The sequence below is a fragment of the Streptomyces sp. YPW6 genome, assembly GCF_018866325.1.
Taxonomy (GTDB): domain Bacteria; phylum Actinomycetota; class Actinomycetes; order Streptomycetales; family Streptomycetaceae; genus Streptomyces.
Genome location: NZ_CP076457.1, coordinates 5,480,764 through 5,538,139, shown reverse-complemented (window position 1 = coordinate 5,538,139; position 57,376 = coordinate 5,480,764). Strand labels below are relative to the sequence as shown.

Genomic DNA, 57,376 nt, shown 5'->3' with positions numbered 1-57,376 from the left:
TGATCCGGGCCCACACCGTCGTACGGGGACCTACCGCTCGGGCCTCGGCCGGCTCCGCGCGGCAGACGCCTACGCGTCCTGGCCGGCGCTCGGCTCCGTGGTGGTGGCCGCCTGGGCCTCGGCGCGCTCGCGCATCTTGCGGACCAGCTCCTGCTTCTTGTCCTCGGCGGCCTTGCGGTCGGCGACGCGTGCGGAGCCCGCGCCCTGCTGGTCGGCGCGGGACAGCTTCTTGCGCTGTCCGCCCACGCCGAGAAGGTTGTTACGGCCCTTGGCCATGGTGTTCTCCCCTACGGAAGGTGAAGTGAGTCAGGTGAAGGTGATCGGGGAGCGTCGCACCGGTCCCCGGGCTGCGGCGGGGAGTTCGCACCCGCCGCGCTCTCACTCGTAGATCTGGAAGAACGAAGACATGCGGGAACCGTACCCCGCTCCCCGAGGCACCGCACCAGCTTTTCCGGCCGCCCGGAGCCCAAGGCTTCCACGGGGCTTCTGCGGGGCCTTCCGTGGGTGCTTCGGCAGAGCCTTCGATAGGGCCTTCGATAGGGCCTTCCGTGGGCTCAGGCCGTCGGGTCGACCGTCGCCTGGTGGGCCTGCGCCAGGTGCTCCTCGGCCTTGAGCCAGGGCAGGAACTGCGCCGAGCGCCGCCACGCGCAGGTGGCGCAGGTCAGCTGGCGCGTCACGCCCGACTTCCTTATCTGCACGACGTGTTCACGGCCGTGCTGGTCCCATCTGCTGACCTTGCTGGTGGTGATCGACGGCATGGCGGACCTCCCGGGACGGCGGCGGGGGGCTCCGGTGGACGGTACGACGAAGCCCCCGGTTCCGTACCCGGAACCGGGGGCCTCACGCGCGCAGGCGGGTGTCAGCAGCCGAGCAGGCGCGCACCCAGGTACGCCTGGATCTGGTCCAGGGAGACGCGCTCCTGCTTCATGGTGTCGCGCTCGCGGACGGTCACCGCGTTGTCGTCGAGGGTGTCGAAGTCGACGGTGACGCAGAACGGGGTGCCGATCTCGTCCTGGCGACGGTAGCGGCGGCCGATGGCGCCGGCGTCGTCGAACTCGATGTTCCAGTTCTTGCGCAGGTCGGCCGCCAGGCCCTTGGCCTTCGGCGAGAGCTGTGCGTTGCGGGACAGCGGCAGGACCGCGACCTTCACCGGGGCCAGGCGGGGGTCGAGGCGCATCACGGTGCGCTTCTCCATGACGCCCTTGGCGTTGGGGGCCTCGTCCTCGACGTAGGCGTCGAGGAGGAACGCCAGCATCGCGCGGCCGACACCGGCCGCGGGCTCGATGACGTACGGCGTCCAGCGCTCCTGGGCCTCCTGGTCGTGGTAGCGCAGGTCGGTGCCGGACGCCTCGGAGTGCGCCTTGAGGTCGTAGTCGGTGCGGTTGGCCACACCCTCCAGCTCGCCCCACTCGCTGCCGCCGAAGCGGAAGCGGTACTCGATGTCGGCGGTGCGCTTGGAGTAGTGGGAGAGCTTCTCCTTCGGGTGCTCGTACCAGCGCATGTTCTCCTCGCGCATGCCCAGGTCCGTGTACCAGTTCCAGCGCTGGTCCATCCAGTACTGCTGCCACTCCTCGTCCTCGCCCGGCTTGACGAAGAACTCCATCTCCATCTGCTCGAACTCACGGGTCCGGAAGATGAAGTTGCCCGGAGTGATCTCGTTCCGGAAGGACTTGCCCATCTGCGCGATGCCGAACGGCGGCTTCCTGCGCGAGGTCTGGAGCACCTGGCCGAAGTTGGTGAAGATGCCCTGGGCGGTCTCGGGGCGGAGGTAGGCGACCGAGCCGGAGTCCTGGGTCGGGCCGAGGTGGGTGGAGAGCAGACCCGAGAACTGCTTGGGCTCGGTGAAGGTGCCCTTGTTGCCGCAGTTGGGGCAGTTGAGGTCGGCGAGGCCGTTGACCGGCGGCTTGCCGTGCTTCTCCTCGTACGCCTCCTCCAGGTGGTCGGCGCGGAAGCGCTTGTGGCAGGAGGTGCACTCGGTCAGCGGGTCCGAGAAGGTGGCGACGTGGCCGGAGGCGACCCAGACCTCGGGGGCGAGGATGACCGACGAGTCGATACCGACCACGTCCTCGCGCGCGGTGACCATGTAACGCCACCACTGCCGCTTCAGGTTCTCCTTCATCTCGACGCCCAGCGGCCCGTAGTCCCAGGCGGCACGCTGGCCGCCGTAGATCTCGCTGCAGGGGTAGACGAAGCCACGGCGCTTGCTCAGGCTGACGATGGTGTCGATCTTGTCGGCGGCCACGGTGCTCTCTTCATTACGACGGCGACGAACGGCGAATGACTCAGGTTACCGGCGCGCGCACCCCCCGGATCAAATCGGTAGGGGCTCCAGGAGGCCCTGTTCCGCCACCTCGTGATCTTCCGGGCATCTCATCAGCCTTGTTGACAATCGTTTCCACTTTTGTTGAAAATGACTGTCATGAACGTACGCCGCCTCATACCCGTCACCGCCGTCACCGGAGCAGTCGCCCTCGGTCTGACCGCTCTCTCCGCCTGCTCCAGCTCCGACGCGGCGGACGGGGGCAACGGCGACAAGCTCAACGTGACCGCGTCGTTCTACCCGATGCAGTTCCTGGCCGAGAAGATCGGCGGCGAGCACGTCGCCGTCACCAGCCTCACCAAGCCGGGCGTCGAGCCGCACGACCTGGAGCTCACCCCGCGCCAGATCGGCTCCATCAGCGATTCCGACTACGTGCTGTACCTCAAGGGCATCCAGCCCGCCGTGGACGACGCGATCCAGCAGTCCGGTGTGAAGAACACCGTCGACGCCGCGACCCTCACCACGCTGGAGGACCACGGTTCCGAGGTCGGCGGCCACGACCACGAGGGCGAAGACGGCCACGGCCACGAGGACGAGCACGGCCACGAGGGCGAGGAAGCCCACGAGGAGCACTCCGAGGGCGACGGGCACAACCACGGCGAGGAGGGCGGCGCCGACCCGCACATCTGGCTGGACCCGGTGAAGTACGCCGAGGTCGCCCAGGGTGTCGGAAAGTCGCTGGAGAAGGCCGACCCCGACCACGCCGCCGACTACAAGAAGAACACCGAGGCCCTGGTCGCCGAGCTGGGCGAGCTGAACACGGCGTTCGAGACCGGGCTGAAGAACACCGCCACCAAGACCTTCATCACCACCCACTCCGCCTTCGGCTACCTCGCCGAGCGCTACGGGCTCACCCAGCAGGGCATCGCGGGCATCGACCCCGAGGCCGAGCCGAGCCCCGCGCGCATCCAGGAGATCCACACCATCGCGGAGGAGGAGAAGGCCACCACGGTCTTCTTCGAGACGCTCGCCAGCGACAAGACCGCGAAGACCCTGGCGAAGGACACCGGACTGAAGACGGGCGTCCTGGACCCGCTGGAGGGAATCACGGACAAGTCCCTGGGTGCTGACTACATCGAGGTCATGGAGTCCAACCTCGCCGCGCTGCAGAAGGCCCTCGGCGCGAAGTGACCCGCACCACCCCCACCACGTGTGACGTTCGGATCGGAGGCGCTCATGCCGGAGCGTGAGAGCACCCCCCGCGAAGCCGCCCGCAGGCCCGCCCACGAGCCCGTCATAGCCCTGCGCGGCGCCACGGCGACCCTCGGCGCACGCCCCGTGCTGCGCGGGGTCGACCTGACCGTGCGCCGCGGCGAGGTCGTCGCCCTGCTCGGCGCCAACGGCTCCGGCAAGTCCACCGCCGTACGGTCGGTCATCGGGCAGGTCCCGCTGACCGGCGGCAGCGTCGAGCTGTTCGGGACCGAGCTGCGGCGCTTCCGCCAGTGGGGCCGGATCGGGTACGTCCCGCAGCGCACCACGGCCGCGGGCGGTGTGCCCGCCACGATCCGCGAGGTCGTCGCCTCCGGCCGGCTGTCCCGTACGGGGCTGCGGTGGCCCGGGAAGGCGGACCGGGCGGCCGTGGAGCGGGCCATCGAGCTCGTGGGCCTCGCCGACCGCGCCAAGGACTCCGTGAGCGCCCTGTCGGGCGGCCAGCACCAGCGCGTGCTGATCGCCCGCGCCCTGGCCTCCGAGCCGGAGCTGCTGATCATGGACGAGCCGATGGCGGGGGTGGACCTGGCCAGCCAGGAGATCCTGGCCTCGACCCTGCGCGAGCAGGTGGCTCGCGGCACCTCCGTGCTGCTGGTGCTGCACGAGCTGGGCCCGCTGGAGCCGCTGATCGACCGGGCCGTCGTCCTGCGCGACGGCTGCGTGACGCACGACGGGCCGCCGCCCGAGGCGGTCGGCCAGCACGCCCTGCCCGGCCACGACCACGTACACCCCCACGCGGCCGCCGAGCCCGTACGGACGGGACTGCTGACCTGATGCTGTTCGAATTCCTCAATCCTCCCTTCATGCAGCGGGCGCTCATCGCGGCCGTGCTGGTCGGGATCACCGCGCCCGCCATCGGCGTCTACCTGGTGCAGCGGCGGCAGGCGCTGATGGGCGACGGCATCGGGCACATCGCGATGACCGGCGTCGGCCTCGGCTTCCTGCTCTCCACCAGCCCCGTGTGGATGGCGACCGCCGTCGCGGTGGCCGGGGCCGTCGTGATGGAGCTGATCCGCTGGTACGGCCACACGCGCGGCGACCTCGCCCTCGCGATGCTGTTCTACGGGGGCATGGCGGGCGGCGTCATGCTGATCAACCTGTCCGACACCGGCTCCAACGCCAATCTGACCTCGTACCTCTTCGGCTCGCTCTCCACGGTCTCCGACGAGGACGTCGTCGCGATCTGCGTGCTCGCCGCCTTCGTGGTGCTGGTGACCGTGGGGCTGCGGCGGCAGCTGTTCGCGGTCAGCCAGGACGAGGAGTTCGCCCGGGTCTCCGGGCTGCCGGTGCGGGTGCTGAACCTGCTGGTCGCGGTCACCGCCGCGGTCACCGTGACCGTCGCGATGCGGGTCGTCGGGCTGCTGCTGGTCAGCGCGCTGATGGTGGTGCCGGTGGCGGCCGCCCAGCAGATCACCAAGTCCTTCAAGGTCACCTTCGTGCTGTCCGTGGTGATCGGCACGGCCGTCACCCTCACCGGCACGGTGACCTCGTACTACCAGGACGTTCCGCCCGGTGCGACGATCGTGCTGCTGGCCATCGCGGTGTTCGTCGCGCTGACCGCGCTCGCCGCTCCGCTCGCGCGACGGCGCGCCCGCGCGAGCGGGACGAAGGGTGACGAGTGCACCCTGGAAGTACCACCCGCCCGGCGGGGCGCGGACGACGTGCGCGTTTGAGTGCGACGCCCGGTCGGGCTGGCACAATGGCCCGACACATGTACGGGCGACACGAGGAGGCACCTGTGGCCACGGCGCCGATCAGTGGCACGAACGCAGCGCCGGTACGCGGCCGGTCCACCCGGCAGCGGGCGGCGGTGGCGGCGGCGCTCGACGAGGTCGACGAGTTCCGCAGCGCCCAGGAGCTGCACGACGTCCTGAAGCACCGCGGCGACTCCGTGGGCCTCACGACGGTCTACCGGACCCTGCAGTCCCTCGCCGACGCCGGTGAGGTCGACGTGCTGCGCACGACCGAGGGCGAGGCCGTCTACCGGCGGTGCTCGACCGGCGACCATCACCACCACCTGGTCTGCCGGCTCTGCGGCAAGGCCGTGGAGGTCGAGGGCCCGGCCGTCGAGCAGTGGGCCGAGATGATCGCCGCCCAGCACGGCTACGTGAACGTCGCGCACACCGTCGAGATCTTCGGCACCTGTGCGGAGTGCGCCGCGAAGAAGGCCTGACGGACGTACGGACAGCAGGGCGGGCCCGGTGCACCACGCACCGGGCCCGCCCCTTCTCGGCTCACTCGGCGGCTTCCGCCTCCTGCGCACCGCCGAACCGGCGGTCGCGCTGGGCGTACTCCAGGCAGGCCCGCCACAGGTCCCGGCGGTCGAAATCCGGCCAGAGGACGTCCTGGAAGACCATCTCGGCGTAGGCGCTCTGCCAGATCAGGTAGTTCGAGGTGCGCTGCTCGCCGCTGGGGCGTACGAAGAGGTCCACGTCCGGCATGTCCGGGTAGTAGATGTACTTCTGGAACGTCTTCTCGTTGACCTTCGACGGGTCCAGCTTCCCGGCCGCCACGTCCTGGGCGATGCGCTGCGCGGCGTCCGCGATCTCGGCGCGGCCGCCGTAGTTCACGCAGAAGTACAGCGTCATCGCGTCGTTGTCCTTGGTCTGCTCCTGGGCTACCTGGAGCTCCTGGACGACGGACTTCCACAGCTTGGGCATGCGGCCGACCCAGCGGATGCGGATGCCCAGCTCGTCCATCTCGTCCCGGCGGCGGCGGATCACGTCCCGGTTGAAGTTCATCAGGAACTTCACCTCCTCCGGGGACCGCTTCCAGTTCTCCGTGGAGAAGGCGTAGAGCGAGAGGTTCTTGACGCCCATCTCGATGCAGCCCTTGAGCACGTCCATCACGACGCCCTCACCGACCTTGTGGCCCTCGGTGCGGGGCAGGCCCCGCTCCTTGGCCCAGCGGCCGTTGCCGTCCATCACGACGGCGACGTGCTGGGGCACCAGCTCGCCGGGGATCTTCGGCGGCGTCGCGCCCGAGGGGTGCGGCTCGGGGGTCTTGTACGTGCGCCGGTTACGGCCGCCGAGGATCCCGCGTACTGCCATGAGCTTCTCAGTCTCCCTGTGTCACTTCTCCGCGCACCGCGTCGTCTGCCCGACGCGCCGCGTCACTTCTCGACGTACCGCAGCGAGCGCAGGCCGCGCTCCAGATGCCAGTGCAGATAGGCGGACACCAGCCCGCTCCCCTCCCTGACATGACGCGCCTCGCACGCGTCCGCCGTCGCCCAGTCGCCGCTGAGCAGCGCGCTCAGCAGTGCGAGGGCCTGTGCCGAGGGTACGACGCTGCCGGGGACCCGGCAGTCACCGCATATGACGCCCCCCGCCGCGACGGAGAAGAACCGGTTGGGACCGGGCATTCCGCACTTGGCGCAGTCCTCGAAGCTGGGCGCGTACCCGTTGACCGCGAGCGAGCGCAGCAGGAACGCGTCCAGGATCAGATGGGGGGCGTGCTCGCCCCGGGCGAGGGTGCGCAGGCCGCCGACGAGCAGCAGATACTGCTGGACGGCCGGTTCGCCCTCGTGGTCGGTGAACCGCTCGGCGGTCTCCAGCATCGCCGTGCCCGCGGTGTAGCGGGCGTAGTCGGCGACGATCCCGCCGCCGTACGGGGCGATCGTCTCGCTCTGGGTGCAGAGCGGCAGCCCGCGGCCGACCAGCTCGCTGCCCCGGGCGAAGAACTGCACGTCGACGTGGGAGAAGGGTTCCAGGCGGGCGCCGAACTTGGACTTGGTGCGGCGCACCCCGCGGGCGACGGCCCGGACCCGGCCGTGGCCGCGGGTCAGGATCGTGATGATCCGGTCGGCCTCGCCCAGTTTCTGCGTACGCAGCACGATGCCGTCGTCCCGGAACAAGCTCATGGGCCCATTGTCGCCCACGGGCGGCGGGTGGCGGGGGGCCCGGGGCTCCGCGCGGGCGTACGGGGGCGCCTGCCGGTCGTCGAGGGCGTACGAGGCCCGGCGCGGGCCCGTGAGCACCCGCGGAAGGCGGGAGGCTCGTCTGCCGGCCTGCGAGGGCGTACAAGGCCCCCTGAGGCCCACGCGGGTGCACGAGGGCCCTCCTGGCCCACGCGGGTGCACGAGGGCCCTCCTGCGGCCCCGCGGAGGCGTCTCTTCGTCTACGACGGTGTACGGGCCGCCTCGGCCAGCACCCGGGCGGTCTCCTCGGCGGGGATGCCGAGGGCGCTGCCGACCGTCATCAGGACCTGGCGCTCGGCGGCGCAGTAGGGGCCGTCGGCGAGGGCGATCCGGGCGCCCTGGAGGAGCACGGACGCGCGGCCGGCGGCGGCCAGGTGCGGGGCGAGCGGGGCCAGCACCTCGTGCAGCTCGATGGCGAGGGTGGGGCCGCATGCCTCGGCGGCCGGGTCGGCGCCGGAGCCCCGGCCGGTGTCGGCGGCGAGCACCTCGACGACGGTGAACAGCTGCTCCTGCGTGCAGTCGTCGAGCCCGGCGTCGCGCACGGTGGCGACGGCGGCCTCCAGGACCGTGCGGGAGGTGGTGCCCCCGGCGGCCAGGACGGCCAGGGTGACGGTGTGGACGGCCTCGCGGAGCATCGCGGAGAACCGGGTCGTGGTGGGGTGGTCCAGCGCCTCGGGAGCGTAGTGGGCCAGGCAGGCGGCGCACTCGACGACGGGCTCGGCCTCGCCCCGGCCGACCAGCGGGACGCCGAGGACGGTGAGGCGGCGGCGGCCGATGAGCCGGCGGTAGTTGCGGTCTCCCCCGCAGCCGGGGCAGAAGAAGGCGCCGTCGCCGACGGCGTCCCATACGGTGCGAACGCCGCAGAGGACCGGCCTCAGAGCGCGTTGTCCTTTGGCTGACCGCACGTCGCACACCTCCGTAACGCTCCGGCAACACTGCCGTGTGTTGGACGTGATGTTAGCCACATTCGCGAGGGGGCGTCAGCCTCTTGGATGTCACAACCCCCGGATATGGCCGAACCCCGACCACCCGGAGCGGGTGGTCGGGGTTCGGGATGCGCCCGTTCGGTGTCAGCGGGCCGCGCGGTTGACGGCGGAGACGACCGCCTTCAGCGAGGCGCGGGTGGTGTTGGCGTCGATGCCGATGCCCCACAGGACCTTGCCGTCGATCGCGCACTCGATGTACGAGGCGGCCTGGGCGCTGGCCCCCTCGCTCATGGTGTGCTCGGTGTAGTCCAGCAGCCGGGCGTCGATGCCGATGGCCTGCAGCGCTTCGAAGAACGCGGAGATCGGGCCGTTGCCGGATCCGGTCAGGACGGTGTCGACGCCGTCCACGACGGCCTCGACGGTCAGGGTGTCGGTCCCGTCGGTGTCGGAGGTGGTCTGGCCGGAGCGCAGCTGGATGCGGCCCCAACGCGCCCCGGCGTTCTCCGCGTTCGGCAGGTACTCGTCCTGGAAGGTGGACCAGATCTGCGTCGGGGTGACCTCGCCGCCCTCGGCGTCGGTCTTGGCCTGAATGATCCGGGAGAACTCGATCTGCATCCGGCGGGGCAGGTCCAGCTTGTGGTCGTTCTTCAGGACGTAGGCGATACCGCCCTTGCCGGACTGCGAGTTGACCCGGATGACGGCCTCGTACGAGCGGCCGACGTCCTTCGGGTCGATCGGCAGGTACGGTACGGCCCACTCGATGTCGTCCACGGTCCTGCCCTGGGCGGCCGCGTCCGCCTCCATGGCGTCGAAGCCCTTCTTGATGGCGTCCTGGTGGGAGCCGGAGAAGGCGGTGTAGACGAGATCGCCCGCGTAGGGGTGGCGCGGGTGGATCTCCATCTGGTTGCAGTACTCGCTGGTGCGGCGGATCTCGTCGATCTGCGAGAAGTCGATCTGCGGGTCGACGCCCTGGGAGAACAGGTTCATGCCCAGGGTGACCAGGTCGACGTTGCCGGTGCGCTCGCCCTGCCCGAACAGGCAGCCCTCGATGCGGTCGGCGCCGGCCATGATGGCCAGCTCGGCGGCGGCGACGGCGGTGCCCCGGTCGTTGTGCGGGTGGACCGACAGGCAGACGTGCTCGCGGCGGGTCAGGTTGCGGGACATCCACTCGAAGCGGTCCGCGTGGGTGGAGGGCGTGGAACGCTCCACGGTGGCGGGCAGGTTCAGGATGATCTCGCGACCCTCCTCCGGCTGCCACACGTCGCAGACGGCCTCGCAGACCTCCAGCGCGAAGTCCAGCTCGGTGTCGGTGAAGATCTCCGGGCTGTACTGGTAGCCGAAGATCGTCTCGGGGCCCAGGATCTTCTCGGCGTACTCCATGACCAGCCGGGTGCCGTCCACCGCGATCTGCTTGACCTCCTCGCGCGAGCCGCGGAAGACGACGCGGCGGAAGGTCGGGGCGGTGGCGTTGTACAGGTGGACGGTGGCCCGGCGGGCGCCGACCAGGGACTCCACGGTGCGCTCGATCAGCTCCTCGCGGGCCTGCGTCAGGACGGAGATCGTCACGTCCTCGGGGATCGCGCCCTCTTCGATGATGGAGCGGACGAACGCGAAGTCGGTCTCGCCGGAGGACGGGAAGCCGACCTCGATCTCCTTGTAGCCCATCGTGACCAGCAGGTCGAACATCTCGCGCTTGCGGGCCGGGGACATCGGGTCGATCAGGGCCTGGTTGCCGTCGCGCAGATCGGTGGACAGCCAGCGGGGCGCCACGGTGATGCGGTTGTCGGGCCAGGTGCGGTCGGGGATGTCGACGGCCTCGTAGCGGCCGTACTTGTGGACCGGCATCCCGGAGGGCTTCTGCAGCTGCGTCGCGTTGGTGATCGGGGTGGGGCGGCCGACAGAATTACCGGCGGGATTCACGGTGGTCATGACGTAGGGCTCCTCGGTCCAGCGGGGATCGGCCGACTGTGTCGCTGCAGCACCAGACTCCGCGGGGAGGGGGTCGGCCTACGACTACAGGCCCTCGCCGCGGCAGCTAAGAAGAAGCAGCCCGAAACGCATGATGCGACGAGCGTAACCGAGGGTGGCCCGTGGTGTCGGTCCGTATCAGTATGCGGGACCGGGCATGCATGACGGGTGAACAGTGACTCATCACTCCATTTCGTCAATCATCGTCGCAACCAGTGACAGCGTGATGACGGAGTGCCACAGTCGTAGGTATGCACCTTCGAACCGACGGCGAGCTCAACCCCGTCTTCTGCACCATCGTTCCGCCCCACGTCCTCGATCACCTCTCCCGGTCCACCGACGCCCGGCTCGCGGATCCGGCCCGCCGCACCCTGGCCGCCGACGGCCCGCGCCGTGACCGTCGCATGATGACGGCGCTCGCCGCGACGCCCGTCCGGCACACCGCCGGCGCGGTCCCGAGCAAGCCGCACCGCACGCTGTACGACTGCGAGAGGGGCACCACCCTGCCGGGCGTCAAGGTCCGCGAGGAGGGCGACAAGCCGACGTCCGACGCCAGCGTCAACCGCGCGTACGCCGGGCTCGGCGCCACCTTCGAGCTGCTGCTCTCCGCGTACGGGCGCAGCTCGATCGACGGCAGGGGCCTCCCGCTGACCGGTTCCGTGCACTACGGCCGCGAGTACAACAACGCGTTCTTCGACGGCGAGCAGATGGTCTTCGGGGACGGCGACGGCGAGATCTTCCTCGACTTCACCGTCGCGGTCGACGTGATCGCCCACGAGCTGGCCCACGGTCTCACCCAGTACACCGCCAACCTGCGCTACGAGGGCCAGTCGGGCGCGCTCAACGAGTCCGTGTCCGACGTCATCGGCTCGCTGGTCAAGCAGTACTCGCTGGGCCAGAGCGCGGAGCAGGCCGACTGGCTGATCGGCGCGGGGCTGCTGGCGCCCCGGGTCAGCGGGGACGCGCTGCGCTCGATGAAGGCGCCGGGCACCGCGTACGACGACGACGTCCTGGGCAAGGACCCGCAGCCGGGCTCCATGGACGACTACATCGAGACGGAGGAGGACAACGGCGGCGTCCACCTCAACTCCGGCATCCCCAACCGGGCGTTCTACCTCCTGGCCACCGCGCTGGGCGGGAATTCCTGGGAGCGCGCCGGGCAGATCTGGTTCGACGTGCTGACCGGCGGCGAGCTGACGGCGAACGCGGACTTCGCGGAGTTCGCCCGGCTGACGGTCGCGGCGGCGGGCGCCCGCTTCGGCGAGGCGGACGAGCGGGAGGCGGTCCTCAAGGCCTGGTCGGAGGTGGGCGTCCCCACCCGGGCCTGACCCGGACCACCGAGTGCCCGACCGGTGCATTGCCCGGACCGCCGAGTGCCCGACCGGGTCCTGCCCTGACGCCTGAGGTCCCACCGGGTCCTGCCCGGACACCTGAGGCCAGGCCGGGTTCGACGTCGACCACCGAGTGCCCGGCCGGCGGGCGGGGTTGAGTGCCCGTCCGGCTCCCGATAGACAGGACCCCATGCGCATTCAGGTCAGCCGGACCGGCGGATTCGCCGGCATCACCCGCCGCCAGGAAGTCGACACGGAGGGCCGGGCCGACGCCGCGGAGTGGCGGTCCCTCGCCGAGGAGGCGCTCGGCGCCGCGCGGGACACCCCGTCGGCCGGGGTGCCGGACGGCTTCCGGTACGCGATCACGATCGACGGCCGCACCGTGTACTGCGCTGACCCCGATCTGACCGGGGCGCAGCGCACGCTGGTCTCACGCGTCCTGAAGGAGGGCGCGTGAGACCGGCCCCCGGTGCGGTGTCCGGGAAGGGCTAGAAACCCAGCTTCCGCGTTCGGGAAGGGCTAGAAGCCCAGCTTCCGCAGCTGCTTCGGGTCGCGCTGCCAGTCCTTGGCGACCTTCACGTGCAGGTCCAGGAAGACCGGCGTGCCGAGCAGCGCCTCGATGTGCTTGCGGGACTTGGTGCCGACGTCCTTCAGCCGCTTGCCCTTCGGGCCGATGATGATGCCCTTCTGGCTGGGTCGTTCGATGTAGACGTTGGCGTGGATGTCCAGCAGCGGCTTGTCCGCGGGACGGTCGGTGCGCGGCAGCATCTCCTCGACGACGACCGCGATGGAGTGCGGCAGCTCGTCGCGTACGCCCTCCAGCGCCGCCTCGCGGATCAGCTCCGCGACCATGACCATCTCCGGCTCGTCGGTGAGGTCGCCCTCCGGGTAGAGCGGCGGGCTCTCGGGGAGCAGCGGGGCGATGAGGTCGGCGAGCAGGTCGACCTGGGTGTCGCCGACCGCCGACACCGGCACGATCTCGGCCCATTCGAAGCCCAGCTCGTCCGCCAGCGCGGAGACGGCGAGGAGCTGTTCGGCGAGCGCCTTGGACTCGACGAGGTCGGTCTTGGTGATGATGGCGATCTTGGGGGTCTTCTTGATCCCCGCGAGCTCCTTGGCGATGTACTTGTCGCCCGGCCCGAGCTTCTGGTCGGCGGGCAGGCAGAAGCCGATGACGTCGACCTCGGCCCAGGTGGTCCGCACGACGTCGTTGAGCCGCTCGCCCAGCAGCGTGCGCGGCTTGTGGAGGCCGGGGGTGTCGACCAGGATCAGCTGCGCGTCGTCCCGGTGGACGATGCCGCGCACGGTGTGCCGGGTGGTCTGGGGCCGGTTGGAGGTGATCGCCACCTTCTGACCGACGAGAGCGTTCGTGAGGGTGGACTTGCCCGCGTTGGGGCGGCCCACGAAGCAGGCGAAACCCGCCCTGTGGGAGGAGGTGGTCTCCGCCTGCGGGGCAGCGGATTCTTGGTTCGGTCGAGCGCTCATGGCGACCATTCTCCCCGATCCCGCCGGCGCTCTCGTACAGCGGTACGCCGGGACGCGCCGGAGTGCCGGGAGGAACAGTCGCCCGAGCGGACGGTCAGCCCGCCGTGACGCGGACGCGCAGGGCGCCGTCGGGGCCCGCGAGGAACACCGGGGTGTCCGGTCCGCCCAGATCCCGCACCGCGGCCCGGTCGTCCTCGGAGGGGGTCTCGGCGGCGGAGACGACGGCCGCCGCCTCCAGTGAGGTCGCGCCGCTGGCCACGGCCATGGCGACGGCGGTCTGCAGCGCGCTGAGCTTCAGCGACTCCAGCGCCACCGTGCCCGCGACATAGGTACGTCCCGTCTCGTCGCGTACGGCCGCGCCCTCGGGCACCCCGTTACGGGCGCGGGCGCTGCGCGCCAGGGTGACGATCTTGCGGTCCTCGGCGTCGAGGTCGGTGGTGTCGGTCATGGCACGAGCATACGAAGCGGACGGCGGGCCGGCCGACCGGGTCGCCCCGGGGCGATCGAGGCGGCCCCGGTCGCTCCGGCGTCGGTCGCTCCGGCGTCAGTCGCTCGGGCGCCGGGCGCCGGGCGCCGGGGCGTGAGCCTGTGCACGGCCAGGGCTGTACGCAGCGCTTCGGGCTGCGGGCGGCCGGGCGGAGGGTGCCGGGCGGAGGGTGTGCCGGGTCAGGGGACGACGATCAGCTTTCCCACGTGCCCGCGCCGGGCGAGTTGCGCCTGTGCTTCGCCCACCCGCTCAAGCGGGAAGCTCGCGGCGATGACGGGACGGACGTCGCCGCGACGGGCGATCTCCACCAGCCGGTCGAAGATCCGCGGTGTGTGCATGGTCGAGCCCACCAGGGAGAGATTGGCGAGGTAGAGCCGCCGCACGTCGATGTCGACGGCCCAGCCGTCGAGGGCGCCGGCGACCACCCAGCGTCCCTGGGCCCTCAGCAGTCCCAGGCCGGGGCCGAGGACCGCGCCCGCAACGACGTCGATGACCGCGTCGTACCCCTCGGGCGCTGCCGCGGCCGCGTCGGGGAGCACCTCGCCCCGCCGCCGGTCCACCACGACGTCGGCACCGGCGCTGCGGACAGCGTCTCCCTTCTCACCGCTGCACACTGCGACAACCCGGGCTCCGCGGGCGCGGGCCAACTGGACCGCGGCGAGACCGACACCCCCCGAGGCGCCCGTGACGAGCACGGTGTGGCCGTCCGAGACAGACCCGCGGTCGAGCATCCCCAGCGCGGTCCCGTAGGCGATGGGCAGCGCAGCCAGTTCCACATCCGTGAGCGGCGACCCGTCGACGGAGTGGGCCCGGCCGCCCGGCACGACGACGTACTCGGCGAACCCCCCGTCCCGCTCGCTCCCCAGCACGTCGGCCGGGCGCGCGTCCGGCCCCGGGCCGTCGTACTCGGCCGGGTCCACCAGCACCCGCGCCCCGATCCTTCCGGAGGCACCCTCGTCGCCGCAGGCCACCACCGTGCCGGCCACGTCGGCTCCCTGGATGCGCGGGAAGTCGAGCGGACCGAGCCATCCCGTCCTGACGTCCGGGTCCTCCGCCGCACCGTAGGAGCCTTCGCGGGTCCACAGATCGGTGTTGTTGCAGCCCGCCGCGTGCACCCGGACCAGTACCTCGCCCGGCCCCGGGCGGGGTACGGGCACCTCTCGCTCCTCCATCACGTCGAGGCCTCCGTGGCCGGTGATCACGACGGCCCGCATGGTGCGAGGGAGAGGCGCGGACAGCGGCCGGGACCCTGTCGGAGTGGTCGGTGACATGAGGACAGGCTCTCACGCAGCTCCCTCCCCCGCCGTGTCCACCGGCCCGGCTCCGGGCCTCCCCGCTTCCCGGCTTCCCTCGACGAGTGCCGCTCCGCCGCGGCCCCTGCCGCCGCACGCGGGACACGTGGATGGGCCCCGGTGGGGAGCGGGCCCATCCACGTACGTCTGCGGGCTACGGCCGGTCCAGGCGGAGCCGTTCCGCTCGGGGGAGTCCGGCGACCACCAGGTCGTAGGAGTCCTCGATCATCTCGCGCAGCAGCCGGTCGGGGACGCCGGAGACGGTGACCGTGTTCCAGTGCCGCTTGCTCATGTGCCAGCCGGGCACGATCGCGGTGTGCGTCTCGCGGAGCCGGATCGCCTCGTCGGGGTCGCACTTGAGGTTGACCGTGAGCGGGCGGGCGTCCAGCGCGGTGAGGGCGAACATCTTGCCGAGCACCTTGAAGACCGAGGTCTCCGGGCCGAACGGGAACTCCTCCACGCTCGCGTTGAACTCCAGGCAGAAGGCCCTCAGCCGCTCCGGCGTCATTCCTCTTCCTTCTCCTCGGGGTCCTCGTGCAGGGGCTCCACGAGCACCGTGACGATCTTGTTCCGGCGGCCCGCCGGGGACTCCGCGGTCAGCCGGAGCCGACGCTGGTCGGGCAGGTCGACGACGGCGGAGGCACCGGCGATGGGCACCCGGCCGAGCGCCTTGGCGAGCAGACCGCCGACGGTCTCCACGTCCTCGTCGTCGTACTCGTCGAGCCCGAAGAGGTCGCCGAGGTCCCCGATGTCGAGGCGGGCGGTGACCCGGTAGCAACCGTCCTCCAGCTCCTGCACGGGCGGCAGCTCCCGGTCGTACTCGTCGGTGATCTCACCGACGATCTCCTCCAGGATGTCCTCGATGGTGACGATGCCCGCGGTTCCGCCGTACTCGTCGATGACGACCGCGACATGGCTGCGGTCCCGCTGCATCTCGCGCAGCAGGTCCCCGGCGTTCTTGGTGTCGGGGACGAAGGCGGCGGGGCGCATCGCGGTGGAGACGGGGTCGCTCTCGGACTCGCGGTTGATGTGCGTCTTGCGGACGAGGTCCTTGAGGTAGACGATCCCGACGACGTCGTCCTCGTTCTCCCCGGTGACCGGTATCCGGGAGAAACCGGAGCGCAGGGCGAGGGTGAGGGCCTGGCGGATCGTCTTGTAGCGCTCGATGGAGACGAGGTCGGTGCGCGGCACCATGACCTCGCGGACCAGGGTGTCGCCCAGCTCGAAGACGGAGTGCACCATGCGGCGCTCGTCGTCCTCGATGAGCGACTCCGCCTCGGCCAGGTCGACCATCGCGCGCAGCTCGGCCTCACTGGCGAAGGGCCCCTTGCGGAACCCCTTGCCCGGGGTCAGCGCGTTGCCGACGAGGATCAGCAGCTGCGGGATCGGGCCCATGATCCTCGCCAGCGGCAGCAGGACGTACGCCGAGGCCGTGGCCGTGTTCAGCGGGTGCTGGCGGCCGATGGTGCGCGGGGAGACGCCGATGGCGACGTAGGAGACGAGGACCATCACGCCCATCGCGACGGCCAGTGCCTCCCAGGTCTCGGGGAACTCCTGGAGACAGACGTAGGTGACCAGGACGCCGGCCGCCATCTCACAGGCGACCCGCACGAGCAGGGCGACGTTGAGATAGCGGGTCGGGTCGGCCGCGATCTGTGCGAGCTTCGCGCTGCCGCGCCGGCCGGACCGGACCGCCTCGTCCGCCCGGAAGCTCGACGTACGGGCGATGCCCGCCTCGGCGCAGGCGGCCAGCCAGCCGACCATGACCAGCAGGACGGCGCCGACGATCAGCGGGGTGCTCACGAGACGGTGGGGGCGGGGGACGCGCCGGTGAGCCCGTGCTCGCCGCGCCAGCCGTCCACGATGGCGGCCTGGAGACCGAACATCTCGGCCTTCTCGTCCGGCTCCTCGTGGTCGTACCCCAGCAGGTGCAGCACCCCGTGGACGGTCAGGAGCTGGAGCTCCTCGTCCATGGAGTGCTGCGTCGGGGCCTCCTCGCCCTGCTTCTTCGCGACCTCCGGGCAGAGCACGATGTCACCGAGGAGCCCCTGTGGGGGCTCCTCGTCGTCCTTGGACGGCGGACGCAGTTCGTCCATCGGGAAGGACATGACGTCGGTCGGACCGGGGAGGTCCATCCACTGGATGTGCAGCTGCTCCATGGCGTCGGTGTCCACCACGATCACCGAGAGCTCGGACAGCGGGTGGATCCGCATCCGGGCCAGTGCGTAGCGGGCGATGTCGAGGATCGCCTGCTCGTCGACCTCGGTTCCGGACTCGTTGTTGACGTCGATCGACATGGTGCGCTGCGGCTACTTCCCTTTTCGGCGGTCGCGCCGGCCGTCCTGGCGGTCTTCCGCCCGACCGTCCTGCTGACCGTTTCGGCTGTCGTACTTCTCGTACGCGTCGACGATACGGCCGACGAGCTTGTGCCGGACGACATCCTGGGAGGTGAGCCGGGAGAAGTGCACGTCGTCCACGTCCTGGAGGATCTCCTGGACCTGCCGCAGCCCGCTCTTGGTCCCGCTCGGCAGGTCGACCTGGGTGATGTCACCGGTGATGACGATCTTGGAGTCGAAGCCGAGGCGGGTGAGGAACATCTTCATCTGCTCGGCGCTGGTGTTCTGCGCCTCGTCCAGGATGATGAAGGCGTCGTTGAGTGTGTTGTGCGTCAGCAGGTAGTCCTGCGTGACGTACAGCGAGTCCTCCGCCGCCACCTGGATGCAGACAGCCTCTTCACGACCGGCGGGCTCGATGCTGTCGATGAACCGCATCGGACGCCCGCCGCCTCCGGCCGCGTCGTACTTCTCGGCCTTGCGGCTGAGGCGGAAGGGCGCGATGCCTTCGGGGAGGCGGATGTCGACGATGTGGGCGTCGTAGCGGTCGTGGACCTTTCGGCCCTTGGCAAGGCCTGGTGCTCGAACCGCCGTCGGCCGAGGGCGGGTGCAGGCAACTCCGCCGAGCGACTGCACCAGTGCGATCACGTCGTCGCGCAGGACGATCGAAGAGGTCGTGTACTGGACACGGCACGTACGGTCCGACTGCGGGACAGGACCGCCATCGGCATCCAGGAGGCCCTGGAGGACTCCGAGGCGGATCTCCGCGGAGTTGTGCAGGTAGTCGTCCGGAACGCACGTCGAGTGGGACCGGGACCCGAGGAGATCCAGCTGCCGCAGGATCGCGGTGACCGGGTTCTCCAGCGTCACCACGTCGCCAGGCGCCCTGGTGCGGTTCAGTACACCCTCCGGCCCGCCCCTGTGCCGGAGGGTGACGCCCGTGAGCGCTTCCTCCAAAGCCTCGGCGAGCTCCTGGTCCTCAGGGGAGAACGACGGTGCGGTGGAGCCGGTGCCGGTGAGGCAGCCGTCGACGAGCAGCAGGCCCAGTGCGTACGGGTCCATGGGGACCTCGCGCTCCGGGAAGCTGACCGGCGCGGTCAGCATCGGCAGCTCGTAGCGGCGAGCGTGCGCCGCCCCGAGGTCGCCGATCATCTCCTTGGTCTCCAGGACCCGCCACGGCTTGTCCCGGCGGCGGTCGGAGGCGGTCCGCACCGTCCACAGGTGCTCGCCACAGCACAGCGTCCAGGAGCCGTCCTGGGCGCTGACGCGGTAGATGTCCTTCTCACCCTGCGGGTACACCCCGAGGACGGGAGTCGGCTCGCCGTTGGAACCGATGACGAGATCGCCCACCTCAAGACTGCCGATGGGTCGCCAGCCGTCGGGGGTCAGCACGTTGGTAAAGACGGGCTGGGCCCTGCCGCGCATGTACGCCAGCGGCGCGACCTCGATCGTGCCCGCCGCCATCAGCCGCGGGATCGAGTCGGGGTCGAGCATGTCGTGCAGCGCGTCGTAGAGCGGGCGCAGATACGGGTCGATCTTGTCGAACAGGGTGCCCGGCAGGAAGCCGAGCCGCTCCCCCGCCTCGACCGCGGGCCGGGTCAGGATGATCCGGCTGACCTGCTTGGACTGCAGGGCCTGGACCGCCTTGGCCATGGCGAGATAGGTCTTGCCCGTACCGGCGGGGCCGATGCCGAACACGATCGTGTGCTCGTCGATCGCGTCCACGTACCGCTTCTGGTTGAGCGTCTTGGGGCGGATGGTGCGACCGCGGTTGGAGAGGATGTTCTGCGTGAGCACCTCGGCGGGCGTCTCGCCCTGGGGGTCTCCCTGTCCGTCGCCGGCCGCCCTGAGCATGGCGATCGACCGTTCCACTGCGTCCTCCGTCATCGGCGCTCCGGTGCGGAGCACGAGCATCATCTCGTCGAACAGGCGCTGGATGAGAGCGACGTCCGCGGCGTCGCCCGTGGCACTGATCTCGTTGCCCCGGACATGGATGTCGGCTGCCGGGAAAGCCTCTTCGATCACGCGCAACAGCGAGTCGCCCGATCCGAGGAGCATCACCATCGGGTGTGCGGCCGGGATCCTGATCTGGGCACGCGCCTGCGGCTGTGTGGGTGACTGAGTCATGGGCCGGCCCTATGGCCTGCGCATACCTCCCGTTGCAGGGTTCTCGCTGCTCGACAACCTCCGGATTACCAAGCCTACGACCTGTCAGTGACAACACCGAGAGGTTTTACCGGCCGTCTGTGCGACACGGCCGGGCGGGCACGGGCCGTACGTGCGCCGACGGGCGGACGCTCGCGTGGCCGGGCGGGCGGCACGGCCCGGTTCCCGCGTGCGCGGCCCGGCCGCCCGCTCACTGACGGAAGCCGATCGTGGGCACCGCGCGCCGCAGCGGCCAGGCGCGGGCCGTGGCGGGCAGCAGGTCCTCCAGGAAGGCGTAGCGCTCCAGGGCGGCCGGGTCCTGGCGGTCGCAGGTGCGGATCAGCTGCCACCAGGCGGCGATCTCGGCCCAGCCGGGGGCGGAGAGCGAGCCGCCGAACTCCTGGACCGAGAGCGCGGCCGTGAGCCCGGCGAAGGCGAGGCGGTCGGCGAGCGGCCAGGCGGCGAGGGTGCCGGTCACGAAACCGGCGACGAAGACGTCCCCCGCCCCGGTCGGATCGAGCGCCTCCACCTCGATGGCGGGCACCGCGGCGGCGGTGCCGGTGCGCCCGTCGACGGCGTACGCGCCCTCCGCGCCGAGGGTGACCACGGCGAGCGGGACCCGTTCGGCGAGCGCGTGCGCGGCGGCGCGCGGGCAGTCGGTCCGGGTGTAGCGCATCGCCTCCTCGGCGTTGGGCAGGAACGCCTCGCAGTGCGCGAGGTCGGGCAGGGCGTCCAGGTCCCAGCGGCCGGTCTCGTCCCACCCGACGTCGCCGAAGACCAGCGCACCGCCACGGGCGGCGGCCGCCACCCAGGGCTCGCTCCGGCCGGGGGCGAGCGAGGCGATGGCGGCGCGGGCGCGCGGCGGGCACCGCGGGAAGTCCGGGGCTCCGGCTCCGCCGGAGGTGGCGGTTCCGGCGGCCGCGGCCGGGGTTCCGGGTCCGGCCGGGCCGGGCCCGGGGGCCGCCGACGAGGTGCCGGGCCCGGGGGCCGCCGACGAGGTTCCCGGTCCGGCCGGGGCGGGGGCCTCGTGGCCGTGCGAGACCATCGTGCGCTCACCCTCGTACGCCATCGAGACGGTGACCGGGGAGTGCCAGCCGGGGACGGTGTGCGACATCGACAGGTCGATGCCCTCGCCCTGCTCCAGGGCGTCCCAGCAGTACTCGCCGTAGTGGTCGTCCCCGAAGGCGGCGGCGAGGGAGGTGCGCAGCCCGAGGCGGGCGAGGGCGGTGGCCATGTTGGCGACGCCGCCGGGGCTGGAGCCCATCCCCCGGGCCCAGGACTCGGTGCCCCGCACCGGGGCGCTGTCGAGGCCCGTGAAGATGATGTCGAGGAAGACCGGGCCCGTCAGGAAGACGTCGCAGGCGGGGTCGCGCGGGGCGCGCAGCGCCTCCAGCGGGTCGATGCCCGGAGTGTCTGTGCTCACCGTGCGCTCCCGGGGTCGTGCGGCGGATCGCGGTGGGATCCGGACCGTGTGGGGTGCGGTCAGTCTGCCCGATCAGCGGAGGCGAACGCAGTGTCCGCGCCCATGTGTTCGCAGCACGCCTGACCTGCATAAACATGCGCTACTACCCGGTGTTCGACTGCATAAACACATATGTGACCCAGATCACATCTGGGTCACTTTCGGGGAGCCGGAAGCGCTTGATACAAATTGCCCCGCGAGCACCTTCGGGGACGTTGTCCGACGAGAGCCGCGATCCCCTGGCATATCGCCATACCTTCCGCAGCACCCCCATGCCTTTCCGCAGTACCTCCTGCCGTACCTCCCCCTTGCCTGTCGCCTTACCCTCCCCTCCCCTCTGCCTGCTCAGGCATGTCCTCAGGAACGCCCATGTCCTCGCGCCCTGGTGCCGCGTGGCCCTTGGTGGCCGTGTTCACCGCCGGTTACCTCGCCTCCTATCTGCTGCCCACCGTCGTCGGCCGGCTCAGCGCCCATCTCGGGCTGAGCCCCGCCCAGGCCGGTCTGGTCGGCAGCGCCCTGCTCCTCAGCTCGGCCGGCGCCGGCTTCGCCCTCGCGGGCCGGGTCGAGCGGTTCGGGGCCCGTACCCCCGCCCGCGCCGGACTGGCACTGGCCGCCGTCGGCTACGGCAGTGCCGCGCTCGCCGGGTCCGTACCGCTGGTGGTGCTCGGTGTGATGATCGGCGGATTCGGCTCGGGCACGGCGACGGCGGTCGCGGCGTCCGGGATCGCCGCCCGGCGCGACCCGCACCGCACGTCCTCGCTCGGGCTGCTCACCGTGTCCGCCACGGCGGGCGTCCTCTATCTGACGATTCCTCATCTCGGCGGCGGCCACCGGCTTCCGTTCGCCGCGATCGCGCTGGCGGCCCTGCTCGTCTGGCCCGCGACCGCCCGGCTCGACGGTGTACGGGCCGCCGGGGAGAGCAGTGCGCCCATCACCGGCAGGCTGCCGCACCGCCGCTCCGGGCTCGTCCTGGCGGGCGGCATGCTCGTCTGGTCCATGGCGCAGAACGCCCTGTGGGGCGTGAGCAGCCGCATCGGCCTCGACCAGGCGGGACTGTCCGAGGTCACCGTGGGCGCGGTGTTCGCCGCCGCGCTCGGCGCGGGGCTGCTCGGCGTGACGGGCGCCGGGCTGCTCGGCGCGCGGCTCGGCCGGGCGGTGCCGATCGGGCTCGGGACCGTGGTCATCGCCGCGAGCATCGTGCTCAGTTCCTCGGCCCGGGACCTCGGGTCGTTCGCGACCGGCGAGATCCTGTGGAACACCGTCTACCCGGTGGTCCTGTCCTACCTGATCGGGCTGGCCGCCTCGCTGGACGTACGCGGCCGGTGGGCGGTGCTGGCGGGCTCGGCCTCCTCGGTGGGGGTGGCCTGCGGCCCGCTGCTGGGAAGCGTGCTCTCCGAGGAGGCCGGCTATCCGGCGATGGGGCTGGTCCTGGGGGCGGCCACCCTGCTGGTCGCCGCCCCGGTGACCGCCGTGGCGCTGCACACCGGCGGCCGTCCGCTGGTGCCCGGTTCGGTGCGCCGTCGCGGTGGCGCTCCGGCCGCGCTGCTCGCCGCCACCACCGGCGGCGGCCTGTCCGGCGCGGTGCCGAAGCTCGGCTCACCGGAGCAACCCGTCACCGAACTGCGCGTACGGCGCGGGCGGCTGGTGCGCAGCGCGATCCGGACCGCCGGTCCGGACGGCGGATCCGGTCAGTCGAACGCGTACGCCTCGACCTCGGCCAGATAGCGCGCCCGGCGCTCCTCGTCGTGGTCGAGGAAGGCCGCCTCGAAGGAGTTGCGGGCCAGGGTGCGCAGCTCCTCCGGGCCGAGGGCGAGCGCGTCACGGACGGCGTCGAAGGTGTCTCCGGCGTACCCGCCGAAGTAGGCGGGGTCGTCGGAGTTGACCGTGCAGTGCAGTCCTGCGGCCAGCATCGCGGGCAGCGGATGGTCCTTCAGCGTGTCGACCGTGCGCAGCCTGACGTTGGAGAGCGGGCAGAGCGTGAGCGGCACCCGGCCGGCGACCAGCCGGGCCACCAGCTCCGGGTCCTCCATGCAGCGCAGCCCGTGGTCGACGCGCTCGACGCCGAGGACGTCCAGTGCCTCCCGGATGTACTCCGGCGGGCCCTCCTCGCCCGCGTGGGCCACCTTGCGCAGACCGAGCGCGGCGGCCGCCTCGTACACCGCGCGGAACTTGGCGGGCGGGTGGCCGACCTCGGCGGAGTCAAGGCCCACGGCGCTGATCCGGTGCAGATACGGCTTGGCCGCGTCGAGGGTGCCGAGGGCCGATTCGGCGGACAGGTCGCGCAGGAAGCACAGGATGAGCTGGGTGGAGACGCCGTGGGTCTCCTCGCTGCGCTCCAGTGCGCGGCCGAGGCCCTCGATGACCGTGCCGATGGGGACGCCCCGGGCGGTGTGGGCCTGCGGGTCGAAGAAGATCTCGGCGTGCCGGACCCCCTGGGCGGCGGCGCGGGCGAGGTAGGCGTCGGCGAGTTCGGCGAAGTCGTCCTCGGTGCGCAGGACGGCCATCAGCGCGTAGTAGAGGTCCAGGAAGGACTGGAGGTCGTCGAACGCGTAGGCGGCGCGCAGTTCGTCGGTGGTGGCGTACGGCAGGGTCACCCCGTTGCGTTCCGCGAGGGCGAAGGCCAGTTCGGGTTCGAGGGTGCCTTCGATGTGGAGGTGGAGTTCTGCCTTGGGGAGGTGCACGGTGTCTCGCAAACGGGGGTGGGGGTTCTCAGGGGTGGTGCCGGGTGGGGACCGGGACGCGGATCAGGTCCTGGGCGACGGTGAGTTCGCCGTCGAACCCGGCGGCGCGGGCCTGGGTCTCGAACGCCTCCGGGTCGTTGTAGCGCTGGGAGAAGTGGGTCAGCACGAGGTGGCGGACGCCCGCGTCCTTCGCGACCCGGGCGGCCTGCCCTGCGGTCAGGTGGCCGTGGTCGACGGCCAGTTTCTCGTCCTCGTCGAGGAAGGTCGACTCGATGACGAGCATGTCGCAGCCCTCGGCGAGCGCGTACACCCCGTCGCAGAGGCGGGTGTCCATGATGAACGCGAACCGCTGCCCGCGCCGGTGCTCGGAGACCTGCTCCAGGGTGACGCCGCGGAGGGAGCCCTCCCGCTGGAGGCGGCCCACGTCCGGTCCGGCGATGCCGTGCTCCGTGAGGAGGGCGGGCAGCATGCGGCGGGAGTCGGGCTCGGTGAGGCGGTAGCCGTACGACTCGACGGGGTGCGAGAGCTTCCTGCTGTCCAGGGTGTACGCGGGGGTTGCGGCGAGGACCGCGCCGTCCCCGGCGACCGGGGCCTGAGCCAGCTCGACGGTCTCGCGGTACGCCGTGGCGTACCGCAGCCGGTCGAAGAAGTGCTGCCCGCTCGCCGGGTAGTGGGCGGTCACCGGGTGCGGCACCTGGTCCAGGTTGATCCGCTGGATCACCCCGGCGAGCCCCAGGGAGTGGTCGCCGTGGAAGTGGGTGACGCAGATCCGGTGGAGGTCGTGCGCGGCGACCCCGGCCCGCAGCATCTGGCGCTGGGTGCCCTCGCCGGGGTCGAAGAGGATGCCTTCCCCGTCCCAGCGCAGCAGATAGCCGTTGTGGTTGCGGTGCCGGGTGGGGACCTGGCTGGCGGTGCCGAGCACCACCAGCTCGCGTACGGACATGGGGAAACGCTCCTGCGCTACGAAGGGCTGTGCGGCACGAGGGCTATCCGGGGGGCCACTGGAGGCCGCGGCCGCCCAGCACGTGGGCGTGGGCGTGGAAGACGGTCTGGCCGGCGCCGGATCCGGTGTTGAAGACGACCCGGTAGCCGGTGGAGTCGATCTTCTCGTCGGCGGCGACCGCGCCGGCCTCGGTCAGTATGTCGGCGGCGATCTTCGGTTCGGCGGCGGCGAGGGAGGCGGCGTCGGGGTAGTGGACCTTGGGGATGACCAGGACGTGGGTGGGGGCCTGCGGGTTGATGTCGCGGAAGGCGACGGTGGTGTCGCTCTCGCGGACGATGGTCGCCGGGATGTCCCCCGAGACGATCTTGCAGAACAGGCAGTCGGACTGCGGCTCTCCCGCCATGGCGCCGGGCCTCCTCGTTCGCTGGTGGGTCGGTACTCGCGATCAGGTGATCAGGTCGGTACTCGTGACCGGGTGATCAGTACAGGGGCATGCTATCGCCGGGCCCCGTTCACCCCCAGCGGCCCGTACGTCCCAGCAGCAGCGCCGTCGCCGCCGTCCCCGCCGTGGACGTGCGCAGCACACTGCGGCCGAGCCGGTAGGGGCGGGCGCCCGCCTCGGCGAAGGCGGTCAGTTCCTGCGGGGAGACGCCGCCCTCGGGGCCGACGACGAGCACGATCGAGCCCTCGGCCGGGAGTCCGGCGGTGGCCAGCGGGGTGCTGTCGTGGTCGCGGTCCTCGTGGAGCACCCCCGCGAAGTCGGCTCCGGCGAGCAGGGCCGCGACCTGCTTGGTCGTCATGGCCTCGGCCACCTCGGGGAAGCGCACCCGGCGGGACTGCTTGCCCGCCTCCCGGGCGGTGCTGCGCCACTTCGCCAGGGCCTTCGCGCCCCGCTCGCCCTTCCACTGGGTGATGCAGCGGGCGGCCTGCCAGGGCACGATCGCGTCCACGCCGGTCTCGGTCATCGTCTCGACGGCCAGCTCGCCCCGGTCGCCCTTGGGGAGGGCCTGGACGACGGTGATCCGGGGCGTGGGCTCGGGCTCCTCCCGGACGCCCGCCCGGAGCGCGACGGTGAGGCGGTCCTTGCCCTCGGCGGCGCGGACCACGCCCTCGGCCCAGTGGCCGTGCCCGTCGGTCAGGACGACGTCCTCGCCCGGCTGGAGCCGCTTGACGGAGACGGCGTGCCGCCCCTCGGGGCCCTCCAGGACGAACTCCGTTCCGGTGGGCATCCGTTCGACGACGAAGACCGGTGCGGTCACCGGGGGCTCCTCATGCTCAGGGCCGCCCTGGCGGCCTCCAGTTCGGCGGCGAGCAGCTCGGTCAGCTCGCCTGCGGGCAGTTCGCGGGCCATCCGGTGGCCCTGTCCGGCCCACAGGGCCATGCCCTGGGCGTCCCCGGTCCTGGCGGCGGCCTGGCGCAGCCCGCTGGTGACGTAGTGGACCTGGGGGTAGGCGGCGGGGGCGTACGGGCCGTGTTCGCGGACGAAGCGGTTCACCAGGCCGCGGGCGGGCCGCCCGGAGAAGGCACGGGTCAGTTCGGTGCGGACGAACAGGGGGTTGGTCAGGGCCTGCTTGTGCAGGAGGTGCGCGCCGGACTCGGGGCAGATCAGGAAGGCGGTGCCGAACTGGGCGGCGTCCGCGCCCGCCGCGATGACGGCGGCGATCTGGGAACCGCGCATCAGGCCGCCGGTGGCGACGATCGGGATCTGCACGGTCTCGCGGACCTGGGCGACGAGGGAGAGCAGCCCGGTGCCGGTCTGGTCGAGCTGCGGGTCGTCGCGGTGGGTGGACTGGTGGCCGCCCGCCTCGACACCCTGGACGCAGACGGTGTCGGCGCCCGCCCACTGGGCGCTCTGGGCCTCCTCGGCGGAGGTGACCGTGACGATGGTGTGCGTACCGGCGCGGGCGAAGGCGTCGAGCGTGTCGCGGGTGGGGCAGCCGAAGGTGAAGGAGACGACCGGGACCGGATCGTCCAGCAGGATCGCGACCTTCGCCTCGTAGGCGTCGTCGCCGCTGCCGTCCGGGTCGCCGAGCGGGGTCTCGTACCAGGCGGCCTCGCCGGCGAGCTGGTGGCGGTAGACCTCGACGGCGCTGGGGTCGGCGAGCGCGGGCTGCGGCATGAAGAGGTTGACGCCGAACGGGCCGGCGGTGAGCCGGCGGAGCTGTTTGATCTCGTTGTACATCCCGTCCGCCGTCTTGTACCCGGCGGCCAGGAATCCGAGCCCGCCGGCTTCGGCGACGGCCCCGGCGAGCTGGGGTCCGGACGCGCCGCCCGCCATGGGGGCCTGCACGATCGGATACCGGCAGAGATCGGTCAACGCGGAGGACATGAGCGCATCGTGCCACGTCCCGCCCACGGGGCCGAATCAGCCAGTCGACGGCCTGACCGGTTCTCCCGCCGAACGCCGCACCGCCCGCCGGTGAGGAACCGGCGGGCGGTGCGGTGAAAGGCGGAAAGCGGTTCAGCGGCCGTTGAACGCGTCCTTCAGACGGGAGAAGAGGCCCTGCTGACCTGGCTGGAACTGACCCAGGGGTCGTTCCTCGCCGCGGAGCTTGGCCAGCTCCCGCAGCAGCCGCTCCTGCTCGGGGTCGAGCTTGGACGGGGTGATCACCTCGACGTGGACGATCAGGTCGCCCCGGCCGCCGCCGCGCAGATGCGTGATCCCGCGCCCGTGCAGGGGGACGGACTGGCCGGACTGGGTGCCGGGCCGGATGTCGATCTCCTCCAGGCCGTCCAGCGTCTCCAGCGGGCACTTGGTGCCGAGGGCCGCTGCCGTCATGGGGATGGTGACCGTGCAGTGCAGGTCGTCGCCGCGCCGTTGGAAGACGGAGTGCGGCAGCTCGTGGATCTCCACGTACAGGTCGCCGGCCGGGCCGCCGCCGGGGCCGACCTCGCCCTCTCCGGCGAGCTGGATGCGGGTGCCGTTGTCGACGCCGGCCGGGATCTTGACCGTGAGCGTCCGCCGCGAGCGGATACGGCCGTCTCCGGCGCACTCCGGGCACGGGGTGGGCACGACCGTACCGAAGCCCTGACACTGCGGGCAGGGCCGCGAGGTCATGACCTGGCCAAGGAAGGACCGGGTGACCTGCGAGACCTCGCCGCGTCCGCGGCACATGTCGCAGGTCTGGGCGGAGGTGCCGGGGGCCGCGCCCTCGCCGCTGCAGGTGTTGCAGACGACGGCCGTGTCGACCTGGATGTCCTTGGTGGTGCCGAAGGCCGCCTCGTTGAGGTCGATCTCCAGCCGGATCATGGCGTCCTGGCCGCGCCGGGTCCGCGAACGGGGCCCGCGCTGCGCGGCGTTGCCGAAGAAGGCGTCCATGATGTCGGAGAAGTTGCCGAAGCCGCCGGCTCCGAAACCGCCCGCGCCACCGCCGCCGCCGTTACCGGAGAGCGGGTCGCCGCCGAGGTCGTAGACCTGCTTCTTCTGCGGGTCGGCGAGCACCTCGTAAGCGGCGTTGATCTCCTTGAACCGCTCCTGGGTCTTCGGGTCCGGGTTGACATCCGGGTGCAGCTCGCGGGCGAGCCGACGGAATGCCTTCTTGATCTCGTCCTGAGATGCGTCGCGGCGCACGCCGAGTACGGCGTAGTAGTCCGTGGCCACTTACGACTCCGCCAGGATCTGTCCGACGTAACGTGCCACTGCGCGTACCGCTCCCATCGTTCCGGGGTAGTCCATGCGGGTCGGTCCGACCACGCCGAGTTTGGCGACTGCCTCGTCGCCCGAACCGTAGCCGACCGCGACGACGGACGTGGAGTTGAGCCCCTCGTGGGCGTTCTCGTGCCCGATCCGTACGGTCATGCCGGAGTCCGTGGCCTCACCGAGCAGCTTCAGCAGGACGACCTGCTCCTCCAGTGCTTCCAGCACCGGCCGGATCATCACCGGGAAGTCGTGTCCGAAGCGGGTGAGGTTGGAGGTGCCGCCGATCATCAGCCGCTCCTCCGTCTCCTCGACCAGGGTTTCGAGGAGGGTGGAAAGAACCGTGGAAACCGTCCCCCGGTCCTCGCTGTCGAAGGATTCTGGCAGCTCCTGCACCAGGCGCGGGACATCCGCGAAGCGGCGTCCGACGACCCGGCTGTTGAGCCGGGCCCGCAGATCCGCGAGCGATGCCTCACCGAACGGCGCAGGGCAGTCGATCATACGCTGCTCGACGCGGCCGGTGTCCGTGATCAGGACGAGCATCAGCCGGGCGGGGGCGAGCGACAGCAGCTCCACGTGCCGCACCGTCGAACGGGTCAGCGAGGGGTACTGCACGACGGCGACCTGCCGGGTCAGCTGCGCGAGCAGCCGCACGGTCCGCCCGACCACGTCGTCGAGGTCGACCGCGCCGTCGAGGAAGTTCTGGATGGCCCGGCGCTCGGGCGAGGAGAGCGGCTTGACGCCCGCGAGCTTGTCGACGAAGAGGCGGTACCCCTTGTCGGTGGGGATGCGCCCCGCGCTCGTGTGCGGCTGGGCGATGAAGCCCTCGTCCTCCAGCACCGCCATGTCGTTGCGGACGGTGGCCGGGGAGACCCCCAGCCGGTGCCGCTCGGTCAGCGCCTTGGAACCGACGGGCTCCTCGGTGCCGACGTAGTCCTGGACGATGGCGCGCAGCACTTCGAGTCTGCGTTCGCTGAGCATCGCGCACACCTCCAGCTGTCTGTCTCCGGTCTCCGACTGGCACTCGGTGCGTACGAGTGCCAGCAATCCCGTCGTCAGTGTACGGGGGTGGGGTGGGGCCTGGGCAAGGGCGACCGGCCGCCCTCCCACCGGACCGCGCAGGTCGCTGCCGATAGCGTCCTGGTATGGACGTCGCTTGGGAAGACTTCGGGTGGGAGCGGTTGGGCGACGGCGTCGGCCGGCGGCGGCTCCCCGGCTGGGACGCCACCGTGGCGCTGGTCGCCGGGGCGGAGGGGGTGCTGCTGTTCGACACGGGGTCGACGCTGCGCGAGGGCGTGGAGCTGCGGCGGCAGGCCGAGGCGCTGCTCGGCCGCAGGGTGACGCATATCGCACTGAGTCATCCCCATTTCGATCATGTGCTGGGCGCGGCGGCGTTCGCCGGGGTCCGGGTGTACGGCTCGGCGGGGCTCACCGCCCTGCTGCGGAACGGGGAGCAGGGGCTGTACGCGGACGCCGTGCGGCACGGCGTCCCGGAGGACGAGGCGGCCCGGTCGGCCGGCACGCTGGTGGTCCCGCACGAGGAGGTGCGCGGCGAGCGGGCGCTCGATCTGGGCGGCGGCCGCCGGGTACTGCTGGCCGGTCTGGGTCCGGCCCACAGCGGCCACGACCTCGCGGTGCTGGTGCCGGGCTCGGAGGGCGAGCCCCCGGTGGTGCTCTGCGGCGACCTGGTCGAGGAGTCGGGCGAGCCGCAGGCGGGCACGGACGCGGTCCCCGCGCGGTGGCCCGCCGCGCTGGAGAGGCTGCTGGAGCTGGGCGGCGAGGACGCGCTGTACGTGCCGGGGCACGGGGCGGTGGTGGACGCGGCGTTCGTCCGGGCGCAACGGGCGGCGCTGGCGGAGCGGTTCGCGGCGGGGTGAGGAGCATCGCGGCGGTGCCGAGGACGTTCACGGCGGCATGAGCACCGTCGCGGCGGGCGGCGTCCTGGCGGCGGTGCCGAGGGCCCGCGCGGCGGCGTGAGGAGCGTCTCGGCGAGGCGGCGGTTCCTCGGCGGGGTGAGAAGCATCGCGGCGGCGTGTGGAGCGTCACGGCGGGGTGAGGGTTCGGGGCGGCGTGAGGTTCTTCACGGCGGCGGGCCGATTATCGTCGGGCCATGCGCAGCTACCAGCCGGACCTGACCCCGCCGTGGAAGCGGTCCGCCCCCGTGCCCGAGGTGCCCGCCGAACCCGATCTGGTCGTGGAGGAGGTCGCCACCGGCTTCTGCGGGGCGGTGATCCGCTGCGAGAAGACGGCCCAGGGGCCGACGGTGACCCTGGAGGACCGGTTCGGCAAGCACCGGGTGTTCCCGATGGAACCGCGCGGCTTCCTGCTGGAGGGCAAGGTCGTCACCCTGGTGCGCCCGGGTCCCGGAGGTCCCGCGCGTCCCACGCGTACGGCCTCCGGTTCGGTGGCGGTGCCCGGCGCGCGGGCCCGGGTGGCACGGGCCGGGCGGATCTATGTGGAGGGCCGGCACGACGCGGAGCTGGTGGAGCGGGTGTGGGGGGACGACCTGCGCATCGAGGGCGTGGTCGTGGAGTACCTGGAGGGCATCGACGACCTTCCGGCGATCGTCGGGGAGTTCGGGCCGGGACCGGACGCCCGGCTCGGGGTGCTGGTGGACCATCTGGTGCCCGGCTCCAAGGAGTCCCGGATCGCCGACCGGGTGACCGGTGACCACGTGCTGGTGGTGGGGCACCCGTACATCGACGTGTGGGAGGCGGTGAAGCCGTCGTCGGTGGGGATCGACACCTGGCCGGTGGTGCCGAGGGGGCAGGACTGGAAGACGGGGGTGTGCCGGGCTCTGGGGTGGCCGGAGAACACCGGGGCGGCCTGGCAGCACATTCTGTCGAAGGTCCGCAGCTACAAGGACCTGGAACCCCAACTGCTGGGCCGAGTGGAGGAATTGATCGACTTCGTCACCCTTCCGGACTGATGTCCCCGGGCTGACTCCCGCCCTTCCCGGACGATCGCATACCGATCTCTGGGAATGTCTGCGTCCCACACGCACCATCGGTTATTGAGGGTTACACGAGAGGACGGACGGGCCGGCGGTTCACGGGGGAAGGGTACGGGCGATGGCGCGCGAGGTCTGGCGGGACAGTGCGGACAACGAGGCGGCTTCGGCCGTCTTCCACCTGATGCAGCAGCTGATCGACCGGTACCGGGTCAACCGCCCGGTGATGCCGCTCGTGGTGGCCCAGGCGGCGGACGCGGGGGCCGGTCCGGAGATCGACGCGCGGGTGGAGCAGCTCGTGCACCAGGTGCACCGGGCCAACGAGTTGCGCCGGGTGCCGGTGCGGCTGCTGGACGGCGCGGGGGCGACTCCGTACGAGGCGGCGCTCGACATGGTGCGCACGCTCTCGGAGAAGCCGTGGGAGACCCGCGAGAACACCCAGTACAAGAGTTTCGCCTTTCCGCGCTCGCGGCTGCTCGGGGCGATCGAGCAGGCCACGGCGACGGTGGTGGGGCAGTCCGGCGGGAACCCCGCCGAGGTCCGCGAGGAAAGGATTCTGGAGCAGCTGAGCCGGTTGCGCTGGCGCTCCGGCAGGCCGCGCGGCGGGACCCGGTGGGACGTGCTGCGGCAGTCGGTGCGGCCCGAGACGTTCGTCGGAGCCCTGTTCATCGCCCTGCTCAGCGTGCTGCTCGGGGAGATCGACTGGCTGCTGACGGTCCTGGTGGCGACGGTCGCGCTGATCGGGCTCGCGGTGGTGGGCCTGGCGCGGCGGGCCGCGCCGCCGCTGCTGTGGCTGCGCCGGGCCAGCCGGTGGTTCGCCACCACCTCCTCGCTGGCCGCCTCCAGCACCGGGTATCCGTCGGACGGCTGGTCGTGGTTCTCGCCGAGCGGTTCGTGGCGGGTGATCCGTGCGCGGGCGGCGGCGGTCGCGGAGCGGGTGGCGGACGCGGGGGCGGGCGACGAGTACGCGCGCCAGTTCCATCTGGAGCTGCGGGTGCAGGCGCTGCTGGAGGACCTGCGGCACAACTACCGCCCGCACTCCCTGGACTGGCGGCGCAGCAAGCGCACGGTCCCGCCGGTGGTGTTCCTGCCCCGGGCCACGCAGGACAACGGCGGCATCCTGCTGATCAACGCGATCAACAACGTACGGTCGCGGCGCAGTGAGGTGGATCCGCTGCTGCTGCTCGCCTCGCTGCCGGCCTCCGAGATCATGCGGCACACCCCGCCGCTGCCCCCGGAGCGGCCGGGTCCGGGGACACCGACCGGTTCCTCCGGTGCGCGGGCCCGTTACGAGCGCTGGGTCGACGATCTGAGCCTGGGCCAGTCGCCGGTGGCGGCGGCGACCCTGGCGTGGGTGCTGCTGCTGCCGCTGTCCACCGAGAAGCTGACCCATGAGCACGCCCACGCGCAGCTCGTCACCCACCGGGTGCGGCGCACCTGGGCGTGGTGGGTGATGTCGCGGGCGACGCTCGCCGTGGCCGTCGTGGGCTCGCTGCTGGGGGCGTTCCTGTGGGCGGGGCACTGGCGCGACACCTACTGCCACGGGCCGCTGACCGACCGGAACACGGACGCGATCTGGCAGGGGCCGGACGGCGACCGGGAGTGCGTGGGGGTGGCGACCGCGCCCGAGGTGCTCTTCGCGCGGGGCAACGACCTGGAGCTGAACGGGGCGGGCAAGGGCATCACGTTCGAGCGGATCGAGCAGGCGATCCGCGAGGAGAACGACGACATCGAGGACGACGACGCGTATGTGACGATCGTCTACGCCGGTCCGCTCACCGCCACGGGCAAGGACCCGGAGGCGACCCGCAAGGGGCTGGAGGAGCTGACCGGGGTCTACCTCCAGCAGCGCGCGGTGAACAAGACGGTGCGCCGGTCGGTGAAGCTGCGGGTGCTGACCGCCAACGGCGGCGAGGACCTGCTGCGGCAGATCACCGCCGTGGAGAAGATCATCGAGGTGGCCCGGCGGGATCCGACGGTGGTCGGGGTGGTCGGTCTCGGCCGGAACACCCAGGAGAGCGAGCAGGCGACGAAGCTGCTGCGCGAGGCCGGGCTGCCGCTGGTGAACACGACGAACTCCAGCAGCGACCTGCCCCGCGATTTTCCGAACTACTTCGGCCTGGCGGCGACGGACGAGGAGCAGACGCATGTGCTGGGTCTGGTGGCCCGGCAGATCGCGCGGGGGCTGGACCGCCCGTACGCGATCGTGCTGTCGCGCAAGGACCTCAACGGAGACCTGGACCGGTACACCGCCGAGCAGCGGGACGCGGGCCGCAAGATGCTGGAGGACGCGGGATTCCAGCCGGGCAAGGACGTGACGTACGACCTCGCGGGCGGGGCGAGCCTGAACGCCCCGCTGACGAACATCTGCCGGGCCGAGCGGGTGCCGGACGCGCTGTACTTCGCCGGGCGGGTCGAGGACGTGCCGACGCTGATGCGGGGCCTGTCGGAGACGACCGGGTGCTCGGACCGGCGGATGACGGTGTTCACCGGCGACGATCTGACGAAGGGGACGTTCAACGACTCCACGTCCATCGCGGCCAACGTCACGCTCTACCACGCCTCGCTCGCCCCGCTGGACCGGGGGAAGAACCTCGGCTTCTACGGGGACGCGTACCGCACCCTGCGACGGCTGCACCCCGACGGGGAGGTCGCCGCGCTGGTCTCGGGGCGTCCGGCGTACGAGGACGACCTGTTCGCCAGCGGGCAGACCGTGATCGCCTACAGCGCCACGGCGGCCCTGTACGACGCGGCGGCGCGCGGCGACAGGCGGCGGAGCGCGGCGGAGACCTGGGCGACGCTGCACACGGTGGACCTGAACAACATGCCGACGGGGACGATCTCGTTCAGCCGGGCCCGGTCCTCGGTCGCGGACAACGTGCACGGCCTCAACATCGTGAAGGTGGTCCGGCCGGGGCCGAGCGCGGAGCGGACCCTGGTCTGCGGCAAGCCCGCCGGGGTCGCGCCGCCGCTGACGGCGAAGGACTGCAAGCCGTGAGGGCCTCCTCCCGGGGGCTCGCCGGACGGGAGGGCCTCGCCCCCGGGCTCAGTCGACCAGGTCGCGGACGACGGCGTCGGCGAGGAGCCGCCCGCGCAGGGTGAGGACCGCGCGGCCCCTCCCGTACGGTTCCGGCTCCAGCAGCCCGTCGGTCAGGGCGCGGCGGGACGCGGCGAGGCCGTCGGGTTTCAGGAGGTCCAGCGGGCAGCCCTCACGCAGCCGCAGCTCCAGCAGGACGCGCTCGACCCGGCGGTCCTCCCCGGCGAGGATCTCGCGGCCCGCGCCGGGCGAGCGGCCCTCGGCGAGCGCCTGGGCGTACGCGCCGGGGTGCTTCACGTTCCACCAGCGCACGCCGCCGACGTGGCTGTGGGCGCCGGGGCCCGCGCCCCACCAGTCGGCGCCGCGCCAGTAGAGCTCGTTGTGCAGGCAGCGGCCGGCTTCGGTGGTGGCCCAGTTGGAGACCTCGTACCAGTGGAATCCGGCGGCGGCGAGGGCCTCGTCCGCGATGAGGTAGCGGTCGGCGTGGGCGTCGTCGTCGGTCATCGGGATCTCGCCGCGCCGGATGCGGCGGGCGAGCTGGGTGCCCTCCTCGACGATCAGCGCGTACGCGGACACGTGGTCGGGGCCCGCGCCGATCGCGGCGTCCAGAGTGGCGCGCCAGTCGTCGTCGGACTCGCCGGGGGTGCCGTAGATCAGGTCGAGGTTGACGTGGTCGAAGCCCGCCGCGCGCGCCTCGGCGACACAGGCCTCGGGGCGGCCGGGGGTGTGGGTGCGGTCGAGGATCTTCAGGACGTGCTGCCTGGCGCTCTGCATCCCGAAGGAGACGCGGTTGAAGCCGCCCTCGCGCAGGGCTTCGAGGTAGGCCGGGCCGACGGACTCGGGGTTGGCCTCGGTGGTGATCTCGGCGTCGTCCGCGAGCCCGAACTCGTCCCGGATCGCCCCCAGCATCCGGACGAGGTCGGCGGCGGGCAGCAGGGTCGGGGTACCGCCCCCGACGAAGACCGTACGGACCGGGCGCGGGTCGTCGCCGAGGACCTTGCGGGCCTGGCGGACCTCCTCGATCAGGTGGACGGCGTAGTTGTCGCGGGAGGCCAGCGCACCGCCGGAGCCGCGCAGCTCGGTCGCGGTGTAGGTGTTGAAGTCGCAGTAGCCGCAGCGGGTGGCGCAGTACGGGACGTGCAGGTAGAAGCCGAGCGGGCGGCCGGCTGCGCCTTCCAGGGCATGGCGGGGCAGCGCCCCGTCGTCGGGCACGGGCTCACCATCGGGCAGTACGGAAGGCATACCGACCATTGTCGCTCGCCGCCGGAGCTTCCCGGACCGGGCGGGCCGTGACCGGAATCCGGGGCTGCCCGGGCGGGCTGTCGCCGGACACGGAGGCTTCCGGGGCGGGCGGGCTGTCGCGGGTATCCGGAGCTTCCCGGGCAGGCTGTCGCGGGTATCCCGAGCTTTCCGGGCGGGCTGTCGCCGGTATCCCGAGCTTTCCGGGCGGGTGGCTGGGCATCGGGCTGATGGCCTCCCGGACCGGGCGGGCGGGGCGGAAGGCCGGTCCGGGCCCGGTCCGGGCGTTCAGTCCGCGTGCAGGACCAGCAGGGCCACGTCGTCGTCCGGGGGCTGCTCGGCGAACTCGTGGACCGCGCGCCGGATCTTCTCGGCGGTGGCCTCGGCGGGCAGCCCGGCGCATCCGGCCAGCACCCGGGCCAGCCCGTCCCCGTCGTCGAACATCAGCGGGCCCGACCGCCGCTCGGTCACCCCGTCGGTGACGCAGAGCAGCGTGTCCCCGGGCGCGAGGTCGAAGACCTGGCTCTCGTACGCCACGTCCTCGACGACCCCGAGCAGCACCTGGGGCTCGGCGGCCGGGTGTACGGAGCCGTCGGGGCGCAGGAGCAGCGGCAGCGGGTGCCCGGCGCTGGCCACCGTGCAGCGGACCCCGCCGTCGGGGAGCGGCACGACCTCCCCGTACAACAGGGAGAGGAACCGCGACTGGGTGCCGTCGTGGAGCTGCTGGCCCCCGGCGGCGGCGACCATCAGGGCGGCAGCCTCGGCGGCCTCCATGGCGTCGTCGAGGAGCAGGCGGTTCAACCGGTCCAGGACCTCCCCGGCGCCGAAGCCCTCCCGGGAGAGCAGCCGGAGCCAGGGGCGGGCGAGTCCGGTGACGACGGCGGCCTCGGGGCCCGAGCCCTGGACGTCGCCGAGGACGAAGCACCAGCGGTCACCGGGGCACGGGAAGATGTCGTAGAAGTCGCCGCCGACCACACCGTCGCCGCTCGGTTCGTAGACGAGGGCGCTGGTGACGCCGGGGATGTCCGCGACCTTGCTGGGGAGCAGGCCGCGCTGGAGGATCCGGCTGATGGTGGCCTGCCGGGTGTAGGCGCGGGCGGCGCCGACGGCGAGGCCGAGGCGGCGGACGAAGTCCTCGATCAGCGAGGAGACGGCCTCGGGCACCTGGGCGACGCCCTCGCGCCCGACGAGAACGGTGCCGAGCATCCGGCCCCCGGCGGTGATGCGGAAGGCGAGCGCGGCCCCGTCCCGGCCCCCGGAATACGGGGGCACGGCCTCCCCGGTCCGCTCGTACTGGTCGGGCCCCTCGTGCTGGTCGGCCTCCCTCTGCTGATCGGGCTCTCCGTGCTGGTCGGGCTCCCCGTGCCGGCCGGGCTGATCAGCGGGGCTCGCGGGCCGACCGGGCTGTTCGGCGGGGCTCGCGGGCACACCGGACCGAACAGCTGCGCTCGCGGGCCGACCGGGCTGTTCGGCGGGGCCTGCAGACCCGTCCGGCCGGTCAGCGGGGCTCGCGGGCCGACCGGGCTGTTCGGCGGGGCTCGCGGGCATACCGGGCTGTTCGGCGGGGCTCGCGGGCCGACCGGGCTGTTCGGCGGGGCCGGCAGACCCGTCCGGCCGGTCAGCGGGGTGCACGGGCCAGGGCACGGCGACGGGGCCGGAGCCCGCCCCGGCGGGAAGGGTGAGCGGGGCCCGCTCCAGGGCGTCGCGCAGGGGCTCGACGCCGGTCTCGTCGCTGTGCCAGACCCGGGCGAGCCGGGGTTCGGCGGCCGGTCCCCCGCCCTCGGTCTCCAGCCAGATCGCGCACCAGTCCGCGAGCCGGGGCACCAGCAGCTGGCCCGCTATGGCGGCCACCAGGTCCTCGTCGAGCTGCCCGGCGAGGAGGTCGGAGGCCTCGGCGAGAAAGGCGGGGGCGCCCCGGCTGTCCCAGACCGCGTCGTCGCGCTCGGTGCGCCGGGGTGCGGGGGCGAGGATCTCGGCGGCACGCAGGCCGCGCCGCAGCGCCTCCCCATCGGGCGGGGCGGGCGGGGCGCTCCAGTCGTCGACGGGGAGGCGGGCCCAGACGGTCTTGAGGCCGGTGCGGTAGGTGATGCCCCAGGAGTCGGCGAGGGTCGCGACGAGGTGAAGCCCCCGGCCGTACTCGGCGGGGTCCGGGAGCTCCCCCGCGGCCGCCGCGTCCGGTTCCGGCCCGGACTCCGGCTCGTCGCCGCCGACCGGGCGGGCCGGGTGGTGGTCGGTGACCTCCAGGAGGAGGGCGGCGGCCGGTTCGTCGCCGCCCTCCTCCTCCAGCCTGAGGACCAGGTCGACGGTGGTGCCGGCGTGCACGACGGCATTGGTGACCAGCTCATTGGTGACGGTCACGGCATCGTCGGCCAACCGGTCGCTGAAGCCCACGGCGGCGGGCACCCCGAGCCCGGTCCACTCCGCGAGCGCGGCCCGCACGAACCGCCGGGCGGCGGACGGGGCGAGCGGTATCCCGGGCAGGCTGGTGCGGCTGGCCAGGCGTGGGCCGTGCGCGCCCCCGGCACGGAGGGCGCGGGAACGCTGCACGGGGTCCCGCTGCAAGGGGATGGGCGCCACGGGGCGGCTCCTACGGTCGGACGACACCGACAGAGTGACAGACCGGCCGCATTCATAAGCACCGAGTTACGGAAGTGAGCAGAAAATCGAGCAGATTCGAACGCGCGGGACGGATTTACGACTCGCCGGAGGCGGCGTCGCCGGGGGACGGGACGGCCACCGCGCGTCGCCTGCGGTACACCACCACGCCGACCACGAGCAGGAGGACGGCCACGGCGGACACTCCGTAGGCCGTCCGCTCGGCGAAGAGACGCCCCAGCGCCTTGAGGAAACCGAATCCGGCGGTCGCGTAGATCAGCGCCCAGGCGGCTCCGCCCGCGAACAGGGCCGGGAGGTAGCGCGACAGGGGCATGCGCATGCTGCCCGCGAGGAAGTTGGCGGCGGTCTGGAACCCGACCGTCAGGAAGGAGACGGCCACCACCGGCGCGCCCCACCGCTGGATCGCCCGCTCGGCACGCCGGAACTTCGCCGAGGAGGTCCGCGCGGCGAACCTGCCGCGCCGGGCACCGGCTCCGGCGAGCCACCCGACGGCGAACGTCCCTCCGGCGCGCAGCAGGACGATGACGTACAGGGCCCCGGCCGCGAGCGCGATCTTATCCACGACACCTCACCCCGGACACCGGCTCCCGAGCCGCGGATCGCGTCGCCCGCGCCGGTCCCACCCGCATGAGCGCTCCCGCCCCGCCGGGCGCACGGCGGGCACGAGCCCGGTCACCGTCTCTCACCTGCGCCCCGCCTCTGCCCGTTCCGTCCGCCGGGTACCACACCAGGCAAGGTCAGCCTAACCGGACGCGCATACGGCGGGCACCGGTCCCCCGCTCGCTCTCGGAGAGAAACAGCCGCCACCCCCGGAGAGAAGCAGCTGACACGCGGTCGGAATGCAGCGTCGCGACGAGTGTACGTTCGTACGCTCTGGAGCTAGGGTCGTCCGCATGACCGTCGACATCGAGACACGGCCCCTCCCCGCAGCCCGCAACGCGCGGGCCGCCGTGGCCGTCCTGTTCTTCACGAACGGGGCCCTGTTCGCCAACCTGCTGCCGAGGTATCCGCAGATCAAGGAGGACCTGGCGATCGGCAACGGCGCCTACGGCCTCGCCGTCGCCGCGTTCCCGGCGGGGGCCATCACGGCCGGCCTCGCGGCGGGGGTACTGGTCCGCCGCATGGGCTCGGCGCGGGTCGCGGTCCTCGGGACCCTGCTGACTGGTGCGGGGATCCTGGCCGCCGGCCTGGCCCCGTCGGTCGCCCTGTTCGCCGTCTCCCTGTTCCTGGCCGGGGCCATGGACGCCCTCACGGACGTGGCGCAGAACGCGCACGGTCTGCGGGTGCAGCGGCTCTACGGACGGTCCATCCTCAATTCCTTCCACGCGATCTGGTCCATCGGCGCCGTCACCGGCGGCCTGATGGCGGCGGGGGCGATGTCGCTGGGCCTGTCGCTGGGCGTTCACCTCGCGGGCTCGGCCGCCGTCCTCGTGGCCGCCGCCGTGGCCGCTCTGCGCTTCTGCCTCCCGGGGCCGGACAACGGACCGGAGGAGACCGGCCGGGAAGCGCTCGGTGCGAAGGGGGCGCGCGGCACCTCGCGGGTCCGGTTCGTGCTGGCGGCCCTCGTCCTGATCGCCACAGCCGGGACACTCGTGGAGGACGCGGGAAACTCCTGGGCCGCTCTCTATCTGAGCGACGCCCTGCACGCCTCCGCGGCACTCGCCGCCTGGGGCTTCATCGCTCTGGTGGGCGCCCAGTTCATCGGGCGCGTCATCGGGGACCGCCTCGTCGACCGCTTCGGGCAGCGCGCCGTGGCCCGGTCCGGCGGTCTGATCACCGCGGCCGGGATGGGTCTCGCCCTGGCGGTGCCGACGCTGCCCGGTACGGTCCTGGGCTTCGCCCTGGCCGGATTCGGGGTGGCGACCCTGGTGCCCGCGGCGATGCACGAGGCCGACGTACTCCCCGGCCTCAAGCCCGGCTCGGGTCTCACGATCGTCTCCTGGCTCATGCGGCTGGGCTTCCTGCTGTCACCCTCGGTCGTCGGCCAGGTAGCCGACGCGGCCGGCCTGCGCACCGGCCTGCTGGTGATCCCCGCCGCCGGAGTGCTGGTGGTCCTGCTCGCCGGGGTCCTGCGGCCCGTCGCGGCTGAGGCGCAGGGGGGCGGCGAGCGGTGAGCGGTGGACGGCGGGCCGTCCGTGGGGCGGCCGCGGCTGAGGCGGGAGGCGGGGCGGAAGGCCGCTGCTGAGACGCGGGAGGCGGGGCGGAAGACCGCTGCTGAGACAGAAAGCGGAAAACGCCGAATGAGGCGGAAGGCGAGGGACGAGGCGGAGGACGAGGGCCGAGGCGGAGGACGAGGGCCGAGGCGGAGGGCGGGAGGCGCCGGGCGGCCCGTGGCCCCGGCCGGGCTCCGGCGCACGGAAACGTACGGCCCGGCGCACGGAAGACAACCGGGCGGGGAGTCCGCGCCCGTGAGGGTCCGCACTCCCCGCCCGTACCCGTCCGGGGCCGAGCCCCCGGACGGGTTCACGCGCGCAGCCGCTGAGCCTCGCGCGAGCCTGCGTACATCAGGCCTCTCGTGAGCCCGCGTACATCTCGTCGATGAGCCCCTGGTACTCGCGCTCGACGACCGGCCGCTTAAGCTTGAGGCTGGGGGTCAGCTCGCCGTGCTCGACGTCCAGGTCGCGCGGCAGCAGCCGGAACTTCTTGATGGTCTGCCAGCGCTGGAGGCCCTCGTTGAGGCGCTTGACGTAGCCGTCGATCAGCTCGACGGTCTGCGGGGCAGCGACGACCTCCGCGTACGACTTGCCCTCCAGGCCGTTCTCCGCGGCCCAGCCGAGGACGGTGGGGCCGTCGAGTGCGATGAGCGCGGTGCAGAAGTTACGGTCCGCGCCGTGCACCAGGATGTTGGAGACGAACGGGCAGACCGCCTTGAACTGGCCCTCGACCTCCGCCGGGGCGACGTACTTGCCGCCCGACGTCTTGATCAGGTCCTTCTTGCGGTCGGTGATGCGCAGGTAGCCGTCGGCCGACAGCTCGCCGATGTCCCCGGTGTGGAACCAGCCGTCCGACTCCAGGACCTCCTCGGTCTTGTCGGGCAGCTTGTGGTAGCCCTGCATGATGCCGGGGCCGCGCAGCAGGATCTCGCCGTCGTCCGCGATGCGCACCTCGGTGCCGGGGAGCGGCTTGCCGACGGTGCCGGTGCGGTAGGCCTCGCCCGGGTTGACGAAGGAGGCGGCGCTGCTCTCGGTGAGGCCGTAGCCCTCCAGGATGTGCACCCCGGCGCCCGCGAAGAAGTAGCCGATGTCCGGCGCGAGGGCGGCGGAGCCGGAGACGCAGGCGCGCAGCCGGCCGCCGAAGGCCTCGCGGATCTTGGAGAAGACGAGCGCGTCGGCGACCTTGTGCTTGGCGCCGAGTGCGAAGGGGACGGACGCCTTGCCGGTGCGCCGGAAGGTGTCCTGGGAGACCTTGGCGTACTCGCGGGCCACCCCCGCCGCCCACTGGAAGATCTTGTACTTGGCGCCGCCGCCCGCACGCGCCTTGGAAGCGACCCCGTTGTAGACCTTCTCGAAGATCCGGGGAACGGCGGCCATGTAGGTCGGCTGGACGACCGGCAGGTTCTCGATGATCTTGTCGATGCGGCCGTCGATCGCCGTGACGTGGCCGACCTCGATCTGGCCCGAGGTGAGGACCTTGCCGAAGACGTGGGCGAGCGGCAGCCAGAGGTACTGCACGTCGTCGGCGTTGATGAGGCCGGTCGAGACGGTGGCCTTGGCCATGTACGACCAGTTGTCGTGCGGCAGCCGTACGCCCTTGGGCCGGCCGGTGGTGCCGGAGGTGTAGATGAGGGTCGCGAGCTGGTCGGCGGTGATGGCGGCGACCCGCTCGGTCACCGCGTCCGGGGTCTTGGCGAGCAGCTCGCCGCCCCGGGCCTCCAGGTCCGCGAGGGTGACGATCCAGCCCTCGGGATCGTCCTCGGCGGGCTCGGCGCCGGCCGGGTCGATGACGACGACATGGGCGAGGTCGGGCAGTTCGGCACGGCGCTCGCGGGCCTTCGCCAGCTGCTCGGCGTCCTCCGCGATGAGGATCCGGCTCTCGGAGTCGGCGAGGATGAACGCGGACTCCTCGGCGTTCGTGGAGGGGTAGATCGTCGTGGTCGCGGCGCCCGCGCACATCACCCCGAGGTCGATGAGGACCCACTCCACCCGGGTGGCCGAGGAGAGGGCGACCCGCTCCTCCGGCTGCACGCCGAGCGCGATCAGCCCGGCGGCGATCGCGTAGACCCGCTCAGCGGCCTGGCCCCAGCTCAGCGACTTCCAGTCGTCGGGCCCCTCGCCCGAGGCGGACGGCACCGGATAGCGGTACGCCTCCCCGTCCGGGGTCGCCGCCACGCGGTCGATGAAGAGGGACGCCACGGAGGGCGGCCGGTTGTCGATCAAGGTCTGTGTGTCGCTCACGACGTCCTCCGGGCCTGCGGCATTGCTACGACCGGCTTCTTTGATCCTGCGACTACTGCTGCTGTCCTGCTGCGCAACCTGCTTGTTCAGCTTGTTTAACTGGCGAGTAACCATCGATGCGTGATCAGAGTAGAGCGCACGCGCGCCCCACGTAAGAGGCAACGGGCCGCCGCTTTCATAACGAAAGGGCCCTCACGCCGCACGGTACTGCGGCGTGAGGGCCCTTGGCACCGTTCACCGGCCCGGTCCCGGGCGGGGCGGGCGAGGCCGTGCGGGCTCCGGCCGGGCGGCGGCCCCGAGGGGACTGCTTCCCGGCGCCGGGGCCGGGCCCGGGAGGGCTACTTCTTGCCCTTGCCGTCCCCCGCGGACTCGTCGGTCGACAGGACGGAGATGAAGGCGTCCTGCGGAACCTCCACGTTGCCGACCATCTTCATCCGCTTCTTGCCTTCCTTCTGCTTCTCCAGCAGCTTCCGCTTACGGGAGATGTCACCGCCGTAGCACTTGGCGAGGACGTCCTTGCGGATGGCGCGGACGGTCTCACGGGCGATGACCCGGGCGCCGATCGCCGCCTGGATCGGCACCTCGAAGTTCTGCCGGGGGATGAGCTTCTGCAGCTTGGCGACGAGCCGGACGCCGTACGCGTACGCCTTGTCCTTGTGCGTGACCGCGGAGAACGCGTCCACCTTGTCGCCGTGCAGCAGGATGTCGACCTTGACGAGGTTGGCCGTCTGCTCGCCGGTGGGCTCGTAGTCGAGGGAGGCGTACCCGCGGGTCTTGGACTTCAGCTGGTCGAAGAAGTCGAAGACGATCTCCGCGAGCGGCAGGGTGTAGCGGATCTCGACCCGGTCCTCGGAGAGGTAGTCCATGCCGAGCAGGGTGCCGCGCCGCCCCTGGCAGAGCTCCATGATCGCGCCGATGAACTCGCTCGGGGCCAGCACCGTCGCCCGCACGACCGGCTCGTGCACCTTGTCGATCTTGCCCTCGGGGAACTCGCTCGGGTTGGTGACGGTGTGCTCGGTGCCGTCCTCCATCTCGACCCGGTAGACCACGTTCGGGGCGGTGGCGATCAGGTCGAGACCGAACTCGCGCTCCAGCCGCTCCCGGACCACGTCCAGGTGGAGCAGGCCGAGGAAGCCGACACGGAAACCGAAGCCGAGCGCGGCGGAGGTCTCCGGCTCGTAGACCAGGGCGGCGTCGTTGAGCTGGAGCTTGTCCAGCGCCTCGCGCAGGTCCGGGTAGTCGGAGCCGTCCAGCGGGTAGAGCCCGGAGAACACCATCGGCTTCGGGTCCTTGTAACCGCCCAGCGGCTCCTCTGCCCCGTTGTGCAGGGAGGTGATCGTGTCACCGACCTTGGACTGCCGGACGTCCTTCACACCGGTGATGATGTAGCCGACCTCGCCCACGCCGATGCCGTCGGCCGGGGTCATCTCCGGGGAGGACACCCCGATCTCCAGCAGCTCGTGGGTGGCGCCGGTCGACATCATCCTGATGCGCTCGCGCTTGTTCAGCTGGCCGTCGACGACACGGACGTAGGTGACGACACCGCGGTACGAGTCGTAGACCGAGTCGAAGATCATCGCGCGGGCGGGCGCGTCCGCGACGCCGACCGGGGCCGGGACGTCGCGCACGACCCGGTCCAGCAGCGCGTCCACGCCGATGCCGGTCTTGGCGGAGACCTTGAGCACGTCCTCGGGCTGGCAGCCGATGAGGTTGGCCAGCTCCTCGGAGAACTTCTCCGGCTGGGCGGCCGGGAGGTCGATCTTGTTGAGCACCGGGACGATGGTGAGGTCGTTCTCCATCGCGAGGTAGAGGTTGGCCAGCGTCTGGGCCTCGATGCCCTGCGCGGCGTCGACCAGCAGGATCGTGCCCTCGCAGGCGGCGAGCGAACGGGAGACCTCGTAGGTGAAGTCCACGTGGCCCGGGGTGTCGATCATGTTGAGGACGTGGGTCAGCCCCTTGTCCTCGCCCTCGGTGGGCGCCCAGGGCAGCCGGACCGCCTGGGACTTGATGGTGATGCCGCGCTCGCGCTCGATGTCCATCCGGTCGAGGTACTGAGCACGCATCTGCCGCTGGTCGACCACACCGGTCAGCTGGAGCATCCGGTCGGCAAGGGTCGACTTGCCGTGGTCGATGTGCGCGATGATGCAGAAATTGCGGATCAGCGCCGGGTCGGTACGGCTCGGCTCGGGCACGTTGGAAGGAGTCGCGGGCACGCAGGGTCCTGATTCTTGAGACGCCGAACGCCGTGTCTCGGGTCGTTGTCGGGTCGGTCGGATCGTCGGTCGGATCGATACGTAGGCTCCATCGTCCCACGCCTGCGGGGCAGCGACCGGTTTGGGCCGGTCGGAGGGTGACTGCTACCGTGGACAGCTGTGCTCGGTGACCCCTGTGGGCCGGCGAGCGCATCTGATAGATCCAACCGAACCTGAAAAGGCTCTTTCGTGGCGAACATCAAGTCCCAGATCAAGCGGAACAAGACCAACGAGAAGGCGCGCCTGCGCAACAAGGCCGTCAAGTCGTCGCTCAAGACCGCGATCCGCAAGGCCCGCGAGGCCGTCGTCGCCGGTGACGTCGAGAAGGCCACCTCGGCCGCTCGCGACGCTTCCCGTCAGCTCGACAAGGCCGTCTCGAAGGGTGTCATCCACAAGAACGCCGCCGCCAACAAGAAGTCGGCGCTGGCGTCCAAGGTTGCCTCCCTGCAGGCCTGAGCTTCCTCCCGAAGCTCACTGATGTGACATAGCCGGAACGGATCAGCGGGCCCTCTCTCCCGCCCCTGCCCGGCCCCCGCGCCGCACACCGAACCTGCGTTCGCCACGCGGGTGCGGCGCACCCCAGCACGAACCGGAAGCCCCGGCCGCCGATCTCCCCAGGTCAGCGCTCCGGGGCTTCCGCGTTTCCAGCCCGTCCGGCGACGCCCGCCGACCCGTCCGGCGGCGCCCGCAGGCCGTCCGTCGTTCGACGGGCGGACCCGGGTGATCGCACGAGCACCCGCGTCCTCCCCCAGCGCGACGCGGAGGCGGTGCCGCCGATCCCGTCGATCCCACCGGCCCCGGCCACGGCCATGGCCACGGCCACGGCCACGAAGGGTGGACCGGTCGGTGGGATCGGCGCGACCCTGCAGGCCGCAGCAGCCCCGCCCACCCCGCCCGGGAAAGCCCTACCGCCCCGCTCGCGCGGCGCGAGCGACGACGACGACGGCCTTCTCCAGGGCGTACTCGGGGTCGTCACCCCCGCCCTTCACTCCCGCGTCCGCGGCGGCCACGGCCCGCAGGGCCACCGCGACCCCGTCCGGTGTCCACCCCCGCATCTGCTGCCGCACCCGGTCGATCTTCCACGGCGGCATCCCCAGCTCCCGGGCCAGATCCGCCGGCCGGCCGCCCCGGGCAGAGGACAGCTTCCCGATCGCCCGCACCCCCTGCGCCAGCGCGCTGGTGATCAGGACGGGCGGGACCCCGGTCGACAACGACCAGCGCAGCGCCTCCAGCGCCTCCGCCGCCCGCCCCTCGACCGCCCGGTCGGCGACGGTGAACGACGACGCCTCGGCCCGCCCGGTGTAATACCGCCCGACGACCGCCTCGTCGATCGTGCCCTCGACGTCCGCGATCAGCTGGGACACCGCACTGGCCAGCTCCCGCAGATCGCTGCCGATGGAGTCGACCAGCGCCTGGCACGCCTCCGGGGTCGCGGACCGCCCGTGGGTCCGGAACTCCGACCGGACGAACGAGAGCCGCTCGGCCGGCTTGGTCGTCTTCGGGCAGGCGACCTCCCGCGCACCGGCCTTGCGCGCCGCGTCCAGCAGCCCCTTGCCCTTGGCCCCACCCGCGTGCAGCAGGACGAGCGTGATCTCCTCGACCGGCGCACCGAGATACGCCTTGACGTCCTTGACCGTGTCGGCCGAGAGGTCCTGCGCGCTGCGCACGATCACGACCTTGCGCTCGGCGAAGAGCGAGGGGCTGGTGAGCTCGGCGAGCGTGCCGGGCTGCAACTGGTCGGACGTCAGATCACGTACGTCCGTGTCGGCGTCGGCAGCACGCGCTGCCGCCACCACCTGCTGCACCGCACGGTCTAGGAGGAGGTCCTCCTGGCCCACGGCGAGGGTGACGGGGGCGAGCGGATCGTCGGTGGAGTTCTTCCTGGTGGCCATCGTCATCCAGCATCCCACGCCCCACTGACAGCCCGGGCGGTCCGGTCTCCTCCCGGGGGCGGGCCACGGCGGCCTGTACCGGAGAATGTCCGGGTGAGCGATGTGAGACATGTACTGGTGCTGCCCGACCGCGACGCCGCCGAGGAGGTGGCCGAGGGTCTGGCGGACCGTTTCGGCGTGACCGAGGAGCCCCAGCTCGTGCGGGACGCGCTGGCCGGCGAGGACGACGCCGAGGACGCCCAGTGGCTGGTGGTCGTGGAGGACGCGGCCGGCCGCCTGGACCCGTCCGCGCTGGACGAGTTCGCCGCCGAGTACGAAGGCTGGCTGGAGAAGCCGTAACGGTCCGACGCCCCCGCCGCCTGCCCGGCGCCTCGGGTCACCGGGTTCGGGTCACCGGGCGCAGACCGACAGACTCCGACCGGCGGGCTCAGGCAGACGGGCTGAGGCCGACCGGCCCGGCTCACGCCCACAAGCTCGGGGCGCTCGGCTCGGACCGACGGACTCAGGACGCTCGGCTCGGACCGACGGAGTCAGGACGCTCGGCTCCGGTGAACGACTCGGCCCGTTCAGCCCCGGGGAACGATCTGGATGTCCAGATCGATGCTGATGCTGGGCCCCACGACCGCGATCCCGCGCGCCAGCATGGTCTGCCAGGTGAGGGTGAAGTCCTCGCGGTGCAGCTCGGTGGTGGCCCGGCAGGCGGCGCGCGTCTCGCCCTCCAGACCGTTGCCGAGACCGAGATAGCGGGTGTCCAGCGTCACGGTACGGCTGACACCGTGCAGGGTCAGCGCACCGGTGACACCCCAGCGGTTGCCGCCCCGGTGGACGAAGCGTTCACTGTAGAACTCCAGCGTCGGACAGCGGCCGACGTCGAGGAAGTCGCTGGAACGCAGGTGGTCGTCACGCATCTGCGCATGGGTGTCGATCGACGCCGCGTCGATGACCACATGCATGGCGGAGTCCTCCATGCGGTCGGCGATCCGGACCGCCCCGGCGAAGGTGTTGAACCTGCTGTGAACGCGGGCCAGCCCGATGTGCCGGGCGGTGAAGCCGATCTGCGAGTGGTTCGGCTCGATGTCCCAGTCGCCGGGTTCGGGCAGCTGCGGGGGCCGCGCCACCTGGAGGGTCACATCGCCCAGGGTGGCGTGCGCCCCCTCGGTCACCGTGGCCGCCCCGTGGAACGGGGTGAACCCCTCGGCCTTGACCGCAAGCCGGTAGTCACCGGCCGGAACCGTGGCGAGAAGACCGCCGAAGGGGTCCGTCTCACCGGCGGCCACCTTGCGGCCGACGCTGTCGGTCACCACGAAGCCGGCCTGCTGAACCGGCTCGTTGACCGGATCCAGCACCCGGCAGCTGAGGACTCCCGCGGTACGGGGCACCTGGATTCCGGCGAGGGCCCCACCGCGCCCACCCGCCTGGCCTCTGATTCCCAGCCAACGGCCGAACATCTCTTCCGTACCCCCAGGGGCGCTGCGCACTTCGTGGCCCTGACAGGTGGACGTCTTCGTCGGATCAGCGGCCCGCCGACGAGCATGCATTCGATCACTGATGCGGCGTTCGAGGCACACGCAGAGCATCGGAAGGAGTTGTACAGAGGTGTTACCGAAGGTCCGAATTCATGGAGCCGACATTCGCGGAGCCTTAGGACTTCTGCCCGAGACCGCCGGCCCGAGGCGCGGAGCGGTGGTCGCCCTCTAGCGTGTCGATCATGACCGAGTACGAACCCCCGCGCAGCCGGGAGCAGCGCACGCAGGACGTCCTGGAGCGCCTGCGGCAGGACGAGGACGCATGGGTGGCGACGGCGTCCCCGGACGGCGTTCCCACCCTGGTGCCGCTGTCGTTCCTCTGGGAGGACGGCACCGGCACGCTGGTGATGGCCACCCGGCGGACCAACCCGACGGCCGTCAACGCGACTCCCCGCGGACCGATCCGGATCACCCTGGGCCACACACGCGACGTGGTGCTGATCGAGGGCGAGGCGCGGATCGTGGAAGCGGCGGACCTTCCCACCGCGACCAAGGACGCCTTCGCCGCGAAACTCCGGGGCTGGAGACCGCACGGCCCGCGCTGGGTGTTTCTGCGTGTCACCCCCCGTACCGTGCGCGCCTGGCGTGAGGAGAACGAACTCGCCGACCGCGACCTGATGCACACCGGAACCTGGCTGGTCTGACCGTGCCCCCGGCCTCGGGGACGGGAGGGGCGGAACAAGCAGGCCGACCAGCCCCGGAGAGGAGCCGCGGGCCGGGATGGGGCGGGAAGCCGCGGGCCGAGGGCGGGGAGCCTTGCGCGGGCTGCTGGGCGGCCAAGCGGCGGGCTGCTGGGCGGCCGAGCAGCGGGCAGCGGGCAGCGGGCAGCGGGCAGCGGGCAGCGGGGGGCCTTACGCGAGCGGTGGGGGACCTTGTGCGAGCGGTGGGGGACCTTGTGCGGGCTGCCGGGCGGAGCCGGTCCCGCGGTGTCATGAGCGGCCCACCGCCCGCAGTTCCTTCCCCGCGCCCGCCACCGCGATCGGGCCGTCGGTGTCGGTACGCAGGACCCGCGCCCCCGCCGCCCCGAGAGCGGCCACCGTACGGGGCGAGGGGTGGCCGTACGGGTTGTCCGCTCCGCAGGAGATCAGCGCCAGTCTCGGCCGTACGGTGTGGAGCAGCCCGGCGTCCTGGAACGCCGAACCGTGGTGGGCCACCTTGAGGACGTCCACCGGGCCCGGAGCCTCCCGACCGCGCAGCAACTCCCGCTGAGCCGGGGGTTCGAGATCCCCGAGCAGCAGCAAGGACAGCCCTCCGGCCGCTCGCACGCGCAGGGTGACGCTGGAGTCGTTCGCCTCCCCTGCCACCGCCTCGCCCGCTCCCTCGCGCCCGGGTCGCGGCCAGAGGACCCGCCACTCGACCGGGCCCCACCGGCGGCGCTCACCGGCCACGGCCCGCATGGTCGGGACCCCCGCCAAGGCCGCCGCCCTCCGTACGAACGCGGCCTGTCCGGGCGGCTCTTCGAGGCTCGTCGTCTGAATCGCGCCCACCGCCCTGCCCCTGAGCACTCCCGGCAGCCCGCGCACATGATCGGCGTGGAAGTGTTCTTCGCGTTCAGCATGTCTCATGAGACAGATGGCTTGTCACGTTCCGGGCGTTTGATCTGGCATTAGCCTCGTGCTTGGCATCCCAGGGCCGACCGGGTCGTAGTGGTTGGCTGACACATTTCGAAGCACTCACTGCTTCACCCGCAAGGGTTACTCAACGATGCCGAGCACTCGTTCTCGGATCTTGCGCTGCTCGATTCTGAGGTGGGAGACGCGAAGATCGCCGATGGTGGTGGTCCTGACGCCGCTGTCGGCGTACTGGGGACTGGCCAACCAGCGGGCCCAACCCGCAAGGTGACGGAGACGCCCCCAGCCAGCGGGCGGGACGGTTCCGCCGGGATGGACGCAGGGTCAGTGCTCGGTGAGGTCTCGGAGGTCCCAGCCCATGTCGATCATCGCTTCTGCGTACCGCTTGCCGCGGTCGCGGTGGGCCGCGAGCACCAGCAGGTGGGTGGGGCGCGTCGCTCCGACGAAGATGAGTTGGACAGCGGCCTGGACACTCTTCAGCTCCCGCTGGGGGTCGCTCCCCTCCGCGACCATGCGGAGCGCCTCGGTCACGTCAAACTTCTTGCCGTTCTTCTCGAGGCACTCCAGGATCAGCGTCGCCGCATGAGTCTCGCCCTTCGCACTCTGAATGGTCCCGGGTACGGCCCGCACCGCCGACACTGCGGCGGAGCTCCTCGGGACGCCGCCCGCTGCTGCGGCCGCCTCGGCCGCGGGGGTGAACTCCAGGCCGACGGCCTTCAGCGGCCGGTCGGCGAGCAGCTTCATCTGGACGGTCAGATGCTCGGTGACCATGCCCCAGCCCGCCTCGTCGAACGCGGCTCCGTGGACGAGGAGTTCGCGCAGCAGGATCCGCACCCTGCCGCCGGGGGTCGCCGCAGACCTCTCAAGGCGGCCCAGCGCCGGTAGCCCTTCGCCGGTCAGGGGCGCGAAGGACGCACGCAGGGCGTTCCACAACTCAGTGGCCGCTTCGTGGCTGTCCGCGCCGGACGTCCACTGGGTCCCTGCCGCGCGGACCGCGTCGATCAGAGCGCGGTGGGCCGTCGGCCGGCCGGGCGGGGTGTAGTCGGGCACATAGCAGGAGATCGACTGTGGGTAGGCCGAGGAGCCTCCCCGGCCTTGCCGCGCGCCCAGTACACGCGGCGGACGCCTGAGGAGGACGTCTTCGGGTACGGTCGCGGCGGCCATGCGTTCGAAGGTCGGCACGACGTCGGTCGCTGTGGCCTCGTCGAACAGCAATACCGCCACCTGGCCCTCGGGACCGGCTCCGTGGACTTGCTGAGGGCGCCGGACCGCCAGGCGGCTGGCCACTGCCGCGATCTGCGGCCCGAAGCGGCGGCTGACTGGCAGCTCCGCGGCGCCAGCCAGCGGGAACGAGGCAGGTCCGCTCACGGCTCCGGCATCACTGTAGATGCCCTGGTTGGTGTCGCCTACCCGCTGCACCACGGTGGGCGAGGAGGCGAAGACGAGGTCCAGCAGTTCGTGCTGGGTGGCGCTGGTGTCCTGCATCTCGTCGAGGAGAACGAACGGGAAGCGCGAGGAGACGGCCGGGACGATGCCGGGGTGCTCGGCGAGGTACTGCTGGGCGATGGCGTACATGTCCTGGTAGCGGAAGACACCGCGGCGGGCCAGAGTCCACTTGAGGCTGGACAACTGCTTGCCACTGTTTGTCTCAGCGCGGAAGGGGGGTTCCCTGGTCGCGCCGGTGACCACGAGTTCGCCTTCCTTGTAGGTGAGCGTCGCCCCGGTGACGATGCCGGTGCCGTCGCGCTGGCGTTCCACGTAGCTGCGCAAGGTGGAGTAGTTGGGGTGCTGCAGGAGCCTGATTGCTGCGGTCTCGAAGGCCGCGTCGTCGACGGACCGGACCTCGACGCCCTTGGCCCGCACGGCCGGCAGCGAGAAGAAGGTGTGCACGAAGGACTGGATGGTGCCGATGAAGTGCGGGTAGCGCAGCAGGCTCCGCCCCGTGGCGAGGGAGGCCACCCGGTCGGCGATCTCGTTCTTGGCCGTGTTGGTGTGGGACAGCACGCACACCCCGCACGTCGCGGAGGTCCATGCATCGGCCATGAGTGCGAGCTTGAGCCCGATCAAGGTGGTCTTGCCCGACCCCGGGGCGGCCTGGAGGTCCTGTGTGGTTTCGCTCTGCAGGAAGTCCCACTGCTCGGCGTCGAGCGGGTCGAGTTCGAGAAGCTTCACCATGGCCTCCACTTTGTGCGTGGCGAAGGCATCGGGCAGGTAGCTGCGGGTCACGGGGCCACCTCGCCGCACAGGTGCTTGAAGGCATCGACCAGATAAGGCGGGACGTCACTCTCCGTTAGCGAGGTGGAGGCGAGGAGCTGCGCGGCGAACTGCGCGGTAATCGACTTGCTGGCTCTGTCGAGCTTAAGCGGTCTGTAGATCTTCAGGGCAGCCTGTTCCAAAGTGAGGTCCTGGCCTTCCCACTCGTCGACATCCTTGTCGGCCCGCGCGATGACCTGATTGGTCTTGGCGGCGTCCGGCCAGGACCGTTCTGCAACGGATGCGAGCTTCACCGCGCGGTGCATCAGCCTGGCCATGGTCCATGAGGTGACGGCGAGGTCGTACTCCAGCGTCCACCAGTTCGACACGAAGGTCTTCACCGGCCCGCCGTCGTCGCTGGCGAGGTCCGCGACGTGCGCGGCGATCTCCGGCTCCGTCATCTCGTCCCAGCACTTCAGGCCGCCGCGCATCTCCGCCGAGGTGCCGGCGGGGACGAGATCGCGGTCGCGGACGCAGGCGATGGGGACGGGGATCTGCTCGCCGGAGCGCTGGAAGACGCGGCTGTACCGGAACAGACCGACGTGGCCGACGTTGACCACGCTGACGCCGTGCTCGTTGAAGGGCATGCCCAGGGCGGAGGCGAGAGCGGGCAGGAAGATAGCCTCGGCGTCGCCCTCAACCATCGCCAGGCCCCGGGCGAAGAACATGTTGGCCTTGGTGACGTCCAGGAACCGGGTCAGGAACGCGTAGTCCTCGCCGGTCAGGTGCGTGATACCGCGCCGCAGCGGAAAGGTGCGGCCCCCGACGACGAGGGTCAGACATTCGACGGATGTCGATGAGGCGAGGTTGGGGCTATGTGTGGTGAGGATGACCTGGACCGGGGCTCGGTCACTTTCCTGCGGCTCCTGAGCCTTCTCGCGGAGCAGATCCATGATCCGGGTCTGGAGCTGGGGGTGGAGGTGCGCTTCGGGCTCCTCGATCAGCAGCAAAGGTGCCAGTTCGCTCTTGCCCAGCAGAAGGAGCTCGGCGGCCATGAACAGAGCGTTGTTGTAGCCGAGTCCGCGGCGCGTCCACTCGTCGGACTCAGCGAAGAGATTCAGTTCGAGCCGTTCCAACGCGCGGGCCAGCGTCGCGTCAGTGGCGACGCTGATTTTGGCGCGCAGGACGTCGTCGCCAATGGCGAACCGCTGCAGGTAAGCCGAGTTGATGTCCTGGCTCACATCAGAGACGGCATCATTGCATCGGATGTCGTGCTCGGCGCGGCGCAGGATCCCCACCAGAGTGGACGGAGGATCATCGCCTTCGGAGTCGTAGTCATCGATACCCTGCTCCTTCATCGCCGGGTAGCCGGCGAGGATCTGAGACAGCCGTGATCCGCGGCCCGAGCGCAGTTCCGCCTCCGCGTCGCGAAGGGGGCGCAGGTAGGTGGCGCGCAGGAGTTCGCGTGCGGCGCCGTCCAGGGCGGGGCCGTTGCCGTCCGGTCCGGTCCGAGTGGTGACCGAGACCCGGTTCCGGACCGGGTCCATCCGCTGGGCCTTGAACGTCACGCAGAGCCAGGCAGCGCCGCCGCGGTCGTGGGTGAGTAGTTCCAGGAAGACCGCCTGCTCCTCGGTCGACAGGGCGGTGAACGCGCACACAATGGTGAAAGTCTCCGCCCGCCCGTCCTTCCCGAGGTGGAAGTCGTCCTGGGAGACCCGGTAGTAGTCCGTCGCCGCGGTCTGCAGGCACAGTCGGATCGCGTCGATGATCGCCGTCTTCCCGCTGTCGTTCTCGCCGACGAGCACGTTCGTCCCGGCCGTGAACGACAGGTCCAGCGACGCGTCCGTCTCGCCCTCGCTCTGGGCCGCAGCTCCGAAGACCCGGAAGTTCTCGACCCGAAGATGCGCCAAGTACACAGATTCCCCCGCCGACGGGGCCGCGGCGCCCTCTTCTCCGGGAAGGAGTCCCCCAGGCTGCGCGGCCCATGATCGATATTTCCGGAATCCTATGCTCTCCGGGGTCGCCGCCCGGGGGGAACCCAGCAGATTGCGGGAGACAAGGGTCCCGGGCGCCTCGTCGGCCCGAACGGCCGTACGCCTGCGGGCCGCCGTGATGGTCTTGCCGAACCCGGCCGAACAGCGCGTGAACGAGGGCCGCCACTCCTCGCAGGACCACGAGAGATACGTCGCTCAGGTGTACTGGACGTCATCTCATGTGGCGCTGCGTCAGGAATCACCGAACGCGCGGATTGCGAATGACGACCAGTATCGGAAACTGGATGCTGACGGTCACTTAGTCGACGACGGACAGAATCAGCGGAGTGGCCGTGATTGGGAAGTACTCCCGTCCTCGCACTGGCTTCAGGCCCTCGTCGGCGAGGGCCAACAGCACGCTGGTTTCCAAGTCGGGCGCGAAATCACCCGGAAGGTCCCGGATGACGCGAAGCTCGGCAGTGAAGCCATCCCTCGCATGAGTCCGCAGCCTGGGGCGAGGATCTCCGGAAGTGATCCCGAACTTCACGTGGTTCGCGCTCTCTACGACGTAGAACACGTCCCACGTCTTGCCCGCACAACGCCGGCAGATTCCTTGCCCTTGCTTGACACCACTGGGGATGGTCTTGGTCCGATGACCTTCACGGCAGATCAGTTGATGTGCCGTTCCGTCACCCAGCCACGCCGGCTCCACGACGAGGCCGCCGAACTCCTTCACCCGAGCTTTGAACCACTCCCAACATGCGACAGGGTCAATGCCGACGCACCTAAGGCATCGACCTGAACCAGTGCGAATATTGTTCGGAGTGGGACTAAAAGAATGGCCATTTCTACAGATGATGCGATGGGGCTTTGCCTTCCCCAGCCACTCCGGCTCCACGACGGTTCCACCGAGCTCCTTCACCCGAGCCTTGAACGCCGCCCAGGCTGTTAATGGATCATTAGCAGAGCACACCGAGCAGATGCCCCCACCGTCGCGTACATAGCCGGGGCGAGGATTACACGGATGTCCCTTCGGGCAGATCACCTGGTGGCGCACGTCCTTCCCGAGCCACTCCAACTCGACGACGGTTCCGCCGAGCTCCCTTACTCGATTCCTGAACGCTGCCCAGGCTGTAGCCGGATCACTGCCGGAGCAAGGTCGGCACATGCCCTGACCTTGTTGCACTCTGTTCGGGATTGCTTCGGTCTCGTGCCCCTTCGGGCATCGAACTCGATGCTTGATAGCGCTGCCGAGCCACTTCGGCTCGAGCACCTCGCCACCTAGTTCCTCTACACGGGCTTTGAATTGCGCCCAGGCCTTTGTTGGTGATCCCCCCATGCAGTCCAGTCTGCCACCCCCACAGTGACGGCCGCAGCAATGAAGCCGAACCTTATCTGGACCTGACGCTGACCAAAGAGACTGCGCCTGAGAGGCGTTACAGGAGGCCTTGATCAGGCAGTTGGAGGGGGCGGTTGACCTGGCCGGTCATGCGGCGAGGGCGAGGTTGTGCATGCGCACAACGGCCTAGACCGCGTGGCGCAGACCGTTCCCATGCTGTCGGCAGTCCCGCAGGATCTCGTATTTCTTCGTTCGAGAGAAGGGGTCATCCACGCGAGCACGAACCTTGGAGTAGGCGGCGTTGCCCTCTTCTCACCTTTCAGCAGCGCCCGTCCGGGCCGTTTGCGAGGCGGGAAGATCAGGCCGGTGTCGATATAGGCGTCGTCGCCGAGCACAGTCACCCCTTGGTAGCGCTCGGCGAGGCAGGGGTCGCGCCAGGCCTTCGCGTCCGCGATGGCGCCGGGCACTGGGCGGGCCGCCACCGCGAGGCGGGTCTTCGCATCCACAATGTCCTACGCGTTCGCCGAGAACCGGCAGTTACAAGAGGAGGCACCACAGTCCACAGACGACCGAGCCAATAGAGACGACCTCTTGAAGGGGCGGAGCTTACTCAACATGCCGATGCTTAGCCAGAATTTCAGCCTGAAGGCAGCGGAACTCCTGCACGAAGCCCGCCGTTCGTCGCGCCCACTCCCTGGCTGCACTGACCTCACTGGCCTCGGTCTCCTTCACGTACCGCAAGAAATCCTCAATCGCATAGAGGATGTTCATCCAGTCGCTATAGATAGGAGTGACGTCATTCGAGATGGACAACTTGTCGTTCCAAATCTCGGTGATTCGACCTGCAGGGATCGGAGGTCGCGTGAATGCAGTGAGAATATACGGAGAATCCGACCCCATCTCGGCGATTAGGATATTCAATGTGCGCATCAGCTCCTTGTGGCTCGACCGCGCTAACTTGCTCAAGATCTGAAACCTCGTGACCTCCTCCTGTACGTGGTTGAGTTGCGGCGGGACATGGAGATTGCGGGTCTCTCCCGGGCCGAGCGCTGGAGCGGTTTTAGGTTCGACGCCGGAGTTGTCCGAGGGCTTCCGGCGGCTCTCGCGACGGGCGTGATCCAGTCGCCTAAGCCACGTCCCAGGGTTACCTCCCCACTGCCACTGCGACCAGCCTCATGGTCTCCTGGCTGGGTAGCCGAGGGCGTGTGGGCGAGACCATGGCCTTGATGGTCGACTCCCCGACTCCGGTGGCCTTGGCCGTTGCCCTGTATTGCCCCCTGGCGCCGGCTCCGTGACGGAAGTCCCGCACGGCCGCAGCAAACGCGCGCACCGCGGGATGAACATCCTCATCTACCAACTGTGCTCCTTCATGAAGCGGGTCTCGACTCGTCTCGCTCCCGTCTCGGCCCATCTCGGGCCCCAACTATGCCTCCTCCGGTGCTGGATAGTGATCAGCGGAAGTCAACACGACCTAGGAGGAAAACTCGAAGATGAGCAAGATCAACATACTCATGCTGCTCACCCTGACAGAGGCGGCGCTCATCGTCGGGCTGGTGAGATTGATCATCGACCTGCTCGACGGAGGCGCATCGGGCATGCTCACATCACTCAAGGGTGGTAGCGCTGCGGCGTTCTTCGGAACGCTGACTCTACTGACCACATTGCTGCTCGCATTCAGGATGATCGAGTAGCAATTCCTTGAGTTGAAAGCCCTCTCGACCTATAACGGAGGAGGCCTCGTGGAGGTCTTGAATAGGTCAGCAACTTTCAGTTCCGACTTACGAACGCGACCGTGGCGCAACACCTCCCGGTCGCCATGCCCACTCCGCCCGCCACCCAGGGGCTGCGAGGGCGCTTCCGACGCCATCCGGCCGGCATCCCCGCCACCGCGGCTGCGCGGATCCTATCCGACTGCTGCTCAGTCGTTCCTGCAAAGATATCGGAGGCGAGACCCCAGCATTGACTCCATCGTTTTCACCGACCATGACGGCAGTATGTGGGCAACGGTTTTGGGTATCACTTCCAGGGCTCTTCCCAACCGCCTTCCACATACCAGGCGCTGTCAACGAGCCCTCGGTACAGCGCCGCCTTCCAGGAGTTACGCCCCTCGACAGCGGCCTTGATCTCTGCGGTCTCCTGCAGGTGCTCTCGCAGCTCTGCAGGCGGCAAGGGGTGTTTGGCCAGGCTCATGCCGAGGGAGCGCAGCTCGTAGGCGATCTGCGAGTTGTAGAGGACCGACAGTTCCAGCGTGGCGAAGTG

49 protein-coding genes and 2 pseudogenes (1 of these 51 cut by a window edge) are annotated in these 57,376 nt (G+C 71.0%); 15 read left to right on the top strand and 36 right to left on the bottom strand.

The window, feature by feature from the left end; translation table 11 throughout:
- Positions 1–69 precede the first annotated feature (69 nt).
- The 3 genes from KME66_RS24340 to KME66_RS24330 form a co-directional block, all read right to left on the bottom strand.
- Complete coding sequence (locus KME66_RS24340; RefSeq protein WP_216325891.1) at positions 70–276, bottom strand: DUF6243 family protein; 207 nt, start codon at positions 274–276, stop codon at positions 70–72.
- Positions 277–554: 278 nt separating this feature from the next.
- Positions 555–758, bottom strand: coding sequence for a hypothetical protein (locus tag KME66_RS24335; RefSeq protein WP_073216942.1), 204 nt, complete (start codon positions 756–758; stop codon positions 555–557).
- 101 nt (positions 759–859) lie between these two features.
- Positions 860–2,242: a glycine--tRNA ligase gene (locus tag KME66_RS24330; protein ID WP_073216939.1), complete on the bottom strand. Its 1,383-nt coding sequence runs from the start codon at positions 2,240–2,242 to the stop codon at positions 860–862.
- 177 nt (positions 2,243–2,419) lie between these two features.
- Between KME66_RS24330 and KME66_RS24325 the strand changes: the two genes are divergently transcribed.
- The 4 genes from KME66_RS24325 (at position 2,420) to KME66_RS24310 (ending at position 5,702) form a co-directional block, all read left to right on the top strand.
- The gene (locus KME66_RS24325; protein WP_216325886.1) at positions 2,420–3,451 is read left to right on the top strand and encodes a metal ABC transporter substrate-binding protein; all 1,032 of its coding nucleotides are present in this window, start codon (positions 2,420–2,422) and stop codon (positions 3,449–3,451) included.
- A gap of 45 nt (positions 3,452–3,496) precedes the next feature.
- Positions 3,497–4,303 (top strand): metal ABC transporter ATP-binding protein, encoded by an 807-nt coding sequence (locus tag KME66_RS24320; RefSeq protein ID WP_073217124.1) that lies wholly within the window; start codon positions 3,497–3,499, stop codon positions 4,301–4,303.
- Positions 4,303–5,202, top strand: coding sequence for a metal ABC transporter permease (locus KME66_RS24315; RefSeq protein WP_073216934.1), 900 nt, complete (start codon positions 4,303–4,305; stop codon positions 5,200–5,202). The genes KME66_RS24320 and KME66_RS24315 overlap by 1 nt, the downstream gene beginning before the upstream one ends.
- Positions 5,203–5,267: 65 nt before the next feature.
- Positions 5,268–5,702 (top strand): Fur family transcriptional regulator, encoded by a 435-nt coding sequence (locus tag KME66_RS24310; protein WP_073216931.1) that lies wholly within the window; start codon positions 5,268–5,270, stop codon positions 5,700–5,702.
- A 61-nt stretch (positions 5,703–5,763) separates the two neighbouring features.
- On the opposite strand, the gene KME66_RS24305 is transcribed toward KME66_RS24310, so the two are convergent.
- The 4 genes from KME66_RS24305 to leuA form a co-directional block, all read right to left on the bottom strand.
- Positions 5,764–6,579 (bottom strand): isoprenyl transferase, encoded by an 816-nt coding sequence (locus KME66_RS24305; protein ID WP_073216928.1) that lies wholly within the window; start codon positions 6,577–6,579, stop codon positions 5,764–5,766.
- Positions 6,580–6,641: 62 nt separating this feature from the next.
- A complete protein-coding gene (recO, locus tag KME66_RS24300; RefSeq protein WP_026237355.1) occupies positions 6,642–7,388 on the bottom strand; it encodes a DNA repair protein RecO in 747 nt (248 codons plus the stop codon).
- A gap of 257 nt (positions 7,389–7,645) precedes the next feature.
- Positions 7,646–8,350, bottom strand: a complete 705-nt coding sequence (locus tag KME66_RS24295; RefSeq protein ID WP_216325883.1) for a TerB family tellurite resistance protein — start codon at positions 8,348–8,350, stop codon at positions 7,646–7,648.
- Between the two features lie 165 nt (positions 8,351–8,515).
- On the bottom strand, positions 8,516–10,300 hold the full coding sequence (gene leuA / locus KME66_RS24290) for a 2-isopropylmalate synthase (protein ID WP_216325881.1): 1,785 nt from the start codon (positions 10,298–10,300) through the stop codon (positions 8,516–8,518).
- A gap of 290 nt (positions 10,301–10,590) precedes the next feature.
- Between leuA and KME66_RS24285 the strand changes: the two genes are divergently transcribed.
- Entirely contained in the window at positions 10,591–11,667 is a 1,077-nt protein-coding gene (locus tag KME66_RS24285) for a M4 family metallopeptidase (RefSeq protein ID WP_216325877.1), read from the top strand.
- Positions 11,668–11,860: 193 nt separating this feature from the next.
- Complete coding sequence (locus KME66_RS24280) at positions 11,861–12,127, top strand: protealysin inhibitor emfourin (RefSeq protein ID WP_073216915.1); 267 nt, start codon at positions 11,861–11,863, stop codon at positions 12,125–12,127.
- 62 nt (positions 12,128–12,189) lie between these two features.
- On the opposite strand, the gene era is transcribed toward KME66_RS24280, so the two are convergent.
- From era to KME66_RS24240, 8 genes are all read right to left on the bottom strand, one after another.
- Positions 12,190–13,155 (bottom strand): GTPase Era, encoded by a 966-nt coding sequence (gene era, locus KME66_RS24275; protein WP_073217121.1) that lies wholly within the window; start codon positions 13,153–13,155, stop codon positions 12,190–12,192.
- A gap of 94 nt (positions 13,156–13,249) precedes the next feature.
- On the bottom strand, positions 13,250–13,603 hold the full coding sequence (locus tag KME66_RS24270; protein ID WP_073216912.1) for a cytidine deaminase: 354 nt from the start codon (positions 13,601–13,603) through the stop codon (positions 13,250–13,252).
- A gap of 218 nt (positions 13,604–13,821) precedes the next feature.
- Complete coding sequence (locus KME66_RS24265) at positions 13,822–14,856, bottom strand: zinc-binding dehydrogenase (protein ID WP_253208467.1); 1,035 nt, start codon at positions 14,854–14,856, stop codon at positions 13,822–13,824.
- A 232-nt stretch (positions 14,857–15,088) separates the two neighbouring features.
- A complete protein-coding gene (locus KME66_RS24260) occupies positions 15,089–15,442 on the bottom strand; it encodes an MmcQ/YjbR family DNA-binding protein (RefSeq protein WP_216325871.1) in 354 nt (117 codons plus the stop codon).
- Positions 15,439–16,737 carry a hemolysin family protein gene (locus KME66_RS24255; protein WP_216325868.1) on the bottom strand — a complete coding sequence of 433 codons (1,299 nt, stop codon included), beginning with the start codon at positions 16,735–16,737 and terminating at the stop codon, positions 15,439–15,441. Before KME66_RS24255 ends, KME66_RS24260 begins: the two co-directional genes overlap by 4 nt.
- Positions 16,734–17,231: an rRNA maturation RNase YbeY gene (ybeY, locus tag KME66_RS24250; RefSeq protein ID WP_047176535.1), complete on the bottom strand. Its 498-nt coding sequence runs from the start codon at positions 17,229–17,231 to the stop codon at positions 16,734–16,736. The genes KME66_RS24255 and ybeY overlap by 4 nt, the downstream gene beginning before the upstream one ends.
- A gap of 12 nt (positions 17,232–17,243) precedes the next feature.
- Complete coding sequence (locus KME66_RS24245) at positions 17,244–19,394, bottom strand: PhoH family protein (protein ID WP_073216906.1); 2,151 nt, start codon at positions 19,392–19,394, stop codon at positions 17,244–17,246.
- A gap of 229 nt (positions 19,395–19,623) precedes the next feature.
- Positions 19,624–20,835 carry a carbohydrate kinase family protein gene (locus KME66_RS24240; protein ID WP_216325864.1) on the bottom strand — a complete coding sequence of 404 codons (1,212 nt, stop codon included), beginning with the start codon at positions 20,833–20,835 and terminating at the stop codon, positions 19,624–19,626.
- 408 nt (positions 20,836–21,243) lie between these two features.
- Between KME66_RS24240 and KME66_RS24235 the strand changes: the two genes are divergently transcribed.
- Positions 21,244–22,599 (top strand): MFS transporter, encoded by a 1,356-nt coding sequence (locus tag KME66_RS24235; protein WP_073216899.1) that lies wholly within the window; start codon positions 21,244–21,246, stop codon positions 22,597–22,599.
- Here the strand turns inward: KME66_RS24235 and KME66_RS24230 are convergent.
- The 7 genes from KME66_RS24230 to hrcA all read right to left on the bottom strand — a co-directional run bounded on the left by KME66_RS24230 (position 22,563) and on the right by hrcA (position 29,116).
- A complete protein-coding gene (locus tag KME66_RS24230) occupies positions 22,563–23,555 on the bottom strand; it encodes an adenosine deaminase (RefSeq protein WP_073216898.1) in 993 nt (330 codons plus the stop codon). The two genes, KME66_RS24235 and KME66_RS24230, sit on opposite strands and share 37 nt — an antisense overlap.
- Positions 23,556–23,583: 28 nt before the next feature.
- Complete coding sequence (locus tag KME66_RS24225; protein ID WP_216325859.1) at positions 23,584–24,498, bottom strand: ribonuclease Z; 915 nt, start codon at positions 24,496–24,498, stop codon at positions 23,584–23,586.
- A gap of 43 nt (positions 24,499–24,541) precedes the next feature.
- Positions 24,542–24,901 (bottom strand): histidine triad nucleotide-binding protein, encoded by a 360-nt coding sequence (locus KME66_RS24220; RefSeq protein ID WP_073216892.1) that lies wholly within the window; start codon positions 24,899–24,901, stop codon positions 24,542–24,544.
- A gap of 109 nt (positions 24,902–25,010) precedes the next feature.
- On the bottom strand, positions 25,011–25,757 hold the full coding sequence (locus tag KME66_RS24215; protein ID WP_216325856.1) for a 16S rRNA (uracil(1498)-N(3))-methyltransferase: 747 nt from the start codon (positions 25,755–25,757) through the stop codon (positions 25,011–25,013).
- Positions 25,754–26,827: a nitronate monooxygenase gene (locus tag KME66_RS24210; RefSeq protein ID WP_073216888.1), complete on the bottom strand. Its 1,074-nt coding sequence runs from the start codon at positions 26,825–26,827 to the stop codon at positions 25,754–25,756. The genes KME66_RS24215 and KME66_RS24210 overlap by 4 nt, the downstream gene beginning before the upstream one ends.
- A 132-nt stretch (positions 26,828–26,959) precedes the next feature.
- Positions 26,960–28,099 carry a molecular chaperone DnaJ gene (dnaJ, locus tag KME66_RS24205; protein WP_216325853.1) on the bottom strand — a complete coding sequence of 380 codons (1,140 nt, stop codon included), beginning with the start codon at positions 28,097–28,099 and terminating at the stop codon, positions 26,960–26,962.
- On the bottom strand, positions 28,100–29,116 hold the full coding sequence (hrcA, locus tag KME66_RS24200; protein WP_006124340.1) for a heat-inducible transcriptional repressor HrcA: 1,017 nt from the start codon (positions 29,114–29,116) through the stop codon (positions 28,100–28,102).
- Between the two features lie 164 nt (positions 29,117–29,280).
- On the opposite strand from hrcA, the gene KME66_RS24195 reads away from it, so the two are divergent.
- The 3 genes from KME66_RS24195 to KME66_RS24185 all read left to right on the top strand — a co-directional run bounded on the left by KME66_RS24195 (position 29,281) and on the right by KME66_RS24185 (position 34,083).
- The gene (locus KME66_RS24195) at positions 29,281–30,012 is read left to right on the top strand and encodes an MBL fold metallo-hydrolase (RefSeq protein WP_216325851.1); all 732 of its coding nucleotides are present in this window, start codon (positions 29,281–29,283) and stop codon (positions 30,010–30,012) included.
- Positions 30,013–30,245: 233 nt separating this feature from the next.
- Positions 30,246–31,064 (top strand): DUF3097 domain-containing protein, encoded by an 819-nt coding sequence (locus KME66_RS24190; RefSeq protein WP_216325848.1) that lies wholly within the window; start codon positions 30,246–30,248, stop codon positions 31,062–31,064.
- 142 nt (positions 31,065–31,206) lie between these two features.
- Entirely contained in the window at positions 31,207–34,083 is a 2,877-nt protein-coding gene (locus tag KME66_RS24185; RefSeq protein ID WP_216325845.1) for an ABC transporter substrate-binding protein, read from the top strand.
- A gap of 48 nt (positions 34,084–34,131) precedes the next feature.
- Here KME66_RS24185 and hemW read toward each other — a convergent pair whose 3' ends face one another.
- The 3 genes from hemW to KME66_RS24170 all read right to left on the bottom strand — a co-directional run bounded on the left by hemW (position 34,132) and on the right by KME66_RS24170 (position 38,539).
- Positions 34,132–35,373, bottom strand: a complete 1,242-nt coding sequence (gene hemW, locus KME66_RS24180; protein WP_073216875.1) for a radical SAM family heme chaperone HemW — start codon at positions 35,371–35,373, stop codon at positions 34,132–34,134.
- Positions 35,374–35,649: 276 nt separating this feature from the next.
- On the bottom strand, positions 35,650–37,938 hold the full coding sequence (locus KME66_RS24175) for a SpoIIE family protein phosphatase (protein ID WP_253208466.1): 2,289 nt from the start codon (positions 37,936–37,938) through the stop codon (positions 35,650–35,652).
- A 115-nt stretch (positions 37,939–38,053) separates the two neighbouring features.
- Positions 38,054–38,539: a DedA family protein gene (locus KME66_RS24170; RefSeq protein WP_073216869.1), complete on the bottom strand. Its 486-nt coding sequence runs from the start codon at positions 38,537–38,539 to the stop codon at positions 38,054–38,056.
- 331 nt (positions 38,540–38,870) lie between these two features.
- Here KME66_RS24170 and KME66_RS24165 point away from each other — a divergent pair, with 331 nt between their 5' ends.
- On the top strand, positions 38,871–40,091 hold the full coding sequence (locus tag KME66_RS24165) for an MFS transporter (protein ID WP_216325842.1): 1,221 nt from the start codon (positions 38,871–38,873) through the stop codon (positions 40,089–40,091).
- A gap of 390 nt (positions 40,092–40,481) precedes the next feature.
- Here the strand turns inward: KME66_RS24165 and KME66_RS24160 are convergent, their stop codons facing one another.
- Positions 40,482–42,371: a long-chain fatty acid--CoA ligase gene (locus tag KME66_RS24160; protein WP_073216865.1), complete on the bottom strand. Its 1,890-nt coding sequence runs from the start codon at positions 42,369–42,371 to the stop codon at positions 40,482–40,484.
- A gap of 338 nt (positions 42,372–42,709) precedes the next feature.
- A complete protein-coding gene (lepA, locus tag KME66_RS24155) occupies positions 42,710–44,584 on the bottom strand; it encodes a translation elongation factor 4 (RefSeq protein ID WP_073216862.1) in 1,875 nt (624 codons plus the stop codon).
- A gap of 228 nt (positions 44,585–44,812) precedes the next feature.
- On the opposite strand from lepA, the gene rpsT reads away from it, so the two are divergent.
- Positions 44,813–45,079 carry a 30S ribosomal protein S20 gene (rpsT, locus tag KME66_RS24150; protein ID WP_073216859.1) on the top strand — a complete coding sequence of 89 codons (267 nt, stop codon included), beginning with the start codon at positions 44,813–44,815 and terminating at the stop codon, positions 45,077–45,079.
- A gap of 449 nt (positions 45,080–45,528) precedes the next feature.
- Here the strand turns inward: rpsT and holA are convergent, their stop codons facing one another.
- Positions 45,529–46,515, bottom strand: coding sequence for a DNA polymerase III subunit delta (holA, locus tag KME66_RS24145; RefSeq protein ID WP_216325839.1), 987 nt, complete (start codon positions 46,513–46,515; stop codon positions 45,529–45,531).
- 93 nt (positions 46,516–46,608) lie between these two features.
- Between holA and KME66_RS24140 the strand changes: the two genes are divergently transcribed.
- Positions 46,609–46,854: a hypothetical protein gene (locus KME66_RS24140; protein ID WP_216325836.1), complete on the top strand. Its 246-nt coding sequence runs from the start codon at positions 46,609–46,611 to the stop codon at positions 46,852–46,854.
- Between the two features lie 227 nt (positions 46,855–47,081).
- On the opposite strand, the gene KME66_RS24135 is transcribed toward KME66_RS24140, so the two are convergent.
- Entirely contained in the window at positions 47,082–47,963 is an 882-nt protein-coding gene (locus KME66_RS24135) for a YceI family protein (protein ID WP_216325833.1), read from the bottom strand.
- Positions 47,964–48,223: 260 nt separating this feature from the next.
- Between KME66_RS24135 and KME66_RS24130 the strand changes: the two genes are divergently transcribed.
- A complete protein-coding gene (locus KME66_RS24130) occupies positions 48,224–48,685 on the top strand; it encodes a pyridoxamine 5'-phosphate oxidase family protein (RefSeq protein WP_216325829.1) in 462 nt (153 codons plus the stop codon).
- A gap of 285 nt (positions 48,686–48,970) precedes the next feature.
- Here KME66_RS24130 and KME66_RS24125 read toward each other — a convergent pair.
- The 6 genes and pseudogenes from KME66_RS24125 to KME66_RS24105 form a co-directional block, all read right to left on the bottom strand.
- Positions 48,971–49,582: pseudogene (locus KME66_RS24125) on the bottom strand (ComEC/Rec2 family competence protein); the annotation flags it as partial.
- 354 nt (positions 49,583–49,936) lie between these two features.
- On the bottom strand, positions 49,937–51,838 hold the full coding sequence (locus tag KME66_RS24120) for a UvrD-helicase domain-containing protein (protein ID WP_216325826.1): 1,902 nt from the start codon (positions 51,836–51,838) through the stop codon (positions 49,937–49,939).
- The gene (locus KME66_RS24115) at positions 51,835–53,715 is read right to left on the bottom strand and encodes an AAA family ATPase (protein ID WP_216325823.1); all 1,881 of its coding nucleotides are present in this window, start codon (positions 53,713–53,715) and stop codon (positions 51,835–51,837) included. The genes KME66_RS24120 and KME66_RS24115 overlap by 4 nt, the downstream gene beginning before the upstream one ends.
- Positions 53,716–54,097: 382 nt before the next feature.
- The gene (locus KME66_RS24110) at positions 54,098–54,514 is read right to left on the bottom strand and encodes a hypothetical protein (protein WP_216325820.1); all 417 of its coding nucleotides are present in this window, start codon (positions 54,512–54,514) and stop codon (positions 54,098–54,100) included.
- A gap of 789 nt (positions 54,515–55,303) precedes the next feature.
- Positions 55,304–55,671 (bottom strand): annotated as a pseudogene (locus KME66_RS34590) (transposase family protein); the annotation flags it as partial.
- Positions 55,672–55,723: 52 nt separating this feature from the next.
- Complete coding sequence (locus tag KME66_RS24105; RefSeq protein ID WP_216325817.1) at positions 55,724–56,083, bottom strand: hypothetical protein; 360 nt, start codon at positions 56,081–56,083, stop codon at positions 55,724–55,726.
- Positions 56,084–56,607: 524 nt separating this feature from the next.
- Here KME66_RS24105 and KME66_RS24100 point away from each other — a divergent pair.
- Positions 56,608–56,808 (top strand): hypothetical protein, encoded by a 201-nt coding sequence (locus KME66_RS24100; RefSeq protein ID WP_216325814.1) that lies wholly within the window; start codon positions 56,608–56,610, stop codon positions 56,806–56,808.
- Between the two features lie 325 nt (positions 56,809–57,133).
- Here KME66_RS24100 and KME66_RS24095 read toward each other — a convergent pair whose 3' ends face one another.
- Positions 57,134–57,376, bottom strand: partial view of an HNH endonuclease gene (locus KME66_RS24095; RefSeq protein WP_216325811.1) — the end only. Its footprint extends 609 nt past the window's final position; 243 of the gene's 852 nt are visible here — the last part of the coding sequence; its start codon lies off the right edge, out of view; the stop codon is at positions 57,134–57,136.

Coding starts and splice junctions, on each gene's coding strand:
- KME66_RS24285 (WP_216325877.1), top strand. CDS start 10,591: ATGCACCTTCGAACCGACGGCGAGCTCAACCCCGTCTTCTGCACCATC.
- KME66_RS24225 (WP_216325859.1), bottom strand. CDS start 24,498: ATGTCCGTACGCGAGCTGGTGGTGCTCGGCACCGCCAGCCAGGTCCCC.
- KME66_RS24280 (WP_073216915.1), top strand. CDS start 11,861: ATGCGCATTCAGGTCAGCCGGACCGGCGGATTCGCCGGCATCACCCGC.
- KME66_RS24135 (WP_216325833.1), bottom strand. CDS start 47,963: ATGTTCGGCCGTTGGCTGGGAATCAGAGGCCAGGCGGGTGGGCGCGGT.
- KME66_RS24235 (WP_073216899.1), top strand. CDS start 21,244: ATGTCCTCGCGCCCTGGTGCCGCGTGGCCCTTGGTGGCCGTGTTCACC.
- KME66_RS24185 (WP_216325845.1), top strand. CDS start 31,207: ATGGCGCGCGAGGTCTGGCGGGACAGTGCGGACAACGAGGCGGCTTCG.
- KME66_RS24220 (WP_073216892.1), bottom strand. CDS start 24,901: ATGGCGGGAGAGCCGCAGTCCGACTGCCTGTTCTGCAAGATCGTCTCG.
- KME66_RS24260 (WP_216325871.1), bottom strand. CDS start 15,442: ATGACGCCGGAGCGGCTGAGGGCCTTCTGCCTGGAGTTCAACGCGAGC.
- KME66_RS24325 (WP_216325886.1), top strand. CDS start 2,420: ATGAACGTACGCCGCCTCATACCCGTCACCGCCGTCACCGGAGCAGTC.
- KME66_RS24130 (WP_216325829.1), top strand. CDS start 48,224: ATGACCGAGTACGAACCCCCGCGCAGCCGGGAGCAGCGCACGCAGGAC.
- KME66_RS24195 (WP_216325851.1), top strand. CDS start 29,281: ATGGACGTCGCTTGGGAAGACTTCGGGTGGGAGCGGTTGGGCGACGGC.
- KME66_RS24165 (WP_216325842.1), top strand. CDS start 38,871: ATGACCGTCGACATCGAGACACGGCCCCTCCCCGCAGCCCGCAACGCG.
- KME66_RS24100 (WP_216325814.1), top strand. CDS start 56,608: ATGAGCAAGATCAACATACTCATGCTGCTCACCCTGACAGAGGCGGCG.
- recO (WP_026237355.1), bottom strand. CDS start 7,388: ATGAGCTTGTTCCGGGACGACGGCATCGTGCTGCGTACGCAGAAACTG.
- hrcA (WP_006124340.1), bottom strand. CDS start 29,116: ATGCTCAGCGAACGCAGACTCGAAGTGCTGCGCGCCATCGTCCAGGAC.
- KME66_RS24315 (WP_073216934.1), top strand. CDS start 4,303: ATGCTGTTCGAATTCCTCAATCCTCCCTTCATGCAGCGGGCGCTCATC.
- KME66_RS24210 (WP_073216888.1), bottom strand. CDS start 26,827: ATGTCCTCCGCGTTGACCGATCTCTGCCGGTATCCGATCGTGCAGGCC.
- holA (WP_216325839.1), bottom strand. CDS start 46,515: ATGGCCACCAGGAAGAACTCCACCGACGATCCGCTCGCCCCCGTCACC.
- KME66_RS24270 (WP_073216912.1), bottom strand. CDS start 13,603: ATGACCGACACCACCGACCTCGACGCCGAGGACCGCAAGATCGTCACC.
- KME66_RS24245 (WP_073216906.1), bottom strand. CDS start 19,394: ATGACTCAGTCACCCACACAGCCGCAGGCGCGTGCCCAGATCAGGATC.
- KME66_RS24190 (WP_216325848.1), top strand. CDS start 30,246: ATGCGCAGCTACCAGCCGGACCTGACCCCGCCGTGGAAGCGGTCCGCC.
- KME66_RS24265 (WP_253208467.1), bottom strand. CDS start 14,856: ATGCGGGCCGTCGTGATCACCGGCCACGGAGGCCTCGACGTGATGGAG.
- hemW (WP_073216875.1), bottom strand. CDS start 35,373: ATGGTCGGTATGCCTTCCGTACTGCCCGATGGTGAGCCCGTGCCCGAC.
- KME66_RS24305 (WP_073216928.1), bottom strand. CDS start 6,579: ATGGCAGTACGCGGGATCCTCGGCGGCCGTAACCGGCGCACGTACAAG.
- leuA (WP_216325881.1), bottom strand. CDS start 10,300: ATGACCACCGTGAATCCCGCCGGTAATTCTGTCGGCCGCCCCACCCCG.
- KME66_RS24340 (WP_216325891.1), bottom strand. CDS start 276: ATGGCCAAGGGCCGTAACAACCTTCTCGGCGTGGGCGGACAGCGCAAG.
- KME66_RS24320 (WP_073217124.1), top strand. CDS start 3,497: ATGCCGGAGCGTGAGAGCACCCCCCGCGAAGCCGCCCGCAGGCCCGCC.
- KME66_RS24335 (WP_073216942.1), bottom strand. CDS start 758: ATGCCGTCGATCACCACCAGCAAGGTCAGCAGATGGGACCAGCACGGC.
- ybeY (WP_047176535.1), bottom strand. CDS start 17,231: ATGTCGATCGACGTCAACAACGAGTCCGGAACCGAGGTCGACGAGCAG.
- era (WP_073217121.1), bottom strand. CDS start 13,155: ATGAGCGCTCGACCGAACCAAGAATCCGCTGCCCCGCAGGCGGAGACC.